The sequence below is a fragment of the Nonomuraea sp. NPDC049750 genome, from assembly GCF_040659625.1.
Lineage (GTDB): Bacteria > Actinomycetota > Actinomycetes > Streptosporangiales > Streptosporangiaceae > Nonomuraea.
In genome coordinates this window covers 1-56,840 of sequence record NZ_JBFANB010000032.1, presented here as the reverse complement: position 1 = coordinate 56,840, position 56,840 = coordinate 1, and the positions used below count along the sequence as shown (strand labels likewise).

At 69.9% G+C, this 56,840-nt stretch carries 52 protein-coding genes (1 of these 52 running past the window's edge); 35 read left to right on the top strand and 17 right to left on the bottom strand.

The features are described 5' to 3' along the window. On the top strand, positions 1-962 hold the 3' portion of the coding sequence (locus AB0J16_RS48000; protein ID WP_358552774.1) for an acyl-CoA dehydrogenase family protein. 247 nt of this gene lie to the left of the window's left edge; only the last 962 of its 1,209 coding nucleotides appear in the window; its start codon lies off the left edge, out of view; the stop codon is at positions 960-962. Here the strand turns inward: AB0J16_RS48000 and AB0J16_RS47995 are convergent. Then, the gene (locus AB0J16_RS47995) at positions 940-1,380 is read right to left on the bottom strand and encodes a hypothetical protein (protein ID WP_358552773.1); all 441 of its coding nucleotides are present in this window, start codon (positions 1,378-1,380) and stop codon (positions 940-942) included. The genes AB0J16_RS48000 and AB0J16_RS47995 overlap by 23 nt on opposite strands. A gap of 7 nt (positions 1,381-1,387) precedes the next feature. Here AB0J16_RS47995 and AB0J16_RS47990 point away from each other — a divergent pair, with 7 nt between their 5' ends. Further along, a complete protein-coding gene (locus AB0J16_RS47990) occupies positions 1,388-1,720 on the top strand; it encodes a hypothetical protein (protein ID WP_358552771.1) in 333 nt (110 codons plus the stop codon). Here the strand turns inward: AB0J16_RS47990 and AB0J16_RS47985 are convergent. Then, complete coding sequence (locus AB0J16_RS47985) at positions 1,717-2,040, bottom strand: hypothetical protein (protein WP_358552769.1); 324 nt, start codon at positions 2,038-2,040, stop codon at positions 1,717-1,719. The genes AB0J16_RS47990 and AB0J16_RS47985 overlap by 4 nt on opposite strands. Before the next feature lie 327 nt (positions 2,041-2,367). Between AB0J16_RS47985 and AB0J16_RS47980 the strand changes: the two genes are divergently transcribed. The 4 genes from AB0J16_RS47980 to AB0J16_RS47965 all read left to right on the top strand — a co-directional run bounded on the left by AB0J16_RS47980 (position 2,368) and on the right by AB0J16_RS47965 (position 5,869). Continuing rightward, positions 2,368-2,994 (top strand): ParB N-terminal domain-containing protein, encoded by a 627-nt coding sequence (locus AB0J16_RS47980; RefSeq protein WP_358552767.1) that lies wholly within the window; start codon positions 2,368-2,370, stop codon positions 2,992-2,994. Positions 2,995-3,150: 156 nt separating this feature from the next. Further along, positions 3,151-3,888 carry a hypothetical protein gene (locus AB0J16_RS47975; protein ID WP_358552765.1) on the top strand — a complete coding sequence of 246 codons (738 nt, stop codon included), beginning with the start codon at positions 3,151-3,153 and terminating at the stop codon, positions 3,886-3,888. Positions 3,889-4,833: 945 nt separating this feature from the next. Beyond that, complete coding sequence (locus tag AB0J16_RS47970; protein ID WP_358552763.1) at positions 4,834-5,712, top strand: RidA family protein; 879 nt, start codon at positions 4,834-4,836, stop codon at positions 5,710-5,712. A gap of 4 nt (positions 5,713-5,716) precedes the next feature. Beyond that, entirely contained in the window at positions 5,717-5,869 is a 153-nt protein-coding gene (locus AB0J16_RS47965) for a hypothetical protein (RefSeq protein ID WP_358552761.1), read from the top strand. 127 nt (positions 5,870-5,996) lie between these two features. On the opposite strand, the gene AB0J16_RS47960 is transcribed toward AB0J16_RS47965, so the two are convergent. After that, positions 5,997-6,200, bottom strand: a complete 204-nt coding sequence (locus AB0J16_RS47960) for an amidase family protein (RefSeq protein WP_358552759.1) — start codon at positions 6,198-6,200, stop codon at positions 5,997-5,999. Positions 6,201-6,379: 179 nt separating this feature from the next. Here AB0J16_RS47960 and AB0J16_RS47955 point away from each other — a divergent pair, with 179 nt between their 5' ends. From AB0J16_RS47955 to AB0J16_RS47930, 6 genes are read left to right on the top strand one after another with little or no spacing between them, the layout of a single operon-like run. Continuing rightward, positions 6,380-6,730, top strand: coding sequence for a bifunctional 3-phenylpropionate/cinnamic acid dioxygenase ferredoxin subunit (locus tag AB0J16_RS47955; protein ID WP_358552757.1), 351 nt, complete (start codon positions 6,380-6,382; stop codon positions 6,728-6,730). Further along, on the top strand, positions 6,727-7,899 hold the full coding sequence (locus AB0J16_RS47950; RefSeq protein WP_358552755.1) for an FAD-dependent oxidoreductase: 1,173 nt from the start codon (positions 6,727-6,729) through the stop codon (positions 7,897-7,899). The genes AB0J16_RS47955 and AB0J16_RS47950 overlap by 4 nt, the downstream gene beginning before the upstream one ends. 14 nt (positions 7,900-7,913) lie before the next feature. Continuing rightward, a complete protein-coding gene (locus AB0J16_RS47945; protein WP_358552753.1) occupies positions 7,914-8,999 on the top strand; it encodes an S-(hydroxymethyl)mycothiol dehydrogenase in 1,086 nt (361 codons plus the stop codon). Continuing rightward, positions 8,999-9,622 carry an MBL fold metallo-hydrolase gene (locus AB0J16_RS47940; RefSeq protein ID WP_358552751.1) on the top strand — a complete coding sequence of 208 codons (624 nt, stop codon included), beginning with the start codon at positions 8,999-9,001 and terminating at the stop codon, positions 9,620-9,622. Before AB0J16_RS47945 ends, AB0J16_RS47940 begins: the two co-directional genes overlap by 1 nt. A gap of 29 nt (positions 9,623-9,651) precedes the next feature. Next, the gene (locus tag AB0J16_RS47935) at positions 9,652-10,767 is read left to right on the top strand and encodes an aromatic ring-hydroxylating dioxygenase subunit alpha (RefSeq protein ID WP_358552749.1); all 1,116 of its coding nucleotides are present in this window, start codon (positions 9,652-9,654) and stop codon (positions 10,765-10,767) included. After that, positions 10,767-13,019 carry an FdhF/YdeP family oxidoreductase gene (locus AB0J16_RS47930; protein WP_358552747.1) on the top strand — a complete coding sequence of 751 codons (2,253 nt, stop codon included), beginning with the start codon at positions 10,767-10,769 and terminating at the stop codon, positions 13,017-13,019. The genes AB0J16_RS47935 and AB0J16_RS47930 overlap by 1 nt, the downstream gene beginning before the upstream one ends. Here AB0J16_RS47930 and AB0J16_RS47925 read toward each other — a convergent pair. Then, positions 12,985-13,764: an IclR family transcriptional regulator gene (locus tag AB0J16_RS47925; protein WP_358552745.1), complete on the bottom strand. Its 780-nt coding sequence runs from the start codon at positions 13,762-13,764 to the stop codon at positions 12,985-12,987. The genes AB0J16_RS47930 and AB0J16_RS47925 overlap by 35 nt on opposite strands. Before the next feature lie 127 nt (positions 13,765-13,891). Between AB0J16_RS47925 and betA the strand changes: the two genes are divergently transcribed. Next, a complete protein-coding gene (betA, locus tag AB0J16_RS47920; protein ID WP_358552743.1) occupies positions 13,892-15,529 on the top strand; it encodes a choline dehydrogenase in 1,638 nt (545 codons plus the stop codon). A 109-nt stretch (positions 15,530-15,638) separates the two neighbouring features. Here the strand turns inward: betA and purU are convergent, their stop codons facing one another. Further along, positions 15,639-16,502, bottom strand: coding sequence for a formyltetrahydrofolate deformylase (gene purU, locus AB0J16_RS47915; protein WP_358552741.1), 864 nt, complete (start codon positions 16,500-16,502; stop codon positions 15,639-15,641). A 227-nt stretch (positions 16,503-16,729) separates the two neighbouring features. On the opposite strand from purU, the gene AB0J16_RS47910 reads away from it, so the two are divergent. The 18 genes from AB0J16_RS47910 to AB0J16_RS47825 all read left to right on the top strand — a co-directional run bounded on the left by AB0J16_RS47910 (position 16,730) and on the right by AB0J16_RS47825 (position 41,154). Continuing rightward, complete coding sequence (locus AB0J16_RS47910) at positions 16,730-18,190, top strand: aldehyde dehydrogenase family protein (protein WP_358552739.1); 1,461 nt, start codon at positions 16,730-16,732, stop codon at positions 18,188-18,190. 24 nt (positions 18,191-18,214) lie between these two features. After that, the gene (locus AB0J16_RS47905; RefSeq protein WP_358552737.1) at positions 18,215-19,276 is read left to right on the top strand and encodes a betaine/proline/choline family ABC transporter ATP-binding protein; all 1,062 of its coding nucleotides are present in this window, start codon (positions 18,215-18,217) and stop codon (positions 19,274-19,276) included. After that, on the top strand, positions 19,273-21,273 hold the full coding sequence (locus AB0J16_RS47900; RefSeq protein WP_358552735.1) for an ABC transporter permease subunit: 2,001 nt from the start codon (positions 19,273-19,275) through the stop codon (positions 21,271-21,273). The genes AB0J16_RS47905 and AB0J16_RS47900 overlap by 4 nt, the downstream gene beginning before the upstream one ends. Before the next feature lie 44 nt (positions 21,274-21,317). After that, positions 21,318-22,304: an ABC transporter substrate-binding protein gene (locus AB0J16_RS47895; RefSeq protein WP_358552733.1), complete on the top strand. Its 987-nt coding sequence runs from the start codon at positions 21,318-21,320 to the stop codon at positions 22,302-22,304. Positions 22,305-22,508: 204 nt separating this feature from the next. Beyond that, positions 22,509-24,911 (top strand): FAD-dependent oxidoreductase, encoded by a 2,403-nt coding sequence (locus AB0J16_RS47890; RefSeq protein ID WP_358552731.1) that lies wholly within the window; start codon positions 22,509-22,511, stop codon positions 24,909-24,911. Between the two features lie 13 nt (positions 24,912-24,924). Then, positions 24,925-26,181 (top strand): serine hydroxymethyltransferase, encoded by a 1,257-nt coding sequence (gene glyA, locus AB0J16_RS47885; protein ID WP_358552729.1) that lies wholly within the window; start codon positions 24,925-24,927, stop codon positions 26,179-26,181. Further along, a complete protein-coding gene (locus tag AB0J16_RS47880; protein WP_358552727.1) occupies positions 26,178-27,410 on the top strand; it encodes a sarcosine oxidase subunit beta family protein in 1,233 nt (410 codons plus the stop codon). The genes glyA and AB0J16_RS47880 overlap by 4 nt, the downstream gene beginning before the upstream one ends. 9 nt (positions 27,411-27,419) lie before the next feature. Continuing rightward, positions 27,420-27,698 carry a sarcosine oxidase subunit delta gene (locus AB0J16_RS47875; RefSeq protein WP_358552725.1) on the top strand — a complete coding sequence of 93 codons (279 nt, stop codon included), beginning with the start codon at positions 27,420-27,422 and terminating at the stop codon, positions 27,696-27,698. After that, entirely contained in the window at positions 27,695-30,472 is a 2,778-nt protein-coding gene (locus tag AB0J16_RS47870) for an FAD-dependent oxidoreductase (protein WP_358552723.1), read from the top strand. Before AB0J16_RS47875 ends, AB0J16_RS47870 begins: the two co-directional genes overlap by 4 nt. Then, positions 30,465-31,052 (top strand): sarcosine oxidase subunit gamma family protein, encoded by a 588-nt coding sequence (locus tag AB0J16_RS47865; protein ID WP_358552721.1) that lies wholly within the window; start codon positions 30,465-30,467, stop codon positions 31,050-31,052. The genes AB0J16_RS47870 and AB0J16_RS47865 overlap by 8 nt, the downstream gene beginning before the upstream one ends. Beyond that, complete coding sequence (locus AB0J16_RS47860) at positions 31,049-32,425, top strand: L-serine ammonia-lyase (protein ID WP_358552719.1); 1,377 nt, start codon at positions 31,049-31,051, stop codon at positions 32,423-32,425. Before AB0J16_RS47865 ends, AB0J16_RS47860 begins: the two co-directional genes overlap by 4 nt. A 376-nt stretch (positions 32,426-32,801) precedes the next feature. Further along, positions 32,802-33,833, top strand: a complete 1,032-nt coding sequence (locus tag AB0J16_RS47855) for a LacI family DNA-binding transcriptional regulator (RefSeq protein ID WP_358552717.1) — start codon at positions 32,802-32,804, stop codon at positions 33,831-33,833. Between the two features lie 67 nt (positions 33,834-33,900). After that, on the top strand, positions 33,901-35,160 hold the full coding sequence (locus tag AB0J16_RS47850; protein WP_358552715.1) for an extracellular solute-binding protein: 1,260 nt from the start codon (positions 33,901-33,903) through the stop codon (positions 35,158-35,160). Between the two features lie 3 nt (positions 35,161-35,163). Next, on the top strand, positions 35,164-36,126 hold the full coding sequence (locus tag AB0J16_RS47845; protein ID WP_358552713.1) for a sugar ABC transporter permease: 963 nt from the start codon (positions 35,164-35,166) through the stop codon (positions 36,124-36,126). Continuing rightward, positions 36,123-36,929 carry a carbohydrate ABC transporter permease gene (locus tag AB0J16_RS47840; protein WP_358552711.1) on the top strand — a complete coding sequence of 269 codons (807 nt, stop codon included), beginning with the start codon at positions 36,123-36,125 and terminating at the stop codon, positions 36,927-36,929. The genes AB0J16_RS47845 and AB0J16_RS47840 overlap by 4 nt, the downstream gene beginning before the upstream one ends. Positions 36,930-36,945: 16 nt before the next feature. Continuing rightward, a complete protein-coding gene (locus AB0J16_RS47835) occupies positions 36,946-38,871 on the top strand; it encodes a beta-L-arabinofuranosidase domain-containing protein (protein ID WP_358552709.1) in 1,926 nt (641 codons plus the stop codon). Then, positions 38,864-40,552, top strand: a complete 1,689-nt coding sequence (locus tag AB0J16_RS47830) for a CBM35 domain-containing protein (RefSeq protein WP_358552707.1) — start codon at positions 38,864-38,866, stop codon at positions 40,550-40,552. Before AB0J16_RS47835 ends, AB0J16_RS47830 begins: the two co-directional genes overlap by 8 nt. 242 nt (positions 40,553-40,794) lie before the next feature. Next, positions 40,795-41,154 (top strand): hypothetical protein, encoded by a 360-nt coding sequence (locus tag AB0J16_RS47825; RefSeq protein ID WP_358552705.1) that lies wholly within the window; start codon positions 40,795-40,797, stop codon positions 41,152-41,154. On the opposite strand, the gene AB0J16_RS47820 is transcribed toward AB0J16_RS47825, so the two are convergent. From AB0J16_RS47820 to AB0J16_RS47775, 10 genes are all read right to left on the bottom strand, one after another. Next, positions 41,123-42,622 (bottom strand): HAMP domain-containing sensor histidine kinase, encoded by a 1,500-nt coding sequence (locus AB0J16_RS47820; protein WP_358552703.1) that lies wholly within the window; start codon positions 42,620-42,622, stop codon positions 41,123-41,125. The genes AB0J16_RS47825 and AB0J16_RS47820 overlap by 32 nt on opposite strands. A gap of 8 nt (positions 42,623-42,630) precedes the next feature. Then, entirely contained in the window at positions 42,631-43,317 is a 687-nt protein-coding gene (locus AB0J16_RS47815) for a response regulator transcription factor (RefSeq protein ID WP_358552701.1), read from the bottom strand. Next, on the bottom strand, positions 43,314-43,934 hold the full coding sequence (locus AB0J16_RS47810; RefSeq protein ID WP_358552699.1) for a GerMN domain-containing protein: 621 nt from the start codon (positions 43,932-43,934) through the stop codon (positions 43,314-43,316). Before AB0J16_RS47810 ends, AB0J16_RS47815 begins: the two co-directional genes overlap by 4 nt. An 11-nt stretch (positions 43,935-43,945) precedes the next feature. Then, positions 43,946-45,136, bottom strand: coding sequence for an acyltransferase (locus AB0J16_RS47805; protein ID WP_358552697.1), 1,191 nt, complete (start codon positions 45,134-45,136; stop codon positions 43,946-43,948). Positions 45,137-45,165: 29 nt separating this feature from the next. Beyond that, positions 45,166-45,948: an SGNH/GDSL hydrolase family protein gene (locus AB0J16_RS47800; protein ID WP_358552695.1), complete on the bottom strand. Its 783-nt coding sequence runs from the start codon at positions 45,946-45,948 to the stop codon at positions 45,166-45,168. A 189-nt stretch (positions 45,949-46,137) separates the two neighbouring features. Continuing rightward, positions 46,138-46,851, bottom strand: coding sequence for a hypothetical protein (locus AB0J16_RS47795; RefSeq protein WP_358552693.1), 714 nt, complete (start codon positions 46,849-46,851; stop codon positions 46,138-46,140). Between the two features lie 96 nt (positions 46,852-46,947). Next, the gene (locus AB0J16_RS47790) at positions 46,948-47,754 is read right to left on the bottom strand and encodes an ABC transporter permease (RefSeq protein ID WP_358552691.1); all 807 of its coding nucleotides are present in this window, start codon (positions 47,752-47,754) and stop codon (positions 46,948-46,950) included. Continuing rightward, positions 47,751-48,827, bottom strand: a complete 1,077-nt coding sequence (locus AB0J16_RS47785; protein ID WP_358552689.1) for an ABC transporter ATP-binding protein — start codon at positions 48,825-48,827, stop codon at positions 47,751-47,753. Before AB0J16_RS47785 ends, AB0J16_RS47790 begins: the two co-directional genes overlap by 4 nt. Continuing rightward, positions 48,787-49,284, bottom strand: coding sequence for a MarR family transcriptional regulator (locus AB0J16_RS47780; RefSeq protein ID WP_358552687.1), 498 nt, complete (start codon positions 49,282-49,284; stop codon positions 48,787-48,789). Before AB0J16_RS47780 ends, AB0J16_RS47785 begins: the two co-directional genes overlap by 41 nt. Positions 49,285-49,385: 101 nt before the next feature. Further along, positions 49,386-51,818: a DUF4132 domain-containing protein gene (locus AB0J16_RS47775; RefSeq protein WP_358552685.1), complete on the bottom strand. Its 2,433-nt coding sequence runs from the start codon at positions 51,816-51,818 to the stop codon at positions 49,386-49,388. A 101-nt stretch (positions 51,819-51,919) separates the two neighbouring features. Here AB0J16_RS47775 and AB0J16_RS47770 point away from each other — a divergent pair, with 101 nt between their 5' ends. The 3 genes from AB0J16_RS47770 to AB0J16_RS47760 all read left to right on the top strand — a co-directional run bounded on the left by AB0J16_RS47770 (position 51,920) and on the right by AB0J16_RS47760 (position 55,024). Beyond that, positions 51,920-52,312 carry a hypothetical protein gene (locus AB0J16_RS47770; protein ID WP_358552683.1) on the top strand — a complete coding sequence of 131 codons (393 nt, stop codon included), beginning with the start codon at positions 51,920-51,922 and terminating at the stop codon, positions 52,310-52,312. A 153-nt stretch (positions 52,313-52,465) separates the two neighbouring features. After that, a complete protein-coding gene (locus AB0J16_RS47765; protein ID WP_358552681.1) occupies positions 52,466-53,746 on the top strand; it encodes an adenylate/guanylate cyclase domain-containing protein in 1,281 nt (426 codons plus the stop codon). A gap of 129 nt (positions 53,747-53,875) precedes the next feature. Further along, complete coding sequence (locus AB0J16_RS47760) at positions 53,876-55,024, top strand: glycosyl hydrolase 53 family protein (protein WP_358552679.1); 1,149 nt, start codon at positions 53,876-53,878, stop codon at positions 55,022-55,024. Here AB0J16_RS47760 and AB0J16_RS47755 read toward each other — a convergent pair. Continuing rightward, a complete protein-coding gene (locus tag AB0J16_RS47755) occupies positions 55,008-55,430 on the bottom strand; it encodes a VOC family protein (RefSeq protein WP_358552677.1) in 423 nt (140 codons plus the stop codon). The two genes, AB0J16_RS47760 and AB0J16_RS47755, sit on opposite strands and share 17 nt — an antisense overlap. 90 nt (positions 55,431-55,520) lie before the next feature. Between AB0J16_RS47755 and AB0J16_RS47750 the strand changes: the two genes are divergently transcribed. Then, positions 55,521-56,477, top strand: coding sequence for a WYL domain-containing protein (locus AB0J16_RS47750; protein WP_358552675.1), 957 nt, complete (start codon positions 55,521-55,523; stop codon positions 56,475-56,477). Positions 56,478-56,607: 130 nt separating this feature from the next. Here AB0J16_RS47750 and tnpA read toward each other — a convergent pair. Continuing rightward, the coding region (gene tnpA, locus AB0J16_RS47745) for an IS200/IS605 family transposase (protein WP_358552673.1) at positions 56,608-56,840 on the bottom strand (233 nt) is incomplete at its 5' end.

Sequence of the window (56,840 nt, the reverse complement as noted above, 5' to 3'; positions counted from 1 at the left end):
CGGGCATCGGCCTGTCCATCGTCGGCACCGGCCTGGCCGCCGCCGCACTGTCCGCGAACGGCACGCCGGAGCAGATGGGGGAGTGGCTTCCGCAGATGTTCGGCACGGAGAACGACGTCAAGCTGGGCGCCTTCTGCGCCTCCGAACCGGACGCGGGCTCCGACGTCGGCTCGATCCGTACCCGTGCGGTGTACGCCGGCGGCGACTGGATCCTGAACGGCGTCAAGACCTGGGCCACCAACGGCGGCATCGCGAACGTCCACGTGGTCGTCGCCTCCGTCGAACCGTCACTGGGCACCCGAGGCCAGGCCACCTTCGTCATCCCACCCGGCACCCCCGGCCTGTCGATGGGGCAGAAGTTCCGCAAACACGGCATCCGCGCCTCCCACACCGCCGAGGTCGTCCTGGACGACGTCCGCGTCCCCGGCTCCTGCCTCCTCGGCGGCAAGGACAAACTCGACGCCCGCCTCGCCCGCGTCCGCAACGGCGGACGCGCGGGCGAGCAGGCGGCGATGCGTACCTTCGAGACCACCCGCCCGTCGGTGGCCGCGATGGCCGTCGGCATCGCCAGGGCCGCCTTCGAGTACGCCAGGGACTACGCGCGCGAACGCGAGCAGTTCGGCCGCAAGATCGGCGAGAACCAGGCGATCGCCTTCCTGCTCGCCGACATGGCGACCCGCGTGGACATGGCCCGCCTGCTCACCTGGCGCGCGGCCTGGATGGCCCGGATGGGCCGGCAGTTCGGGCAGGCGGAGGGCTCGATGTCGAAACTGGTGGCGGGGGAGACTGCGGTGTGGGTGACGGAGCAGGCGATCCAGATCCTGGGCGGGGCGGGGTATACGAGGGAACATCCGGTGGAACGCTTCCACCGGGACGCGAAGATCTACACCATTTTCGAGGGGACGTCCGAGATCCAGCGGTTGATCATCGGCCGGGCCGTTACCGGCTTGCCGGTCCGCTGAGTAGCTGCCGATCGATGGCCTCGCGGACTCGGTTGTGCGACGAGGGCAGCATGTGCGCATGGACACGGAGCGTAAGCGCCGGATCGGTGTGCCCCAGGTACTCGGATAAGTCCTTGATTGTCACGCCACCCGCCAGAGTGACGCTGGCGAAGTAGTGGCGAAGCTGGTGCGTGCCCTGCTGCCGATTGTTGAGGTACTGACGCCGACCATGTGCGTCCCTGGTCGGCTCGGGAAGGACCCCAGCCGCGACCAGCGCAGGCTTCCAGACGGTCAAGTCGTAGTTCCGGTGCCGGACGTGTAGATCGTCGGTGGCCCAGCGGAACAGCATGTTGTGAGTACGCGGTTTCCCAGTGGGCTTTTCCCAGGGCAGGGTGTACGGCCGCGGTTCGTGGGCGAGCAGTGTGACACGCTGGATCATCCAGCGTATGGATTCGGCAGAGGCGGCGTTCTACCTGGACCCGCCGTACCTCCGTTCGACGAGGAACGTCAGCGGAGAGATGGAGGCCGACGACCAGCACCGTCACCTGCTGGAGCTGCTGAACTCCTGCCGGGGCGCGGTTGTCCTGTCGGGGTACCGGTCGGAGCTGTACGACGAGGTGCTGTCCGGGGGCGTCGCGTTGACTATCGGGTGCGTCAGGCGTCTTCGGACCTACGCGCCGTCGCGGTCGAATCGATCTGGGTCAACCAGTAGGCAGTGGCAAGCCGTTGCAATGGCAGTCGTGGACACCTCTGGAATCCGCTGTTCGTCAACGGACTAGTAGACGATGCGGGTCCCTACCACGTAGGACCACACCTTGGTGTTCTTGTTGCCATAACCATCGTCACCGGCGGCGTTGACCACCCATCCCATGCCGTCGTCGGTGGGGCGGTTCTTGGTCGTGGTGACCGGCCGATAGGCTTCGAGACCACCACCGGTGAGCGTGTAGCCCTCGGGAACGTTAACCACGATGTCCTGACCGTTCGCCAGGCCGGCCTTCGAGTACACGACCTTGCTTTCCAGCCTGCCCTTCTTTGCGTCGAGCTGCCCGGTGGCTCCCTGTAGGGCACCCTTTGCGGCTCCGGTGATGGGGTTCGTCATGGTGTTATCTCCTGTCTCCCCATGATTGATACACAGACAACTATCTGTGCTGTGAGGTGTGCTTATGGGTATTGCCGTGCTGGCAGGTGTGTCGAGGGCACTGGTGCCAACGCCGTTCGAAGATTAGGTCTTGAGCTGCCTACCCGCTTCCGGACACGGACCCAACTCGTGGCGACACGTTCGGCGAACGAATTGTCACGATGCCGACCAGGTCACGAAACATCGCCCTACACGGCCGCAATCAGCGCGCCTCAGGCATCCCTATGCCACGCACGGACGACCGGCGCTCGCCTGCGATCTAACCATCCTTCCTCTTCCGGAGGTGTCGTGCCTGGCATCGTCTCGCAGACGTACCACATGGTTCCGGTCGGCGACCTTGAGCCGCATCCGGACAACCCCCACCAGGGCGACGTGGACGTGATCGCCGAGTCGATCGAGAAGAACGGCTTCTACGGCACCGTCTTGGTCCAGAAGTCGCGGATGCGGATCATCGCCGGTGAGCATCGCTGGCGCGGCGCGAAGGCCAAGGGCCTGGGCCAGGTGCCCGTCCTGATCCTCGACGTGGACGACGCTGCCGCGCTTCGCATCCTCCTCGCCGACAACCGCACCGCAGAGATCGGCGGGTACGACGATCAGGCCCTTGCCGAGCTGCTGCGCAGCCTCGACGACCTCGACGGCACCGGGTGGACAGAGCAGGACCTCGACGACCTGGCCGAAGCAATCGCCGCCGACAACGCGGTGGCACTCGCCCCCAACCGCGCTCCGGGCGCGGGTGGCCGTGCCGACCAGGCTGGCACTGAAGACGAGGAGGAGTTGCCCGAGCCGGGCGACGCCGAGTCCCACACGCGGCCTGTCGTCTGGGGCGTCGTGGTCACCTGCGACAGCGAAGCGCAGCAGGTGCAGCTCCTCAACCAACTCGCCGGTCAGGGCTGGAACGTCCGCGCCCTGATGTAACCCCTGCCGCCCGCTACCCCTTGGAAGGTCGTGCGGTGCGAGCCGAGATCACCGTATCGGCACCGGTCCACAAGACCGCCCGAGTGCTGCAGCTCCAGGGCCTGTTCGACGTGCCCGTGGAGGAGCGGATGAGCAACTCCTGGGCCATGGGACGGCATGTCCATCAAGGACATCGTGGCGCTGCTCGGCGCGGTTGGCCTGTCCTCGCCGCCGGCGTGGCTTCGGCCATACCGGACCCTGTCCAACGGGGAGGCGTTCCGCGCGTCGATCGCGCGGGCCTTGGCCGAGTCGGGCGACCTGGTCGTCATCGACGAGTTCACGTCGGTCGTGGACCGCCAGGTCGCGAAGGTCGCCGGCATGTCCGGCTGGGGTTCCGCCTGCCACGATGATCAGGTAGTGCTCAACCGGGGTGGCGCCGGCCGAACCATCCGGCATGGTGTCACGCCCTCGCGCGTGCACCCGAAGCCGGTAGAAGCCCTCCCCCTGCCAGGCAAGGTTCGGGAGTTTGGGGAGGTCTCCATCGAGCCCGCAAACGATGAGCGATCCGCTCGTGGATTCGATGGAGACCTCGACGATCTCCTCCCAGCTGTCCAGATCGCGAGGCGGAGGCCCCTCAGCCAGTTGCACCGTGACGTCAACGGCACCGATGGAGATGCCCGTGAGAATCGTCGCGCCATCCGGCTCATCCGCCACTGCGATGTCGCGGCCGGCGAGGACGCGGCCGTGAAGATCTGGGCCTCGGGGGCCACGGGGGAAGCCTCGGCCCCGCACCGGGCGACGCGTCGAGCAGCGGCGGCGACCTCGACTCGGTCACGGGGCTCCGGGACTACTACGACCCGGACGACGGCCTCTCGATCTCGAAAGGCCGCACCGTCTCATGGCAAGACATCCTGAGCCGCTGGGCGCTCGTCGAGCCCGACCTGCACGAGGTGTACGGCATCGACCTCGGCGAGCTGCGCGCCAGATCGTGGAGATGGCTGCGGACACGGTTGCACGGCCTGCTGACGTGTGACTCGCGTCTGGCCCGCGCCCCGGACCCCGGCGAGCGACGGTGAGGCGCCGCTTTCTCGACGGGGTCTGTAGCGCGAGATGGAGGCCGGGTTTTCAGCACGCGGCTCGGCTAGCAGAGCAGCCGTCGTGCGGACTCGACAGTTCCCATGGGGGTTCTCGCCACGGTGTAGTAGTTTCCGCGGCCCGACCGGCTGCAGTACGCATACGCCGTAACTGGGCTGGTTCCCCTAGGGCAGCAGGCAACCTGCCTGTCGAACCCGCCTGAGACGTCTATCCAGATCTCTACCGTGATGGTCTGGCTACCACATGATCCGATGCCCGTGATCACGTCGCCGTTTCGTCCAGGTGCGTAGGCCCACGGCTGGTATCCGTTGCAGTCGGCAGCCACCTGTGCCGCCTGTGCGCTCGGTGCCGCCGACGCGGCTGGCGACCCCGCCAGGACACCGGCCATAACGGCAGCCGCGGTGGCGATGGCCGCCAATACTTGCTTGAGACGCATAGATCACTCCATCGCTCGATGTAGTTGGATCACACACAATGAGCATCGGATCTCCTTCCATGCCGGACCAGGGCAGCAACAGGACATCTGCCGGACACTTACCGGCCGATCGGAGCGGGTGTGCTCGAACGGCTTCCGGCCGCTGGCTTCACCCCACCCCGAACCCCAGGAGGTGAATCCCGGTGGGCCCGTCCCAGGCGGGCTCGGCGGCGGCCGCGCCTCGTCCCGGACTGTGGTCAACGTGACGAACCACTACCCGCAGGCGGAACCCACGAGCGGGAGCGTGAACCGCAGCCTCCAGTACGTCGGCGCGATGGGAGCCTCTGAGGGTGCCGAGCTACTCACTCGACGGCGTGCCGCTGGACCACCCGGCCGGCTGCTGGCGGACCAAGAAGGGGACACAGCGCAGGCCCTGGCCCGGCGCGCGGGCCGTCAAGGTCAGCGTGCCGGGCCGGCGCGGGGACATCCCAGTCGTCGGCCTCGATCTGGAGGCCACGACGTTCGGCCTGACGTTCAAGGTCACGTCGGCCAACCCTTCGGGAGCGAACGGCGGCTACGAGCAGATGGAGCGCAACCTGGAGGCCCTGTCCGCACTCCTCGGTACCCGGCACCGGCTGATGAAGCTGCGCTACCAGGCAGGCAGCCTCGTCCGCGTCGCCGACGTGACGATCACCGCCGCCAGTGAACCAGAGGTAAACACCGGCGCCGCGACCGCCCCCATCACGGCCGTGGTCGAGGTGCCGGGCACGCTGTGGCGGGACGAAGCCGAACCCACCTGGGCCGGGGCACCCAACCAGCTCGCCCAGGCGGTGACCACGCTCGCAGGCTCGACCGGGCCGATCACGGACGCGCTGCTGCGCTTCGCCGGCCCTGCCGTGCAACCGTCGATCGGGGACGTCGCTCTGCCGCCCGCGCCCTGGATTTCGCAGCAGCTTGAAACCATATTTCGACTATCTGAAATCAGTCTCGCGGATGGTCCGGGCCAGTGGGGCTCGCGTCTAGCGTGGACCCGGATGAACGTGTCACGAGAAAAGAGACCGCCTATGATCCGCCGACAGGTCGGCGTGCTGGACGATGGCACCCTGGCGGGCCCTGACGCGCGGTCGCAGACGCGGCAGATCTTCGCCGACATCGAGCGGCTGCTCGACTCCCTCGCCGTCGGACACGAGCACCTGGTGAAGCTGATGACGCTGGTGGCGGGGCACTGAGCACTTGGACGGCTGCAGAGCCGCCCGCCAGGAGGTGTTCGGCCGGTGGTATCCGGACGGCGACTGGCCCGCGCACTCTCTCGCGGTGGTCGCCGCGTTGGCGACCACCGAGCTGGCGGTGGAGATCGAGGGCATGGTCGTGGTCCCGCGCCGATGACTCCGGCGCGGTTCCGCGAGCTGTTCCCCGCGCCTGACATGGCTGAAGGCCACCCCGGCGGCGGGGTGGCGAACTCGCCGATGACAGCGGCGATCCAACCCCCGAGGAACGTACGGCCCGCGGCCACCTAGCTCACGGTGAAACGTGAGGGGCGGCGCAATGGCCGTGGGTCCACCGTCTCCAGGGCGGAGGCGAGGCGGATGAGCACGGCCTCGTCCCAGGGACCCGCCACGAGCTGGGCGCCGATGGGGAGGCCGGTGGGGGAGGTGTGCAGCGGAAGGCTGATCGCCGGCAGGCCGGTGATGTCGCAGACCGCGGTGAAGGAGATCATCTGGGTTTCGGTGATCCGCAGAAACGACGGGCCGGTCTCTGGACGGAACCGGCCGATATCTGGCTAATCCGACACCCTGCTGGAAGTCCTCGCAAACCAGTCTTGACATCCGCATGCCGCGCCCTCAATCTGTTGCGTATAGCGCTAGACGTTGCTCGTTGTGAAACCGGGGTGTGACAATGATCCCAGCGTGCCCTCTTGCCTCACTACCGCGAGGTGAGGCCCTCCGTCTAGATGTCGATCCGCCCATCGCGGTCTTCCACACAGATGAGGGCGACATCCTGGCGATCGACGACACCTGCACCCATCAGGACGCCTCACTGGCCGACGGCTGGCTGGAGGGCTGCGAGGTCGAGTGCCCGCTGCACGCCTCGCGGTTCAACCTGCGCACCGGCGAGGTGGACGCTCCTCCCGCGAAGCGGCCGGTCCGCATCCACCAGGTCGTCGTCGAGAACGACGTCATCTACGTCGTGCTGTCGGACGCGCCGCCCAACCTGCCGCCGGGCATCACCCTGAAAGGGCAGGCGTGAAGACGGTCTGCGTGGTCGGCGCCTCGCTGGCCGGGCTGCTGACGGCTCGGGCCCTGCGGAGCCAGGGCTACGGGGGGCGGCTCGTCGTCGTCGGCGCCGAGGAGCACCGGCCCTACGACCGGCCACCCCTGTCCAAGGACTTCCTCAAGGGCACGATCGGCGAGGACGATCTGGCGCTGGAAGGCGGCGACGAGCAGCAGGACATCGAATGGCGGCTGGGCGTGGCCGCCACCGGCCTGCAGGCGACCGCCCGCCGGATCGCGCTGAGCGACGGCACGTCGCTCGTGGCGGACGGCATCGTGATCGCCACCGGCGCGGCCGCACGCACGCTGCCGGGGACGGAGGCGCTACGCGGTGTGCACACGCTGCGCACCCTCGACGACGCTCGCGCGCTGCGCGCCGACCTGGCGACCACCAGGAGGCTGGTGGTGATCGGCGGCGGCTTCATCGGCGCCGAGGTCGCCGCCAGCGCCCGCGAACTCGGCCTCGACGTGACCCTCGTCGAGTCGGGGCAGGCGCCGCTGGCCGGCGTGATCGGCCTCACGATGGGGCACGCCATCGGCGACCTGCACGAACGGCGCGGCGTCCGGCTGGTACACGGCGCGTACGTCACCGAGGTGACCGGAACGGACCGGGCCGATGGTGTACGGCTGGGCGACGGCACGTACCTGCCCGCCGATGTCGTGGTCGTCGGGATCGGCGCAGTGCCCAGCATCGGCTGGCTCCACGGAAGCGGTGTCGAACTGGGCGACGGGGTGCTGTGCGACGAGGGCGGTGGCACCTCCGTGCCGGGCATCGTCGCGGTCGGCGACTGCGCGGCCTGGTACGACCCGGCATGGGGCAGGCACCACCGGGTCGAACACTGGACCGGCGCCCGCCAGCGGGCCGCGGTCGCCGCGGCGACGCTGCTGTCCGGCGGCACCGCCCGCCCCGAGCCCGCGCGCCCGGCATACTTCTGGTCCGACCAGTACGACGTGAAGATCCAGTTCATCGGGCACGCGGGCGACGCGGACACGGTGACCGTGGAGGAGGGCGACCCGGCGAACCACAGCTTCCTCGCCGTCTACCGACAGGGAGACCGGCCGGTGGCGGTGCTGGGCGTCAACCAGGTCCGGCTGTTCACCCGCTGGCGCCGCCGTTTGGAGACCGCGCCGGTCCAGACCGGCTGAAACAGGAGTGAACCATGACTCATGAAGTGCGCGGCGTGGTCGCGATGGGCAAAGGCAAGCCGGTCAGCCTGGAGACGATCCTCGTACCGGACCCAGGTCCCGGCGAGGCGCTGGTCAAGGTGCGAGCCTGCGGTGTCTGCCACACCGATCTGCACTACCGCGAAGGCGGCATCAACGACGACTTCCCGTTCCTGCTCGGCCACGAGGCCGCCGGAGTGGTCGAGGCCGTCGGCCCCGATGTCAGCGACGTGGCGCCCGGCGATTTCGTGATCCTCAACTGGCGGGCGGTGTGCGGGGCCTGCCGGTCCTGCTTGAGGGGTCGCCCGCAATACTGCTTCGCCACCCACAACGCCACCCAGAAGATGACACTGGCGGACGGCACGCCGCTCAGCCCCGCGCTCGGCATCGGCGCGTTCGCCGACAAGACGCTGGTGGCCGCCGGGCAGTGCACCAAGGTCGACCCGGCCGCCTCCCCGGCCGCCGCCGGGCTGCTCGGCTGCGGCGTGATGGCCGGGCTGGGCGCCGCCGTCAACACCGGCGCGGTCAGCCGCGGCGACTCGGTCGCGGTCATCGGGTGCGGCGGCGTCGGCAACGCGGCGATCGCCGGAGCACGGCTGGCCGGCGCTACGACGATCATCGCCGTGGACGTGGACGACAGGAAGCTCGACTGGGCGCGTGGCATCGGCGCGACCCACACGGTGAACGCCGGGCAGGCCGATCCCATCGAGCGGATCAGGGAGCTCACCGGTGGCTTCGGCGCCGACGTCGTGATCGACGCCGTAGGCCGGCCGGAGACGTTCAAGCAGGCGTTCTACTCCCGGGACCTGGCCGGGACCGCTGTCCTCGTGGGTGTGCCCACCCCGGAGATGACGCTGGAACTGCCGCTGCTCGACGTCTTCGGCCGCGGCGGCGCGCTGAAGTCGAGCTGGTACGGCGACTGCCTGCCGAGCCGCGACTTCCCCATGCTCGTCTCCCTCTACTTGCAGGGCCGCTTCGACCTCGACGCGTTCGTCACCGAGACCATCGAGTTGGGCGATGTCGAGGACGCCTTCGCCAAGATGCACCACGGCGAGGTGCTCCGCTCTGTGGTGGTGCTGTGATGCGGATCGAGCGCCTGGTCACCTCGGGCACTTTCAGTCTGGACGGCGGGAGGTGGGAGGTCGACAACAACGTCTGGCTGCTGGGTGACGACGACCAGGTCCTCGTGATCGACGCGGCGCACGACGCCGAGGCGATCGCGCGGGCCGTGGGCGACCGCCGGGTGGCCGGGATCGTGTGCACGCACGCCCACGACGACCACGTGAACGCCGCCCCCGAACTGGCCGCGCACACCGGTGCACCGGTGCTCCTGCACCCGGACGACGAGCCGCTCTGGAAGCTCGCGCACGTCGGCGCCGTGCCGGACGGTCCGCTGGAGAACGGGCAGATCCTCCGGATCGGCGACGCGGCCGTGCACGTCCTGCACACTCCCGGGCATGCCCCGGGAGCGGTGTGCCTGTACGTGCCCGAGCACGGCGTGCTGTTCTCCGGTGACACCCTCTTCCAGGGCGGCCCGGGGGCCACGGGCAGGTCGTACAGCGACTTCCCCACGATCATGGCGTCGATCAGCCGGTCCCTGCTCACGCTGCCCCCGGAGACGGTGGTGCACACGGGGCACGGCGACGACACCGGCATCGGAGCCGAGGCTCCGCAGCTCGAGGACTGGATCCGCCGAGGACACTGACCCGGCCCGTTACACAGAGGAGTAGTCCCGTGACCACTTCAACCACCTCCAGCGTGATCCCCACCCTCCCGGGCCGCTACTACACCGATCCGGAGATCTTCGCGCTGGAGCAGAAGAACATCTTCGAGACGATGTGGTTCTGCGCGGTGCGCTCGTCCGACCTGCCCAGACCAGGCGCCTTCAAGACGGTACGGGTCGGCGCCGAGAGCATGCTCATCAGCCGGGCACGCGACGGGTCGGTCCGCGCCTTCTTCAACGTCTGCCGCCACCGGGGCGCCACTTTGCGCACTGAGGAGTCGGGCGAGGTCAAGCGGACCTTTCAGTGTCCATATCACGCGTGGACCTACGACCTCGACGGCAAGCTGATCGCGGCGCCCAACCTGACCAAGATGAACGACCTGGACCGGGTGCAGTACGGGCTGGTCAAGGCGCACGTGCGCGAGTGGCTCGGCTACGTGTGGGTCTGCCTGGCCGACGAGCCGCCGCCGTTCGAGCGGGACGTGCAGGGCGCGGTGGCCGAGCGGCTGGGCGCGCCGGACCTCATCGACAACTACGACGTGGCCGGATTGTCGGTGGGCCGGCGGATTGTCTACGACGTCAAGGCCAATTGGAAGCTCATCGTCGAGAACTTCATGGAGTGCTACCACTGCGCCACGATCCACCCTGAGCTGACCGAGGTGCTGCCCGAGTTCGCCGACGGGTTCGCCGCACAGTACTTCGTCGGCCACGGCGCGGAGTTCGGCGAGCGGATCGAAGGCTTCACCGTCGACGGCTCGGCCGGACTCGACCGCATCCCGGGCGTGAATGAGGACCAGGACCGGCGCTACTACGCCATCACCATCAAGCCGCAGGTCTTCATCAACCTGGTGCCCGATCACGTCATCCTGCACCGGATGTTCCCGCTCGCGGTCGATCGCACGGTGGTCGAATGCGACTGGCTCTACCTGCCCGACGTGGTGGCCACAGGCAAAGACCTGGACAAGTCGGTCGAGCTCTTCCACCGGGTCAATGAGCAGGACTTCGACGCCTGCGAACGCTGCCAGCCCGCCATGAGCTCGCGTACGTACCGCGACGGCGGCGTGCTGGTGCCGAGCGAGCACCACATCGGCGCCTTCCACGAGTGGGTCCAGGACCGGATCGGCTGATGGTGACAGGCGGGAACGAAGACGAGGGACTCAGGGTCGGCCCGCCCAAGGAGTGGGCGGGCGGCCTGCCCGCCGTGGGGCACGCGCTGGAGATCGCCCATCGCGAGATGGGCGCCGCCCGAACCGTGCGCACGCTGCTGCGGGTGAACCAGAAGGACGGCTTCGACTGTCCCGGCTGCGCCTGGCCCGAGGGCGAGCATCGCAGCCCCGCCGAGTTCTGCGAGAACGGCGCGAAGGCCGTCGCCGAAGAGGCCACCACGCGCCGGGTCGGGCGGGAGTTCTTCGCCGCGCACCCGGTGGCGGACCTGGCCGTCCGTAGCGACCACTGGCTCGGCAGGCAGGGCCGGCTGACCGAGCCGATGCACAAGCCGCCCGGCGCGGAGCACTACCAGCCGATCACCTGGTCGCGGGCGTTCGAGATCATCGCCAGGGAGTTGCGCGCCCTCGACGGCCCCGACGAGGCCGTCTTCTACACCTCCGGCCGCACCTCCAACGAGGCGGCCTTCGCCTATCAGCTCCTCGTGCGCAGGTTCGGCACCAACAACCTGCCTGACTGCTCCAACATGTGTCACGAGTCCAGCGGCTCGGCCCTGACCGAGACACTGGGTATCGGCAAGGGCACGGTGTCGCTGGAGGACCTGCACCGGGCCGAGCTCATCTTCGTGGTGGGCCAGAACCCCGGCACCAACCATCCCCGCATGCTCACCGCGCTGGAGCGGGCCAAGCGTGGCGGGGCGCGGATCATCGCGGTCAACCCGCTGCCCGAAGCGGGCCTGCTGCGCTTCAAGAACCCGCAGCGCCCTTCGGGGGCGGGCCGCGGTACCGCGCTCGCCGACCGGTTCCTGCAGATCCGGCTCAACGGTGACATGGCGCTGTTCCAGGCGCTGTCCCTGCTGCTCATCGACAGCGCCGACCGGGCCTTCATCGACGAGTACACCTATGGGTTCGAGGTGTGGGAGAAGCACCTTCGCGCGCTCGACTGGGAGAAGGTCCTCCAGGCGACGGGTCTGACCCGGGCGGAACTGGAGGAGACGGCGGGTGAGGTCCGTACGGCCCGCTCGGTCGTCGTCTGCTGGGCGATGGGCCTGACCCAGCACCGCAACTCCGTGGCGACGATCAGGGAGGTGGTCAACTTCCTGCTGCTACGCGGCAACGTCGGTCGGAGCGGGGCGGGCGTGTGCCCGGTGCGCGGCCACTCGAACGTGCAGGGCGACCGGACGATGGGCATCTACGAGAAGCCGTCCGCGGCCTTTCTCGACGCGCTGCGCGAGGAGTTCGGTTTCGAGCCGCCCCGCCGCCACGGCCTCGACACGGTCGAGGCGATCCGTGCCATGCGTGATGGGGCGGCCAAGGTCTTCTTCGGCCTGGGCGGCAACTTCGTCCGGGCCACGCCCGACAGTGACGTGACGGAGGCCGCGCTGCGCCGTACCAGGCTGACCGTGCAGGTGTCCACCAAGCTCAACCGCTCCCACGCGGTGTGCGGCGAGGAGGCGCTGATCCTGCCGGTGCTCGGGCGCACCGAGCGCGATCCCGGCGGCTATGTGACCGTCGAGGACTCGATGGGCCTCGTCCACGCCTCCCGGGGCAGGCTCAAGCCCGGCTCCCCGGACCTGCTACCGGAAGTGGCCGTTGTCAGCCGGCTGGCGCGCGAGCTCTTCGCTGACGACCCGCACGTGCCGTGGGCGGAGTTCGAGCGCGACTATGGCGCGATCAGGGACCGCATCGCGCGGGTCGTCCCCGGGTTCGAGGACTTCAACGCGCGGGCGCCCGCCGGGTTCGCGCTGCCCAACGCGCCGAGGGATGAGCGCCGCTTCCCGACCGCGACGGGGAGGGCCAACTTCACCGTCAACGAGCTGGAGGTGCTGCGGGTGCCTCCCGGCCGGCTGTTGCTGCAGACCGTCCGCAGCCACGACCAGTACAACACCACGATCTACGGGCTCGACGACCGCTACCGCGGGGTCAAGGCGGGCCGCCGGGTGATCTTCGTACACCCGGACGACCTGGCCGAGCGCGAGCTGGCCGACGGCGAACTGGTGGACCTGGTCAGCGAGTGGCCCGACGGCGAGCGCACGGCCGCGGGGTTCAGGGTGATCGCCTACCCCACGGCCCGAGGCTGCTGCGCGGCTTACTTCCCAGAGACGAACGTGCTGGTGCCACTCGACTCGGTGGCAGAGACGTCCAACACCCCGACCTCGAAGAGCGTGGTGATCCGGCTGCTCAGGGCTGGCCCGCGTAGCCCAGCCGGTGGCTGATCTCATCGGCGCCGCTGATGAGGGTGGGGGCGAGTTCGTGGATGCGCTCGACGCTGAAGCGGTAGGCCGGCCCCGAGACGCTGATCGCGGCGACGACCTCGCCGTGATAGGAGCGGATGGGCGCGGCCATGGCGTTCAGTCCCTCTTCGAGCTCCTCCAGGCAGAAGGCGTAGCCCGTCTGCCGTGTCTGCGCGAGCTGCAGCTCCAGCGCGTCGGGGTCGACCATCGTCTTGGGCGTGAAGCTCTCGAGTTCGCCGTCCGACAGCAGCCGGGCGCGTTCGCTGAAGTCCTGGTAGGCGAGCAGCACCTTGCCGCTGGAAGTGGCGTGCAGCGGGGTGATCTGGCCGACCCAGTTGTAGGTGGTGATCGCCGAGGGGCCGCGCACCTGGTCGAGGTTGACCGCGTGGGCGGAGCGGAGCACGGCGATGTTCACCGTCTCGCCGATCTCCCCGGCCAGCCGGTTGCAGATCGGCCGGGCGCGGCCGGTGATGTCCATCTGCGTGCTGACCCCGCCGGCCAGCCGGATGATGCCGAAGCCCAGACGGTATTTGCCGCGGTCCTCGGCCTGTTCCACCAGACCGCGCGCCTCGAGCGCGCCGAGCAGCCGGAAGGCCGTCGACTTGTGCACGTCGATCTCGGCGGCTACCTCGCTCACGCCTGCCTCGCCGCGCTGGGAGAGGATCTCCAGCACGCTGATCGCCCTGTCGACCGACTGTACGCCTCCGCTGCCCGCATCGTTGCTCATAGCGAAACTGTAAGTGCAACGGGGAACTTCGTCGATTCGCTATGCCAAAAGATCTCTTGTTGCGAGTAGTGAAACGCGATGCGTATAGCGCTACGATTTGGTGAAACGTGTGATGAGACGAGGCACTATGACGCCACAGCAGTACGACTTCGTCATCGTGGGCGGCGGCTCGGCGGGGTGCGCCCTGGCCAACCGGCTCTCCGCGGACCCCGCCACGCAGGTGCTGGTCCTGGAGGCCGGCCGATCGGACTATCCGTGGGACGTGTTCATCCACATGCCCGCGGCCCTGCCCTTTCCCATCGGCAACCGTTTCTATGACTGGCGGTACGAGTCCGAGCCGGAGCCGTACATGGGCGGCAGGCGGATCTACCACGCCCGCGGAAAGGTGCTCGGCGGCTCCAGCAGCATCAACGGCATGATCTTCCAGCGCGGCAACCCCCTCGACTACGAGCGCTGGGGCGCCGACCCGGGCATGAAGAGCTGGGACTACGCGCATTGCCTGCCGTACTTCAAGCGGATGGAGAACTGCCTGGCCGACCCGGGCACCCCCTTCCGTGGTCACGACGGCCCGCTGGCGCTGGAGCGCGGAGCGGCGAGCAGCCCCTTGTTCGGGGCCTTCTTCGAGGCCGTCCAGCAGGCCGGCTACCCGCTCACGGACGACGTCAACGGCTACCGTCAGGAGGGCTTCGCCCGGTTCGACCGCAACATCCGGCGGGGCCGCCGGCTCAGCGCCGCGCGGGCCTACCTGCACCCCGTGCTGAAGCGTCCCAACCTCACGGTCAAGACCCGTGCGTTCGTGACGAGGATCCTCTTCGAGGGCGCCCGAGCGATCGGGGTGGAGTACGACGGCGGCACCGTACGCGCCAAGGAGGTCATCCTCTCCGGTGGCGCGATCAACTCGCCCCAGCTGCTGCAGTTGTCCGGCGTCGGCAACGCGGGGGAGCTGGCCGCCCTCGGCGTCGACGTGGTGCACGACCTGCCGGGCGTCGGCGAGAACCTGCAGGACCATCTGGAGGTCTACATCCAGCACGGCTGCGCCCAGCCGGTGTCCATGCAGCCGAACCTGCGGAAGTGGCGCCATCCCTGGATCGGCGCGCAGTGGCTGTTCGCGCGCAGCGGGCCAGGAGCGACCAACCACTTCGAGGCCGGCGGCTTCGTACGCAGCAACGACGACGTCGACTACCCCAACCTGATGTTCCACTTCCTGCCCATCGCCGTGCGCTACGACGGCACAGCGCCGGCCGGCGGGCACGGTTACCAGGTGCACGTCGGGCCGATGTACTCCGACGCCCGCGGGTCGGTCAAGATCAAGAGCGTCGACCCGCGGGAGCACCCCGCCCTGCGGTTCAACTACCTGTCCACCGAGCAGGACCGGCGGGAGTGGGTGGAGGCCGTCAGGGTGACCCGCGCCATCCTCGGCGCGCCCGCCCTGGCCGAGTTCAGCACCGGGGAGCTGTCACCCGGGCCGTCCGTCGAGACCGACGAGGAGATTCTGGACTGGGTCGCCAAGGATGGGGAGACGGCTCTGCACCCCTCGTGTACGGCCCGGATGGGCTGCGACGAGATGTCGGTGGTCGACCCGGAGACCATGCGCGTACGCGGCCTTGAGGGGCTGCGCGTGGTGGACGCCTCGGCCATGCCGTACGTGACCAATGGCAACATCTACGCGCCGGTCATGATGCTGGCGGAGAAGGCGGCCGACCTGATCCTCGGCAACACCCCGCTTCCGCCCGAGACGACCGAGTTCTACCGGCACCGCGCGTGAGGAGATGCGGCATGGCCGCCACCGGCAGGTGAAGGGAGGCGGTGGGGGCCGCAGCACCCCCACCGCCTCCTGGCCGGTGCCCGCCTCGGGCGGAATTCTCGGCGGGTCCTCAGCGGAAGACGACCGTGCGGTCGCCGTTGAGCAGCACGCGCTGCTCGCTGTGCCACTTCACGGCCCGGGCGAGCACCTGGGCCTCGACGTCCCGGCCCGCCGCGATCAGGTCCTCGGGGTCGAGCTCGTGGTCCACCCTGGCCACGTCCTGCTCGATGATCGGCCCTTCATCGAGGTCGGCCGTGACGTAGTGAGCGGTCGCGCCGATGAGCTTCACCCCCCGCTCGTGCGCCTGGTGGTACGGCTTGGCGCCCTTGAACCCCGGCAGGAACGAGTGGTGGATATTGATGGCACGGCCCTCGAGGCGCTTGCACATGTCGTCCGACAGGACCTGCATGTAGCGGGCGAGCACCACCAGGTCCGCCTCGTACTCCGCCACCAGCTCCAGCACCCTGGCCTCGGCCTCGGCCTTGCTCTGCGGCGTGACCGGCACGTGGTGGAAGGGCACGCCGTAGGAGGCGGCGAGCGGTTCGAGGTCGGGGTGGTTGGAGACGATCACGGGGATGTCGATGTTCAGTCCGCCCACCTGGCGGCGGAAAAGCAGGTCGTTCATGCAGTGACCGAACTTCGACACCATGATGAGCGACCTGGTGGGGGTCACGGCGTCCTTGAGCTGCCAGGTCATCTGGAAGGAGTCGGCGACGTAGGTGAAGCCGGCGCGCAGTTCCTCGAGCCCGTGCTGGGCCGCGAAGTGCACGCGCATGAAGAAACCGCCGCCTTGGCGGTCGTTGAACTGCTTGCTCTGCAGCATGTTGCCGCCGTGCTGCACCAGGAAGCTGGTCACGGCGTAGACGATGCCTGGCTTGTCGGAGCAAGAGACCGTGAGGATGAACTCGCGTCCAGGATCGGGCCGAGGAGACATCACACCTCCTAGTGTTGCGTATAGCGCAAAGCAGTGATGTATGCGCAACAGGGTGTATGTCCGAGTGCCGTCCAGTCAAGAGGGCGAGAGGTAGAGCCTGTGGAAAAGACACGGCAAGGATTCCGGCTGTGATTTCGGCCACCCCTTGACTTATTCGAGGGAGCCCGTCAATGCTGTTCCCCACTAAGCATTGTCTTGCGCGATACGCAACGATCAGGGGTGTGCCGATGACCGATCTCTACATCGGCGGCACGTGGACCAAGCCAACCGACGGTGGGCGGCGCGACATCCGCTGCCCTGCCGACGGCAGCCTCGTTACCACGGTCGCAGAAGCCACCGCGGCCGACACGGTGGCCGCGATCCTGGCGGCCCGGCGCGCCTTCGACCTGGGCGGCTGGTCCGGCACACCGGCGCGCGAGCGTGGCGCGCTGCTGTACAGGGTGGCCGATCTGCTGGAGCGGGACAAAGCGGCCTTCGCCCACGCGGAGTCGTCCGACACCGGCAAGCGGCTCGTGGAGAGCGAGTACGACGTCGACGACTCCGTGGCCTCGCTGCGCTACTTCGCCGGCGTCGCCGGCACCGACGCGGGGCGGGTGATCGACACCGGCCGTGACGACGCGATCAGCCGGGTCGTCTATGAGCCGGTCGGCGTGTGCGGCCTGATCACGCCGTGGAACTACCCCTTGCTGCAGGCTACGTGGAAGGTGGCGCCCGCGCTCGCCGCGGGCAACACCTTCGTGCTCAAGCCGAGCGAGCTGACCCCGAGCACCGCGATCCTCCTGATCCGCGCGCTGGAGGAGGCGGGCCTGCCCGCGGGCGTCGCCAACCTCGTGCTCGGCGCCGGACCGGCCGCGGGCGCGCCGCTCGCCGAGCACCCTGACGTGGACCTGGTCTCCTTCACCGGTGGCGCGGCCACCGGACGGCGGATCATGGCCGCGGCGGCCGCCACGGTCAAGCGGGTGGCGCTGGAGCTCGGCGGCAAGAACCCCAACATCGTCTTCGCCGACGCCGACTTCGACACGGCGGTGGACTTCGCGCTCACGGCCGTCTTCCTGCACTCCGGGCAGGTGTGCTCGGCCGGTGCCCGGCTCCTGGTGGAGGACTCGCTGCACGACTCGTTCGTGGACGAGGTCGTACGGCGTGCCGAGCTGATTCGCCTCGGCGGCCCCTTCGACCCGCAGGCCCAGACCGGTCCGCTCATCTCCGCCGCGCACCTGGCCAAGGTGGAGGAGTACGTGGCCGCCGGGCTCGCCGAGGGCGCCGTGCTGCGCTGCGGTGGCCACCGGCCGGCCGGTGAGGGCTTCTACTACCGGCCGACCGTGCTCGACGGGTGCAAGCAGGGCATGCGGGTGGTGCGCGAGGAGTCGTTCGGCCCCGTGCTGACCGTGGAGCGCTTCACCACCGAGGACGAAGCCGTCAGCCTGGCCAACGACACCGAGTACGGCCTGGCGGGCGCCGTGTGGACCCAGGACGCCGGCAAGGCGCAGCGGGTCGCGGGACGGCTGCGGCACGGCACGGTGTGGATCAACGACTACCACCCCTACGTCCCGCAGGCCGAATGGGGTGGCTTCAAGCAGTCAGGTGTCGGCCGCGAACTCGGACCGACAGGCCTGGATGAATATCGCGAGATCAAACATGTGTGGCAGAACATCCGTCCGCGACCCCAGCGGTGGTTCCCAGCGAACTGACGCTCCGACGACCAAGAGGTGGTCATGACTGTGCCGTCAGTGGCCGAACGTAGTGCGCCCGACATCGACGCCCCTCCCATCCTCGCCGTGCGCGGCCTGTGGAAGGTGTTCGGCCCCAAGGCCGAGAGCGTGGTCGGCAGCACGCTCACCCGCGACGAGCTCAAGCAGCAGAGCGGCTGTGTCGCCGCGGTCCGCGATGTCTCCTTCGAGGTGCGGCGGGGCGAGGTGTTCGTCGTCATGGGCCTGTCCGGTTCGGGCAAGTCCACCCTGGTCCGCTGCCTGACCAGGCTGATCGAACCCACGGCGGGCGAGATCCTGCTGGACGGGGAGGACGTGCGGGAAGCCGACGACCGCAGCCTGCGCGAGCTGCGCAGGCACCGCATGGCCATGGTCTTCCAGCACTTCGGGCTGCTGCCGCACCGGTGCGTCCTGCACAATGTCGCCTTCGGCCTGGAGATCCGCGGGGTCTCCAAGCGGGAGCGCTACACGCGGGCCCGCGAGGTGATCGGGCTCGTCGGCCTCGACGGCTTCGAGGACTCCTACCCCGACCAGCTCTCCGGCGGCATGCAGCAGCGGGTGGGCCTGGCGCGGGCGCTTGCGGCCGACCCCGAGGTGCTCCTGTTCGACGAGCCGTTCTCCGCGCTGGACCCGCTGATCCGGCGCGAGATGCAGAACGAGGTCATCCGGCTGCACCACGAGGTCGGCAAGACCATGATCTTCATCACTCACGATCTCAGTGAGGCGCTCAAGCTGGGCGACCGGATCCTCATCATGCGCGACGGCGAGCTCGTCCAGGTGGGCACGCCCGACCAGGTGGTGGGCGCGCCGGCCGACGACTACGTCAGGGACTTCGTCAGCGACGTCCCGCGCTCGCGCGTGCTGACGCTCCGCTGGATCATGCGCCCGGCCCAGCCGGGCGAGCCGCTCGACGGTCCCGTGCTCGCTCCCGACGTGGTCATCAGGGACGCCGTGAAGGCCGTGCTCTCGGCCGAGCGGCCGGTGCGCGTGATGGACGGGGAGACGTTGCTCGGCGTGGTCACCAGTGCGGAGATCCTCGAAGTGATCGCCGGAGGGCCGCAGGCATGACCACGGTGTCCGTGGTGAAGGCGCGGGTGACCGCCAGGCTGACGGGCCGCGGCTACCTGGTCGTGGCGACGCTCGCGGTGTGGGTGCTGGGCTGGGCGGTGCTGCGCGGGCGGGACACGCTGGCGCTCGGCGGTGCGGAGCTGACCCCGCTGCACGGCGGGCTGAACAGCGGCATGGACGCCATCGACGACAGCCGCAACAGCAACCCGTTCTTCCTCTACTTCATCAACTACATCCGGCTCTTCATCGACGAGGCCGTGCGGTTCGTCCAGGCCCTGATCAGCCAGCCGTCCTTCGACCGGCCGGTGCCGGTGCTCGGCTGGCTCGGGGTGGCCGGTCTGGCGACCGCCATCGCCCTGCTGTACGGCAACAGGAAGGTGGCGCTACTCACCGCCGCCGGATTCCTCTCCTTCGGCGTCCTGGGCCTGTGGCAGGAGAGCATGGACACCCTGGCGCTCACGCTGACCGCCGTGGTGCTGTCGCTGGCGGTGGGCATCCCGCTCGGGGTGTGGGCCGGGTTGAGCGACCGCTTCCACCGGCTGGTGACCCCGGTGCTGGACTTCATGCAGACCATGCCGACCTTCGTCTACCTGGCGCCGCTCACGCTGTTCTTCCTGATCGGCCCAGCCAGCGCGACGGTCGCCACGATGATCTACGCGATCCCGCCCGCCATCCGGATCACCGCGCTCGGCATCCGGCAGGTCTCGCCCGAGACGCTGGAGGCCGGCACCTCACTAGGCGCCACGCCCGCGCAGGCGCTGCGGCTCGTGCGGCTCCCCATGGCCAAACAGACGATCATCGTCGGGGTGAACCAGACCATCATGGCCGCCCTGTCCATGGCCACCATCGCGGCGCTCATCGACGCCCCCGGCTTGGGCCAGGCGGTCCTGAAGGCGCTGCAGACGCTCGACGTGGGCACCGCGTTCAACGCCGGGCTGGCCATCGTCATCATGGCCGTGGTGCTCGACCGGGTTACCTCGGCGGCCAGCCGCCGTGTGGAGGTCGCGCGCCGGGCCGGGCGGCTGCGCACCGTGCGGGGGCGCCGTCTCGAGGTGGCGGGCGTTCTCGGGATCGCCGCCGTGCTCGGCTATCTGTCCTATACCTACGTCTGGGCGGCGGAGTTCCCCGTCGACGCCAATTTCGGCTCCTACGTACGCCGCGCGGCCGACGCCGCGAGCCTGTGGGTGCAGGACAGCATGGTCACCTTCACGGACGCGCTGAAGAACCTGCTGACCAACGCGCTGCTCAACCCCTTCGAGGCGCTGCTGACGGGCTCGCCCTGGTGGCTGGTCGCCGCCGTGGCCGTGGCCGTCGTCCTGCTGGTGGGCAGCGTACGGGCCGCGCTGGTCGCCACGGCCGGGCTGCTGACGCTGGTGCTGCTCGGGCTCTGGCAAGACAGCATGGTCACGCTGGCCTCGACGCTCGTCGCGACCGTCCTGGTCATGCTGCTGGGCGTGGTCGTCGGGGTATGGATGGGCCGCAGCGACCGGGTCGACACCGTGCTCCGCCCCGTGCTGGACGCCGGCCAGACCATGCCGGCCTTCGTCTACCTGGTGCCCATCCTCGGCCTGTTCGGGCCGACCCGGTTCACCGCGATCATCGCGGCCGTGGTGTTCGCCGCACCGGTCGCGATCAAGCTGGTCGCGGAGGGCATCAGGGGGGTTTCGGCCACCACCGTCGAGGCGGCGACCTCGGCAGGGGCGAGTGCCTGGCAGCTCATCTCCAAGGTGCAACTGCCGATGGCACGCAGTGCCGTGACTCTGGCGACGAGCCAGGGGCTCATCTACGTGCTCTCCATGGTGGTCGTCGGCGGTCTGGTCGGCGCGGGAGCGCTCGGCTACGACGTCGTCGCCGGGTTCTCGCAGCACCAGTTGCGAGGCAAGGGGCTGGCCGCCGGGCTCGCGATCGTCGTGCTCGGCATCGTGCTCGACCGTGTCACGCGGGCCGCCACCGAGCGTGCGGACGCCGCGGCGCACGGCGGGCTTCATCAGAGGTGAACGATATCGGCCGGTTCCGGCCAGAGGAACTACAGGAGGACCAGGTGGCAGTAACCAGGAGCGGAAAGGTCCGGGCCGCCGTGCTCGTGACCGGCGCCGGCCTCCTGCTCACCGCGTGCGGAGGGGCGAAGGTCGGGCAGGTCGAGACCGCCACGAGCAGCGGTGCCGGCGGTGCCAAGAGCTGCGGAACCTTCAATCTCGCGGTCAACCCGTGGGTGGGCTACGAGGCCAACGCGGCGGTGATCGCGCAGGTGGCCGAGAAGCAGCTCGGTTGCAAGGTGGTCAAGAAGGACCTGAAGGAGGAGGTCGCCTGGCAGGGCTTCGCCACCGGTGAGGTCGACGCCGTCGTGGAGAACTGGGCCCACGACGACCTCAAGAAGAAGTACATCGATGACCAGAAGGTCGCCGTGTCCGCCGGGCCGACCGGCAACAAGGGCATCATCGGCTGGTACGTGGCGCCGTGGATGGCCAAGAAGTACCCGGACATCACCGACTGGAAGAACCTCAACAAGTACGCCTCGCTGTTCAAGACCTCCGAGTCCGATGGCAAGGGCCAGTTCCTTGACGGCGACCCGTCGTTCGTCACCAACGACGCCGCCCTGGTGAAGAACCTCAAGCTCGACTACAAGGTCGTGTACGCGGGCAGCGAGACCGCACTCATCACCAGCTTCCGCCAGTCGGAGAAGGAGCAGAAGCCGATCATCGGCTACTTCTACGACCCGCAGTGGTTCCTGTCGGAGCTCAAGCTGGTCAAGGTCAACCTGCCTGCCTACACCAAGGGCTGCGATACCGACGCGGCCAAGGTGGCGTGCGACTACCCGCCGTACGAGCTGGACAAGATCGTGAGCAAGAAGTTCGCGGACTCCGGCAGTCCCGCGTACACGCTGGTCAAGAACTTCTCCTGGACGAACGACGATCAGAACCTCGTGGCCAAGTACATCGCCGAGGACAAGATGACGGCCGAAGAGGCAGCCGCCAAGTGGGTGGCCGACAACCCCGACAAGGTCAAGGCCTGGCTGCCCGCCGGCTGAGATCCGCATGCGCCCGGCCCGGTCGACGTTCGGCGATCGGGCCGGGCGTACGCGTGTCCGGACCTGGTGTTCGACCAGGTTCGGCGCGGCCCGGCAAACCGTAGGGAATAAGACGCGACGCACTCTTGACACCCGGAACGCAGCGAGCGACGCTTGTTGCGGAAAGTGCGCTTGGTTGCATATTAGGCAACAACGGAGGTGGCTATGACGGGCCCGAGCGTCGTCATCATCGGCGCGGGTGTGGTCGGCGCGGCTCTCGCCGACGAGCTGTCCGCCCGCGGTTGGACCGGCGTCACGGTCGTTGATCAGGGAGACGTGCCCGCCACCGGCGGCTCCTCCTCCCACGCCCCAGGTCTGGTGTTCCAGATCAACGGGTCGAAGACCATGACCGAGATGGCCCGCTACACCGTCGAGAAGTTCGTCGAGCTGGACAGCTTCCTCCAGGTGGGCGGGCTCGAGGTGGCCACCACCCCCGAGCGGCTCGCCGAACTGCGCCGCCGCCACGGCTGGGCCACCTCCTGGGGGATCGAGGCCCACCTGCTCTCGCCGGAGGAGAGTGTGGCCAAGCACTCCCTCCTCGACCGCGACAAGGTGCTCGGCGGCCTGTTCATCCCCACTGATGGGCTGGCCAAGGCGGTCAAGGCGGTCGACGCGCAGCTCGCGCGGGCACAGGAGCGCGGCGTGCGGGTGCTCGGCAGGTACGAGGTGCTGGACGTCAGGAGTGAGGGCGGCCGGGTCACCGCGGTGGTGACCGACCAGGGCGAGATCCCCGCCGACATCGTGGTGTGCTGCGCCGGGATCTGGGGCCCGCGGGTCGCCCGCATGGTCGGGATGGAGCTGCCGCTCACTCCGGTCGCCCACCAGCTCGCCTGGACCGGGCAGGTGCCCGACCTGGCGGGCCAGACCGTCGAGGCCTCCCGGCCGATCCTCCGCCACCAGGACGCCGACCTGTACTACCGCGAGCGCTTCGACACGCTCGGCATCGGCTACTACGGTCACCGGCCCATGCCGATCAGCTCCGACGACATCCTGTCCGTCGATGCCGCCGAGGTGATGCCGTCCGTGCTCACCTTCACCCCCGACGACTTCGCCGAAGCCTGGAAGCAGACCCGGGAACTGCTCCCGTCCACGAACTCCGCCAAGGTGGAGGACGGCATCAACGGGCTGTTCTCGTTCACCACCGACCACCTGCCGCTGATGGGCGAGTCGCGCGAGGTCGAGGGCTTCTGGGTGGCCGAGGCCGTCTGGGTCACCCACTCCGCCGGAGTCGGCCGGGCGATGGCCGAATGGCTCGTCGACGGCCACTGCACGACGTTCGACCTGCATGAGTGCGATGTCAACCGGTTCGAGCCGCACCAGCTCGCACCCGACTACGTGCTGGCCCGCGGCTGCCAGAACTACGTCGAGGTCTACGACATCATCCACCCGCTCCAGCCGATGGAGGACCCCCGCCCGCTGCGTACCAGCCCGTTCCACCCCCGGCAGCGGGAGCTCGGCGCGACCTTCCTGGAGGCGTCGGGTTGGGAGCGCCCGCAGTGGTACGAGGCCAACGCCCCGCTGCTGCGGGGCCGCGACATCCCCGCGCCGGGAGACTGGGCGGCGCGGTACTGGTCGCCCATCGTCGGCGCGGAGGCCCAGGCCACCCGCGAGAGCGTCGCCATGTACGACATGACCGCGCTCAAGCGCCTGGAGGTCAGCGGCCCGGGCGCCGCCGCCTTCCTGCAGCGCCTCACCACCGGCAACGTGGACAAGTCAGTCGGCTCGGTGACGTACTGCCTGCTGCTCAACGCCGACGGCGGCATCCGCAGCGATGTCACCGTGGCCCGCCTCGGCCCCCAGGAGTTCCAGGTCGGTGCCAACGGCAACCTCGACCTCGACTGGTTCGACCGCCACCGGCCCGCCGACGTGTACATCCGCGACCTCACCCCGGCGACCTGCTGCATCGGCCTCTGGGGGCCCAAGGCCCGCGACCTCGTCCAGCCGCTGGCCACCGCCGACCTGACCGCGCTGCGCTACTTCCGCGGCACCCGCGCCTACCTCGGGAACGTGCCGGTCACCATGCTCCGCCTGTCCTACGTCGGCGAGCTCGGCTGGGAGATCTACACCACCGCGGACATGGGCCTCAAGCTGTGGGACACCCTGTGGGAGGCCGGCCAGGAGCACGGCGTCATCGCCGCCGGCCGGGGCGCCTTCACCAGCCTGCGCCTGGAGAAGGGCTACCGCTCCTTCGGCGCCGACATGACCTTCGAGCACGACCCGTACGAGGCGGGCCTCGAGTTCGCCGTCAAGCTGGACAAGGGCGACTTCATCGGCCGTGAGGCGCTGCTCGCCCGCAAGGAGTCGGTCGGCCGCCGCCTCACCTGCCTGCTCACCGACGAGGTCGTCATGGGCAGGGAGCCGGTGTACGACGGCAAGCGGCCGGTCGGCTACGTCACCAGCGCCGCCCACGGATACACGATCGGCAGAGGGATCGCCTACGCGTGGCTGCCCGCCTCGCTCGCGAACCCGGGCCAGACCGTCCACGTCGGCTACTTCGACCGGCGGGTGGGCGCCGTCGTGGCCGAGGAGCCCCTGTTCGACCCGGCGATGACCCGGCTGCGCGGTTAGGAGAGGACATCAGATGATCGACACCCCGCTGGACGTGGTAGACCCGGAGGTTCACGCCGCCATCGGCGCGGAGCTGGACCGGCAGCGATCGACGCTGGAGATGATCGCGTCGGAGAACTTCGCGCCCGTGGCCGTCATGGCCGCCCAGGGCTCGGTGCTCACCAACAAGTACGCCGAGGGCTACCCGGGCAGGCGTTACTACGGCGGCTGCGAGCACGTCGACGTGATCGAGCGGCTCGCCATCGATCGGGTGCGGGCGCTGTTCGGCGCCGAGGCGGCCAATGTGCAACCCCACTCGGGCGCGCAGGCCAACGCCGCGGCCATGGCGGCCCTGCTGGAGCCGGGCGACACCATCCTCGGCCTCGACCTGGCCCACGGCGGGCACCTCACGCACGGCATGCGCATCAACTTCTCCGGCCGGCTCTACAACGTGGTCGCCTACCACGTGCGCGAGAGCGATCACCTGGTGGACATGGAGGAGGTCGAGCGGCTGGCCCGCGAGCACCGGCCGAAGCTCATCATCGCCGGCTGGTCGGCCTATCCCCGGCAGCTCGACTTCGCGGCCTTCCGCCGGATCGCCGACGAGGTGGGTGCCTACCTCATGGTCGACATGGCACACTTCGCCGGCCTGGTGGCGGCGGGTCTGCACCCCTCGCCCGTGCCGCATGCCCACGTGGTCACCACGACCACGCACAAGACCCTCGGTGGCCCGCGTGGCGGGGTCGTCCTGTCCATCGCGGACCTCAGCAAGAAGATCAACTCAGCGGTGTTCCCCGGCCAGCAGGGTGGTCCGCTGGAGCACGTCATCGCGGCCAAGGCCGTCGCGTTCAAGGTCGCGGCCGAGGAGGCGTTCCGCGACCGGCAACGGCGCACGCTGGAGGGCGCGCGAATCCTCGCCGAGCGGTTGCTCGCTCCCGACGCGGTCGCCGCCGGGGTCAGGGTGCTGACCGGCGGCACCGACGTGCACCTCGTACTGGTCGACCTGCGCGACTCCGAGCTGGACGGCAAGCAGGCCGAGGACCGGCTGCACGCGGCGGGCATCACGGTGAACCGCAACGCCGTGCCCTTCGACCCGCGCCCGCCCATGGTCACCTCCGGGCTGCGGATCGGCACACCCGCCCTGGCGACGCGCGGGTTCGGCGCGGCGGACTTCAGGGAGGTCGCCGACATCATCGCGGGTGCCCTGACGCCGGACGCCGACTTGGCGTTCCTGCGCGGCAGGGTCGAGGCCCTCGCCGGCAAGCACCCTCTCTACGGAGAGGTCCGATGACGCCGCGCGCGCCCGGAGCGGACCTGCCCGAGCACCCCGACCGGCTGTGGAGCGCGGCCGAGCCGAAAGCCTCCTACGACGTGGTGATCGTCGGCGGGGGCGGCCACGGCCTCGCCACCGCCTACTACCTGGCCAAGAACCACGGCATCAGCAACGTCGCGGTCTTGGAGCGGGGCTGGCTGGCCGGCGGCAACATGGCTCGCAATACCACCATCATCCGGTCCAACTACCTGTGGGACGAGAGCGCGGGCATCTACGAGCACGCGCTCAAGCTCTGGGAGGGCTTGGAGGAGGAGCTCGACTACCCGCTGCTGTTCAGCCAGCGCGGCGTGCTCAACCTCGCGCACAGCCTCCAGGACGTGCGTGACAGCGTCCGCCGGGTGGAGGCGAACCGGCTCAACGGCGTGGACGCGGAATGGCTGGACCCCCAGCAGGTCAAAGAGGTCTGCCCGATCGTCAACATCTCGCCCGACGTGCGCTATCCGGTGCTGGGGGCCACTTTCCAGCCCCGCGCGGGCATCGCCAAGCACGACTACGTCGCATGGGGGCTGGCCCGGGCGGCCGCAGCGCTCGGCGTCGACTTCATCGAGCACTGCGAGGTCACGGGGCTGCGGGTGAGCGATGGCCGGGTCACCGGCGTGGACACCACCCGCGGCACGATCGCGGCGGGCCGGGTGGCGCTGTGCGCGGCCGGGCACAGCTCGGTCGTCGCCGCCACCGCCGGCATCGACCTGCCGGTGCAGAGCCATCCGCTGCAGGCGCTGGTCTCCGAGCTGCTGGAGCCCGTGCACCCGACAGTCGTCATGTCCAACGCCGTCCACGTGTACGTCAGCCAGGCCCACAAAGGGGAGTTGGTGATGGGGGCGGGTATCGACGCGGCCAACTCCTACCGCCAGCGCGGCGCCTTCCACATCATCGAGCGGCAGATGGCCGCGGCGCTGGAGCTGTTCCCAATCTTCGCCAGGGCACACGTGCTGCGGACCTGGGGCGGCGTCGTGGACGTCACACCGGACGCCTCACCGATCGTCGGGCTGACCCCGGTCGACGGCCTCTACCTCAACTGCGGGTGGGGCACCGGGGGCTTCAAGGCCACCCCCGGCGTGGGCTGGTGTTTCGCCCACACGGTGGCCAACGGCGAGCCGCACCCGCTCAACGCTCCCTTCTCCCTTGACCGATTCGTCACCGGGGCGCTCGTCGACGAGCACGGCGCCGCCGCGGTCGCGCACTGAGGACGTCACATGCTGCTGATCCCATGCCCCTGGTGCGGCCCACGCGAGGAGGCCGAGTTCCACTACGGCGGGCAGGCACACGTCGCCTACCCGGAGAACCCGGCCACGCTCTCCGACGAGGAATGGGCCCGCTACCTGTTCTTCCGCGACAACCCCAAGGGCGTCTTCGCCGAGCGCTGGAGCCACTCCGCGGGCTGCCGCCGGTGGTTCAACGCCCTGCGCGACACCGCGACCAACGAGATCCACGCCGTCTACCGTGCGGGCGAGCCGCGGCCGGTGACCTCATGACGCGCGAGAGCGGCGACCGAATGGACGGGCTGAGGCGGGAGAGCGGCGGCCGCATCGACCGCTCCCGCACTCTGCGCTTCCGGTTCGACGGGCAGGAGTACACCGGCCACCCCGGTGACACCCTCGCCTCCGCGCTGCTGGCCAACGGCGTACGCCAGGTCGCCACCAGCGTCAGGCTGGGCCGCCCGCGCGGGATCTTCTCCGCGGGCAGCGAGGAGCCCAACGCGGTCGTCCAGATCGAGGAGCCGTTCCCCGAGCCGATGCTGCCCGCCACCACGGTCGAGCTGTATGACGGCCTGGTCGCCAGCAGTCTCGTCGGCCAGGGCCGCCTGGCGACCGAGCCCGACCCGGCCCGGTACGACAGCGTCCACGCCCACTGCGACGTCCTGGTGGTCGGCGCCGGGCCGGCCGGGTTGGCCGCCGCTCGCGAGGCGGCGAGAACCGGCGCGCGGGTGATCCTCGCCGACGAGCAGCCCGAGCCGGGCGGCAGCCTGCTGGGCACGACCGACCTCGTGGACGGCGTGCCGGGCGCAGAGTGGGCCGCCACGATGGCGGCCGCGCTGGAGGACCTGCCCGAGGTGCGGGTGCTGCGGCGCACCACCGTCTTCGGCTACTACGACGACAACTACCTGGTCGCCGTCGAGCGGCGCACCAACCACCTCGGCGGCGCGGCGCCCGCCGCCGTGGCACGCGAGCGGGTCTGGCGCATCAGGGCGCGACGGGTGGTCTTGGCCACCGGCGCGCACGAGCGGCCGATCGCCTTCGCGGGCAACGACCTGCCCGGCGTGATGCTGGCCGGCGCCGCCCGTACCTACGCCAACAGGTACGGCGTGCTGCCGGGCCGCCGCGCGGTGGTGTTCACCGCGAACGACAGCGCCTACGCCGCCGCTCTCGACCTCGCCGAGGCGGGTGTGGAGGTGGCGGCCATCGTCGACGTCCGGCCCGCCCCTGGCCCGGGCTGGGCCGAAAGGGCACGTGAGCGCGGTATCGCGCTGCTGCCAGGCCGCGTGGTGACCGCTGCCCGTGGCGACGGCCAGGTCTCGTCGGTGCTGGTCGCCGAGGCAACGGACGCCACGGCAAGGGACGCCACTCCCACCGCTTCCGCGGCCGGGGAGCGGGCGCTCGACGCCGACCTGCTGCTCGTGTCGGGCGGCTGGAACCCGGTCGTCCACCTGTTCAGCCAGTCGGGCGGCACGCTCCGCTACGACGAGGCGCTCGGCACACTCGTTCCCGACCGGTCCCGGCAGGCCGTCGACGTGGCCGGGGCGGCGGCGGGAGACCTGGAGGCGGCGGGGGAGGCGTACTGGCTGGTCCCCGCGAGCGACTACTCGGCGCACTTCGTCGACCTGCAGCGGGACGTGACCGTCGCCGACATCCAGCGGGCGACCGGCGCCGGCCTGCGCTCCGTCGAGCACGTCAAGCGCTACACCACCGCCGGAACGGCCCACGATCAGGGCAAGACCTCCGGGCTGCTCACCTCGGCGGTCGTGGCCCACGCGATCGGCGTGCCGGTGGCCGAGCTGGGCATCACCACGTTCCGCGCGCCGTACCTGCCCGTGAGCTTCGCGACCCTGGCCGGCCGCGACCGCGGCCTGCTGCACGACCCCGTCAGAGTGACGGCGCTGCACGAGTGGCACGTCGCCCACGGCGCGCTCTTCGAGAACGTCGGTCAGTGGAAGCGGCCGTGGTACTACCCGCGTCCCGGCGAGGACATGGAGGCCACTGTGCTGCGCGAGTGCCGGGCGGCCCGCGAGGGTGTGGCGGCGATGGACGCCTCCACCCTCGGCAAGATCGACGTGATCGGGCCCGACGCGGGGGAGTTCCTCGACCGGCTGTACACCAACCTGATGAGCTCGCTGAAGGTCGGCGCCATCCGCTACGGCGTCATGTGCCGGCCCGACGGAATGGTATTCGACGACGGCACGGTCATCCGCCTCGCCGAGGACCACTTCCTCATCACCACCACGACGGGCAACGCGGCGACCGTCCTCGACTGGATGGAGGAGTGGCTGCAGACCGAGTGGCCCTGGCTGCGGGTGTACTGCACGTCGGTAACCGAGCAGTGGGCCACGGTCGCCCTCGTCGGGCCGGCCTCGCGTGAGGTGCTCGCCGGGCTCGCGCCGGGGCTCACGGTGGACGCGGCGGCCTTCCCGTTCATGACCTGGCGGGACGCGCACGTGGCCGGGATCCCGGCGCGGGTGTGCCGGATCAGCTTCTCCGGCGAGCTGGCCTTCGAGATCAACGTGACGTCCTGGGACGGCCTGCCCCTGTGGAGGGCGATCATGGATACCGGACTCGTGACCCCGTACGGGACCGAGACCATGCACGTGCTGCGAGCCGAGAAGGGCTACCCGATCGTCGGCCAGGACACCGACGGCACGGTCACCCCGCAGGACCTGGGTATGTCCTGGGTGGTGTCGAAGAAGAAGCCCGACTTCATCGGCAAGCGATCGTTCGCGCGGGCCGACACCTCGCGGACGGACCGCAAGCAGCTCGTCGGTCTGCTGCCGGAGGATCCGGACTTCCTGCTGCCCGAAGGGGCGCACCTGGTCGCCACGGCCTCGCCGCCACAGCCGCCCGTGCCCGCCCTCGGCCACGTCACCTCCAGCTATCGCAGCGCGGCCCTGGGCCGCACGTTCGCGCTGGCGCTGGTCAGTGGCGGGCAGGGCCGGCTCGGAGAGCGGCTGTACGCGCCGGTCGCGGGCAGGTTCGTGCCGGTGACCGTCGCCTCTCACGTTCTGTACGACCCGGAAGGAGCGCGCCGTGATGGCTGAGCGCAGGAGCCCGGCCGCGGCCTTCGCGGGCCGGTTCGCCGCCGCGTCCGAAGGTGGGGGGCTGCGGCTCGCCGAGCTGCCGTTCCTCACCCACGTCAACGTGCGCGTCGACCCGGCGAGCCCGCCGGCCGAGGACCTCGGGGCCGTGCTGGGGGTGCGGCTGCCCGTCGAGCCGTGCACCGCCGTACAGACCGGCTCCGGGGCCGGCTCCGGCGCCGACGACGTCACGGTGGCCTGGCTCGGTCCCGACGAGTGGCTGGTGATCGGGCCCGAGGGCTACCGGCACGAGCTGCTGCGCAAAGCTCTCGGGGACCGGCACGGGTCGATCGTGGACGTGTCGGCCCAGCGCACCACCCTGCTGGTGTCGGGCCCCCGCGCGCGCGACCTGCTGGCCCACGGCTGTGCGCTCGACCTGCACCCCAGCGTCTTCGGGCCCGGGAGTTGCGCGCAGACCATGCTGGCACAGGCCCAGGTCGTGCTCCTGGCCCGGCCCGATGGCTTCCTCGTGCTCGTCCGCTCGTCCTTCGCCGCGTACCTGGCGGAGTGGCTCCTCGACGCGGCGACGGAACACCTCGGGTGAGCATCGGCGTCTTCGACCTGTTCAAGATCGGCATCGGGCCGTCCAGCTCGCACACAGGCGGCCCGATGGCGGCCGCGCACCGGTTCGCGCGGGGGCTGCACGAGGACGGCCTGCTGCCGCGCACGGCCCGGGTCCAGGCGATCCTGTACGGCTCACTGGGCCTGACCGGCAAGGGCCACGGCAGTGACAAGGCCGTCCTGCTCGGCCTGTCGGGTGACAAGCCCGAGCTGGTCGACGTCGACGGTATCGACGCCCGGCTGGCCCTGATGCGCTCCTCGGCCACGATCAGTCTGTACGGCAGCCACCCGATCCCGTTCGTGGTCGGCGAGGACCTTGTCTTCGAACGCAGGATCTCGCTGCCCGGTCACCCCAACGGCATGCGCTTCACCGCGCTGGCCACCGACGGGTCGGTGCTGCGGGAGAAGGTCTACTACTCTGTCGGCGGCGGCTTCGTGGTGGACGAGAACGCCACCGGCGCCGACCGGATCAAAGCCGACGACACCGTGCTGCCCTATCCGTTCACCACCGCTGAGGAACTGCTCAAGCACTGCTCGGCCACCGGCCTGTCGATCTCGGGGCTGATGCTGGAGAACGAGAAGGCGTTCGGCCGCACCGACGAGCAGATCCGCGGGCAGATCCTGGAGCTGTGGCGGGTGATGTCGCAGTGCGTGCGGCGGGGCATCTCCCGGGAGGGGATGCTGCCCGGCGGGCTGAGGGTCAGGCGGCGCGCCCACCAGTTGCAACGCCGGCTGCAGAGCGAGGCCTCCGGCGCCGATCCGTTGCAGGTGATGGACTGGGTGTCGCTGTTCGCGCTGGCGGTCAACGAGGAGAACGCCGCCGGTGGTCGCATCGTCACCGCGCCGACCAACGGCGCGGCGGGCATCATCCCGGCGGTGCTGACCTACTACTCCAGGTACGTGCCCGGCGCCGATGAGGAGGGGGTGATCCGCTTCTTCTTGACCGCGGCGGCGATAGGCGTGCTGTTCAAGGAGAACGCCTCCATCTCCGGGGCCGAGGTGGGCTGCCAGGGCGAGGTCGGCTCAGCCTGCTCGATGGCCGCCGCCGGGCTGACCGAGGTGTTGGGCGGCACCCCGGAGCAGGTGGAGAACGCCGCCGAGATCGGCATCGAGCACAATCTCGGCCTGACGTGCGACCCGGTCGGTGGGTTGGTGCAGATCCCGTGCATCGAACGCAACGCCGTCGCCTCGATCAAGGCCATCACCGCCGCCCGCATCGCGCTACGTGGCGACGGCCGCCACTTCGTCTCGCTGGACAAGGCCATCAAGACGATGCGCGACACCGGCCGTGACATGCTCGACAAGTACAAGGAGACCTCACGCGGCGGCCTCGCCGTCAACGTCATCGAATGCTGAACGGTCTTTCCAGTGGCTCCCGCGACGCAACGAGAGTTGCGCGTAAGTCACGTAGCCGCGCCGTCGCACGTCAATGGGTCGACCGCATCCGAGGCTTTGGCGTTTCCGGCATGTCACGATTCGATACCGCACTCTTGACGTGCGTCGCCTTGTGAGTGAAAGTCGAGCCAGATCGTTGAACCGGTTCGCTTGATCGCGAAGGTCGCAGGCGGACGCTCCCGTGGCGAGGTCGAGTCGCGGGATGGCATCTGTCCGGAAACTCCCAGGAAAAGGCGTTTTTCGTCCGGCCATCCGGTCCTCGATGCAGGGAGCCTTTTACGTCATCGTCGAACCGGTTCGACGATGACGCGACAACAATTCGACGCAGGAGGTGAGAATGGCGACGATCGGAGACGTGGCCCGGGAGGCCGGCGTGAGCCGCAGCACGGCGTCCTACGCGCTGTCGGGCAAGCGGCCCATCTCGCAAGAGGTCCGCCTGCGCGTGCTGGCGGCGGCCGAGGCGCTGGCGTACACGCCGAACGCGGGCGCTCGCGCACTGGCCACATCCCAGACCAAGGTCCTCGGTCTGCTCGCCCAGTTCCACGAAGACGAGTTCGCGCCCGCGATGATGCAGTACATCCTCGGCGTCACGGACACCGCCCGCGACCTGGGCTACGACACGCTGCTGGTCACCGAGGCCGACGGCGCGCGGGCGCTGCGGCGCGTCACCGATTCCCGGATGGTGGACGGCGTCGTTCTGATGAACATCGCGCAGGAGGACGCGCGACTGCCCATCCTGCGTGCGGCGCCGCAACCGGGCGCCCTGGTCGGCCTGCCGGGCGACTGCTCGGGACTCGACGTGTTCGACCTCGACTTCGAGGAGGCCGGAAGGGGCATGGTGGATCACCTCCACCGGCTCGGCCACCGCGAGCTCATCCTGGTCTCGCAGCCGGAACACGTGGTCGAGCGCGGCGGCGCGTACGTGTGGCGGCTGAGGGACGCCGCGCTGGAACGCGCGCGGCAGCTCGGTGTCACGCTGCACGCGGTGTACGGCGAGTCCCGGCAGCCGGCCGTCGGACGCCTGCTCAACGCCCTGCTCGACGCGCACCCCTCGGCGACGGGCCTGCTCATCAACAACGAGGCGGCCGCTGCCGCGCTGCCCTCCGTCACCTACGGGCGGGGACTCCGGGTGCCCGAGGACCTGTCGGTCATCGGGCGCTACTCCGCCGAGTTCGCCGCGACCTTCTCCCTGCCTTATTCGTTCATCGAGAGCGCACCCGACCGTCTGGGCGCCATGGCGGTGCGCCAGCTCGTACGCCGCGTGGAATCGGCGGCGGCCCGAAGCGAGCCGTTCGTCGTCCGCTTCATCTCTCCCGAACTGGTGTCACGGGGAAGCACCGCACCCCCGAAGGCCCCGCCCGCCCGCTGAGCGCGGGCCACAGCCCCACGACCGTCCGGCCACAGTAAAATGTGAGCGCTAACATTGGAGGAATCCAATGCCCCGTCCATCCACGTCCACCAAGGTCGGTGCCGCCGTCCTGGCACTGTCCGCTCTGGCCGCCTGCTCATCGGCTCCCCAGGGCGGCGCCGCCACCAGCAGCGCATCCGCGGGCGGCGCCTACACGTGGTGGGACCCGTACCCGCAGCACGACCCGGCCTCCGCCTGGGCCAAGCGGGTGAACGCCTGCGGGCAGCAGGCCGGCGTCGCCATCAAGCGCACCGCGTACGACACGACCGCGCTGACGAACCAGGCCCTGCTCGCGGGCCAGGAAGGCAACGCGCCCGACGTCATCCTCCTCGACAACCCCGCCGTCTCCACCCTGGCGGACGCGGGGATGCTCACCTCGATGGGCGACTTCGGCCTCGACACCGCGAGATTCGACAAGAACCTCATCGCCGCCGGAGAGCTGGACGGCAAGACGTACGGCATCCCCATCGGCGCGAACACCCTCGCGCTGTACTACAACAAGAAGATCCTCGACGCCGCCGGTGTCGACCCGAAATCGATCAAGGACTGGGCCTCGCTCAATTCCGCGCTGAAGAAGGTCAAGGCCGCGGGCAAGAAGCCGATCACCTTCTCGGCCATCGGCACGGAGGAGGGCTCGTTCCAGTTCCTGCCGTGGTTCTGGGGCTCCGGCGCGCAGCTCACGCAGCTCGACTCGCCCCAGGCCGTCGAGGCGCTCACCTTGTGGAACTCGTGGGTCAAGGACGGCATCGCCCCCAACTCGGTCATCAGCAACTCCCAGAACACCACGTGGGAGGAGTTCCTCACCGGTGAGTTCGCGTTCGCCGAGAACGGCACCTGGCAGATCAACAGCGCCGCGAAAGCCGGCTTCCCCACCGGCATCGTGCAGATCCCGGGCAAGGACGGCGGGGCCGCCCCCACACCCACGGGCGGCGAGTTCATCACGGTCCCGGTGCAGAAGGACACCCAGCGCTACAACACCACCAAGAAGATCCTCGAATGCATGACCACGCCCGAGGGCCTGGTGGAAACCGGTACGACGTTCGCGTACTACATCCCGTCCACCGCAGAAGGGCAGAAGGCGATCCTGGCGAAGGAGCCCAGCCTGCAGCCGTGGGTCGAAGCGGTGCGATCGGCCAAGGGCCGAACGAGCGACAACCTCGGCACCAAATACCCGAAGATCTCCGAGGCCATGTGGACGGCGGTGCAGAAGGCGCTGAGCGGCACGGCGAGCCCGGCTGACGCGCTCAAGGAAGCACAAGCCCAGGCCAAGCAGGCGATCGGCGGCTGAGCTGTGCTGACGAGGACTCGCCCCCACGCGGTGGCGGCCTTCGACGACAGCACGGCGAGCCGGGCGGCGGGCTCCGCCGAGCGGCGCCGGCCGCGGCAGTGGACCGCCTTCGCCTTCCTTGCGCCGCTCGTCGTCTATCTGGCCGTCTTCTACGCCTATCCGCTCTACCGCAACATCGACCTCAGCGTGCACGACTACACGCCGCGCGCCTTCGTGCAGGGCAACCCGGAATTCACCGGGCTGGACAACTACCTGGACATCGTCTCCGACGACACCTTCCTGGCGGCCCTGCGCAACACGGCCCTGTTCACCCTCGGGTCCATCGCCGTCCAGTACGCCCTCGGCCTGGCCCTCGCCGTCTTCTTCCACCGCAACTTCCGCCTCTCCGCGGTACTACGCGCGATGTTCCTCGTGCCGTGGCTGCTGCCCCTGATCGTCTCCGCCTCGACCTGGTCGTGGATGCTCAACAGCGACAACGGCATCGTCAACACGGTCCTCCAGGCGTTCGGGATCGGCCAGATCAACTGGCTGACGTCCCCCGACACCTCGCTGCTGTCCGTCACGGTCGCCAACATCTGGCTCGGGATCCCCTTCAACCTGGTGATCCTCTACGCCGGGCTGCAGAACATCCCGGCCGACCTGTACGAGGCCGCCGGCCTGGACGGGGCGAACTCGTGGCAGCGGTTCTGGCGCATCACCTTCCCCCTGCTGCGCCCGGTGTCGGCGATCACTCTGCTGCTCGGCCTGATCTACACGCTCAAGGTCGTCGACATCATCTGGATCATGACGAAGGGCGGTCCGGCGGACGCGTCCACGACGCTGGCCAGCTGGTCGTACCGGGAGGCGTTCGGCACCGGCCAGCCCGACTTCTCCCCGGCGGCGGCCGTCGGCAACCTGCTCATCCTCATCGCCTTCACCGCCGGACTCGCGTACGTGCGCCTGCAGCGCAGGGAGGAACAGGCATGAGCAGGTGGAAGACGGTGCTCGGTGTCGTGCTGGTGGGGCTGATGCTCTTCCCCGTCTACTGGATGTTCAACGTCTCGCTCACCAAGACGAGCGACATGCGGGCCGATCCGCCCCACTGGTTCCCCTGGAACCCCACGTTCGAGGGCTACACCGCGGCGCTCGGCCAGCAACTGCCCGCCCTCGCCACCAGCCTCTTCATCGGCCTCGGCACCGTCGCGCTCACGCTGCTCGTGGCCCTGCCCGCGGGCTACTCGCTGGCGAAACTGCGGCCGCGCGGCGCCCGCGGGTTCGACTTCCTGCTCCTCGTCGCGCAGATGATCCCCGCCGTCGTCATGGCCATGGGCTTCTACGCGATCTACATCAGGCTCGGGATGCTGAACACTGTAGCGGGCCTGATCGTCGCCGACTCGACACTGGCCGTGCCGTTCGCGGTGCTGCTCTTCCGGGCGTTCATGGCGAACATCCCCCGCGAGCTCATGGCCGCGGCCCAGATCGACGGGGCGAGCACCTGGCGCACGTTCCGGTCCATCATCCTGCCGCTGAGCCGCAACTCGGTGATCACGGTCTCGCTCTTCGCCTTCCTGTGGGCATGGTCGGACTTCATCTTCGCCTCGACCCTCAACCGCAACAGCGACGTCATCCCGATCACCCTCGGCATCTACCGCTACATCGGCAACAACACCACGCAGTGGAACTCGATCATGGCGACGGCCGTGATCGCGTCCATCCCGGCGGCCTTCCTGCTGGTTCTCGCGCAGCGCTACATCGCCGCCGGGGTCACCGCGGGCGCCGTCAAAGACTGAACGAAAGGCGCACGACATGACCGAAGGCACGACGGGCGGCTCCTGTCCCGTGCTGCCCTCCCGCGGCCGGGTACGTCCCCTCGCGCAGGTCTCCATCACCGGCGGCTTCTGGGCCGCCCGCCAGGCCGTCAACGGCACGGCGACCCTGGCCCACTGCGAGTCGTGGATGGAGCGCCTCGGCTGGCTGGCGAACTTCGATCGTGTCGCCGACGGGACGACCTCGCCCGACCGGCCCGGCTGGCCGTTCTCCGATTCGGAGGTCTACAAGCTCCTGGAGGCCCTGGCCTGGGAGACGGGTCGTACCGGCGACCCGGAGGCGGAAGCCGCGATCAAGCGGCTCACCGCGCGCGTCGCCCGGGCGCAGGATCCGGACGGATACCTCGGCACCTGCTTCGGGCACGGCGAGCAGCGGCCGCGCTACAGCGACCTCGAAGGCGGGCACGAGCTCTACAACATCGGCCATCTCCTGCAGGCGGCGGTCGCGCGGCTGCGCACGGCCGGCGAGGACGACCTGGTACGGGTCGCGCGGCGGGCCGCCGACCACGTGTGCCGGACCTTCGGGGCCGACGGCCTGCCCAAGATCTGCGGGCACCCGGAGATCGAGGTCGGCCTGGCGGAGTTCGGCCGGGCGCTGGGGGAGGAGCGCTACGTCGAGCAGGCCCGCCTGTTCCTTGACCGCCGTGGGCACGGCACGCTCCGCGACATTCCGCTGGGACGGGCCTACTTCCAGGACGACGTCCCGATCCGGGAGGCCGACGTGTGGCGTGGCCACGCGGTCCGCGCGCTCTACCTCACCGCCGCGGCGGTGGACGTGGCCGTCGAGCGCGGCGACGACGAGCTGCTGCGGGCGGTGGAACGGCAGTGGGAGCGCTCCGTCGCGCGCCGGACGTACATCACGGGAGGCATGGGCTCACGCCACCAGGACGAGGGGTTCGGCGAGGACTGGGAGCTGCCGCCGGACCGGGCGTACTGCGAGACGTGCGCGGGGGTCGCCTCGATCATGGTCTCGTGGCGGTTGTACCTGGCCACCGCCGACGTCCGCTACACCGACCTGATCGAGCGCACGCTCTACAACATCATCGCGACCTCCCCGAGTCCCGACGGCCGGGCCTTCTTCTACGCCAACCCCCTCCATCAGCGGGTGCCGGGCAAGCCGACGGACGGCACCGAGGTGAGCCCGCGTGCCGAAGGGGGCACCCGGGCCGCCTGGTTCGACGTGTCCTGCTGTCCCACCAACGTCGCGCGGACGCTGGCGAGCCTCGGCGGTTACCTCGCCACCGCGGACGACGACGGCCTCCAGATCCACCAGTACGCCTCGTGCGCCATCAGCGCCGAACTGCCGGACGGCAGGCGGGTGGCCGTAGACGTCGAGACCGGCTACCCCGAGACCGGGACCATCCGCGTCCGGATAGCGGCCGACGAGCCGGCGCCATGGACGCTCGCGCTGCGGGTTCCCGCATGGGCGGCCGGAGCCACGCTGATCATCGATGGGCGGCCCCAGTCCGTCGAGCCCGGCATGGTCGAGGTTCGGCGCGCCTTCCGCGTGGGTGAGGTCATCACCCTCGAACTGCCGATGGCGCCGCGCTTCACCCGGCCGGATCCGCGCATCGACGCTGTACGCGGTTGCGTCGCCGTCGAACGTGGCCCGGAGGTCCTGTGCGTAGAGTCCCGCGACCTCCCTGACCCCGGCGGGCTCGACGCTCTGACGATCGACCCCCTGTCCGCCCCGCATGCGGAACCCGGCGGCGTCCGGCTCCGCGGCCGGCTGCCCGCGTACGCCGACCGGCCATGGCCCTATCCCACGGCCACCACACCCGTCGATAACGCCGAATGGTTCGACGTGCCGCTGCGGCCCTACCACTCATGGGCGCATCGCGGCCCGTCGAGCATGCGCATCTGGTTGCCCGCATCCCAACCCCCCGAAGGAGAGCACCGTGCGTAAACCCCTCTTAGCCGTGATCACCGCGGCCGCGACCCTGGCGACCTTCACGCCCCCGGCCGCGGCGGCGGGCGCGACGCTGACCGTCAACGTCGCCCAGCCGTTCCGGCCGGTGACCCACGTCGCCTCGGGCGGCCTGTACGGCCTCGCGGAGAACAGCAGGCCGGCCGACTCCACCCTGTTACCGATCAAGGTGAACTCGCTGACCCAGCCCGCGCCCGGCGTGGGCCAGCGCCCCAACGGTCAGCCGCCTGGTGGCGACTCGCTGCTGGTGGCTCCGCAGGCCACCCGGGTCGGCGCTGGCGAGTTCGTCCGGATGCCCGACATCTACCCGGACTTCCCCTACCGGTGGGTGAGCTGGAACGACTGGCTGGCCAAGGTGAACACCATGGTCAACGCCCGGCTCTCGGCCTCGACAGTCACGAACGTGATCGGCTGGGAGCTCTGGAACGAGCCCGACTGGACCTGGAACACCGCCGCCGCGGGCGCCTTCAACGACGGCTGGGTGCGTACGTACCGGGCGGTGCGCGCGCTCGACACGCTGACGCCCGTCGTCGGCCCCAGCACCGCCACGTACAACCGCTCCTGGATGCAGTCGTTCCTGACCCGTGCCAGGGACACCGGCACGCTGCCCGACATCATCTGCTGGCACGAGCTGGTGAACCCCGGCCGGATCGCCGCCGACCTCGCCGACTACCGGAACCTGGAGTCCTCCCTGGGCATCAGCCCGCGCCGGGTCTCCATCAACGAGTACGCCGCCACCGGTGAGGTGGACGTACCCGGCCGGATCGCCAGCTACGTGGCCAAGTTCGAGCGCGGCGGCGTGGAGTCCGCGCATCGGGCCTTCTGGTACGAGTACGGCACCATGAACGGCCTGGTCGTCAACAACAACCAGCCCACCGGGACCTGGTGGCTGTACAAGTGGTACGGCGACATGGCCGGCAGCATGGTCGCGACGACGCCGGGCACGCAGACCGGCCTGGACGGGTTCGCCTCCTACGACGGCACCCGCAAGATCGTCAACGTGGTGTTCGGCAACGAGTCCGGCACCAACACCGTCAACCTGACGGGCATCGGCGCACTGGGCTCCAGCGTCCGCGTCACGCTGCTGTCCACCCCGTCCAGCGGCCGCTTCACCGCCGTGAGCGCACCCACCACGATCTCCACCACCACCCGCGCGGTGAGCGGCGGCCAGCTCAGCGTGTCCGTGCCGAACATGGCCGCCACCAGCGCCTACCAGCTCATCGTCGAGCCGGTCAGCGGGGTGCCCGCCTACCAGCGGCGGTATGAGGCCGAGAACGCCTCGGTGTTCCGCGCCCAGCGGCTGAGCGCCTCAAGCGCGTCGGGCGGCGGCTATGTGGGCCGGATCGACAACTCGGGCACGCCGCGTACCGACAGCTACGTCGACTTCGTGGTGAACGTGCCCGCCGCTCGCGCGTACACGATGACCATCGGCTACGCCAACGGCACCGGCGCCACCGCCACGCAGGGCCTGGCCTACAACGGCGGCGCCTGGAGCACGGTCAGTTATCCGCCTACTCCGGCCTGGGGCCAGTTCGGCGCCACGATCAGTAGCACTGTCACGCTCGGTGCCGGCTACAACGTGATCCGCCTGGCCAAGGGCTCGCCGTACTTCGCGGGCGGCACCGGATACGCCGAACTGGACTACATCGAGCTCACCTGACCGAACGCCACGGCACGCCCCGGCCGCGGTCCGCCGCGCCGGGGCGGCGCAGGCCCAGGACAGCCTGGCCTGCTCACGGACCGCGGGCCCGGAGTGGTGTGTCATCATCGAGCCGCGGATCCGAGAGGACGCGCCTCCCGCTCCGGCCGCGGGCGCACGGCGAGGGGACAGCGCATGAACGTACGTCGCCTGACATATTCGACCGCTCTGGCAGCCCCGATCCTGTACGCCGCGGTCAACATGTGACGCTCGGCGTCACCCTGATCCTGGCCGCCGAGGCGATTCTCATCGCCGTGCTCGACCGGCTGAACCATCGATCACCCTCCCGGCCCACCGTGCCGACCGGCGTGTGGTTCATCCTGTACGAACTGACTTTGGTCGTGGGTGTGCTGCTCTCTCCCCTGACCCGGTTTTGGCTGCTCAATGATGACGGCGATCTTGAGATACTGGCTCCCGGCTGGCATTCTCCCGCGTTGATCGCCGTCCCCGTCCTGACTCTCATAGGACTGATCGCCTGGATGTCCGGACCGCCGGATGCCGTATCGGATCGGCGGCCTGGATCAGGTCCCTTCAGCTCGGCAGCGGGTCGCGAGGCAGGGTGAGGGTCAGGATGGCTCCGCCGTGGGGCGCGTTGGCCGCGGTGAGGGTGCCGCCGTGCAGGCGCGCGTTCTCGGTGGCGATGGCCAGGCCCAGGCCGCTGCCGTCGGTTCGGGTACGGGCGGCGTCGGCTTTGGTGAAGCGGTCGAAGACGTGGGGCAGAAGGTCGGCGGGGATGCCGGGCCCGTCGTCGGAGACAGCGATGGTGATCTGCTCGAAACCGGCCCGCACCTGGATGAGCACCGACACCGCCGCGCCGCCGTGACCCAGTGCGTTGCCCACGAGGTTGGCGAGGATGACATCGACGCGGCGCGGGTCGAGGCGGACGCGCAGCCCCGGGGGGACATCGGCGCGGACCCGGTCCCGCCAGTGCCGCAACGCGAGCGTCTTGGCGATGAACTCGCCCAGGTCGACCTCGTCGAGGTTCAGTACGGCGGCACCGGCGTCGAAGCGGGATACCTCGATCAGGTCCTCGACCAGGCGGGTGAGCTTGCGCGTCTCGTCGGAGACCAGGTGCAGCGCTTCGGCGGTGAGTGGCGCGAGGCGGCCGGAGGCGGCGTCGGCGTCGAGGACCTCCGTCACGGCGGCCATGGCCGCCAGCGGCGTACGCAACTCGTGGGAGACATCGGCGGCGAACCGGCGCGCCCGCGCCTCCATGGCGCGCAGCGCGGCCGCGTCGGCCTGGAGCGTGGCCGCCATGGTGTTGAAGGTACGGCCGAGGTCGGCGAGTTCGTCGTCGCCGGTGACGTTCACGCGGGTGTCCAGGCTGCCGCCCGCCATCCGCTCGGCGGCCGTCCGCAGTTGCCGGACCGGTCGCAGCAGTCTGCGGGCGGCCAGCAGCGCGAGGACGATGGAGGCCAGGGCGACGGGCAGGGCTCCGGAGCGGGCGGCCGCCGCCAGGGTGTCCACGTCCTGCTGCTGGGAGGCCAGGGAGAAGGAGGCGAAGACGGTGAGCGGCGGGGGACTGTGCGGGCGTGCGGTGGCGACGACGGGAAGGGCCACGGCCAGCCAGGGCGTCCGGGCGTGGTGGAAGCGCTGGGCCAGCGCGGTGGTCGCCGTGGCCGCCTGGGTACGCAGTTGCGCGGGCAGCGGCGGCGCCGGCGCCCCGGCGGTGATGAGCGGGCCGCCGCGATAGGACAGGGCGGTGCGCCAGCCGCGCGTGCCCGCCGCGCGGTCCAGTTGCAGCGCCAGCGTACGCAGGTCCGCCTCGGCGGGGTCTGCGGGCAGGTCGGGCGTCCGGGCGGTGAGGTGGGCGCGGAGCTCCTGCAGGGCGTCGGCCTGGACCCGCTCCACGATCGCGGTACGGCCCTGCCGGAAGGTCAACGCGGCGGCGGTCAGCGCACTGAGCGCCGAGACCAGCAGGAACACCAGGACCAGCTGGGCCCGCAGACCTCGGGCGAGGGGCGGGCGGATCACAGCCCCCGACCACCGGCCGAGGCCGCGTACGGGGTGAATCACCCAGCGGCCGAGCACGCTGCGGATCACAGCGGCCCGAACCGGTAGCCGAAGCCGCGCACGGTCTGGATGTAGCGGGGGTCGCGCGGGTCGTCCTCGATCTTGGCGCGCAACCGCATCACGCACGCGTCGACCAGCCGGCAGTCGCCGTGGAAGCTGTGTTCCCAGACCAGCTCCAGGAGTTGCTGGCGGCTGAAGGTCTGTTCGGGCGCGGCGGACAGGAACAGCAGCAGCTTCAGCTCTGTCGGCGCCAGCGCGAGTTGCGCGCCGTGCTTGAGCACGCGTAAGGCGACCCGGTCGACGAGCAGGTCGCCGTGGATGGTGCGGGCGGCCTGGCCGGGGGAGGCGGGCTGGGTGGTACGGCGCAGCACCGCGCGCATGCGGGCTTCGATGACCTCGCTGCTGGCAGGCTTGATCACGTAGTCGTCGGCGCCGGCTTCCAGGCCCACGACGACGTCCACGTCATCGTCGCGCGCGGAAAGGATCACGATGGGCACCTGGCTGAAGGCGCGGATGCGGCGGCATGTCTCCAGGCCGCTCATGCCGGGGAGCATGAGGTCGAGCAGTACGACCTCGGGAGCGCTCGCGATGAGTTCGGCCAGCCCGTCCTCGCCGGTCGCCACCAGCAGGGTTTCGTGGCCTCGGTGACGCAGGCCGAGGCTCACGCCCCGGCGCACGGCCGGGTCGTCTTCGATCAGTAGTACGCGGGTCACGAAGGGGCTCCCTGTTTGGCCGGGATGGCCGACCCGCTCTCATCGCACCTGACCGGCCAGGGGTCGCCCGCCATGCCGGGCTCGAACACCTCGACGACGGGGTCGGCGCCGATGCCCGGGGACGCGGCGGCCGTACACACCAGCTGGCTCACCGCCACCGGCCGCAGGTCGCGCACCAGCCACGGTAAACGCAACTGCACCCGGCCCTTGGTCGTACTGGCCCGGATCGGCCGGGCCACCGACGGCAGCCGCGTGATCAGCCCTCGGGCCCGCTCGGCCGCTGTGGGGCCGGCGAGCAGCGCGTCCATGGCCTGTCGCAACCGGTCTCCGTCCGATGCCGGCCGGGAGACCGGCCAGGTGCCCTCAGGCGTGACGAAGTACACCCGCAGCAGGCGGCTGCTGTTCTCGGTCAGGCCACCTTGGGCCGGCTGACCGGCGGGGAGTGCGCCGGTGTCGGTGATCCCGCAGCCCGCCAGCGCCGCCAACGTGATCAGACCAGCCGCCACGCGGCACAGCGTCCCCGGCAGGCCGGTCGCCACCCGGCACAGCGCCCGCGGCATGACAGGCGCCATCCGCCGGAGCACCCCCGGCATGTGTTCGCTCTCGTTCTTCGGCATGGTCTCTCCGGCTACGGCTGGTTCAGCATGCTCACATCGACCGTCCCGGCACCGGGTCGCGGCCGCGGTATCGCCGCCCACAGCCCCACCGCCATCACCCCCGCGACGGCCAGCGCCGCCCATCCGCGCCGCCCGGTGGCCCACCGGGCGCGCAGTCGTACCGGATCCTCGACCACGGCCTTCGAGACTAGCGCGGCCAGCAGCGACAGTCCGACCGCGGCGATCGTCCAGCCCCAGCCGTCGAGCCCGGCCACCGGCCGGGGCAGCAGCAGATAGACCGGCCAGTGCCACAGGTACAGGCTGTAGGACAGCTCGCCCAGCCGCCTCGGCACGGTGCTGCCGACCACCCTGCCCACCAGACCGTCCGGTGTACGGGCCAGGAGCGCGATCAGCACGGCGCTGCCCAGGGAGTGCGCGAAGATCCCGCCCTGGAACAGGCCCGGGGCCTCTTCCCCATCGGTCAGCAGCCATGAGACGGACAGCCCGCACAGCAGCGGGACACAGATCGCGTCCACGGCCAGGCGCGGCAGCCCGGCCACGGCGTCTCGGACGGGTGCCGTGGCGGCGGCCGCGCCGAGCAGGAGAGAGAAGGCCCGGGTGTCGGTGCCCTCGTAGGCGCGGGTGGTGTCCACGGCCGCCCCAAGCTTGATCATGAGCAGGAGCGAGATGAGCGCACCGGCGACCGCTACGAGCGCGACTCGCCGCTGCCCGCCGAGCCCTTTTCCGGCCAATGCCACCATCAGCGGCCAGGCCAGGTAGAACTGCCATTCGACGCCGATGCTCCACAGATGGGCGAACGGGCGGGTGCCGGCGGCATCCCAGTATCCGAGCTGCTCGTGGATATAGTGCCAGTTCACGCTCTGGGCGGCCACCCATGGCGCGTCCTGGAGGGCGAACCTCAGCATGTCCGGCCTGGCGAACGCCCAGGCCAGCGGTAGCGTCACCGTGACCATGACGGTCAGCGCGGGCAGGAGACGGCGGGCCCGGCGTCCCCAGAAGGCCATCAGGTTGAGCCGGCCGCCGCTGCCGAGCTCCTCCAGCAGCAGGCCGGTGATCAGAAAGCCGGACAGGGCGAAGAACAGGTCGACGCCCAGGAACCCGCCGCGCATCTGGCCGGCGTGAAACAGCAGGACCGCGGTGACAGCGAGCCCGCGCAGCCCGTCAAGCGCGCCGATGTGCGCGCGTCGAGGGGCTGAAACCATCAACCTCTCGCCGCGAGGAATCGGCACCATCAGCCGCAGCCGAGTTTGGCGAAGCGCTCGTCGCCGGTCCACGGCCCGGTGGCCCAGACGCTGGGGGCGGCCGGGGTGAAGCCGGCCAGCTCGCCGAGCCGCTTGGCGAACCAGGTGGCGAAGGCCGCCGACCCCTGCTGGCAGGAGTGGATGCCGTCCTTGGCGCGCTGGGCCTTGCCGGCGGCGTAGTCGCTGCCCCACAGCTCGGAGGCGTCCAGGTAGCTTGCGTGAGCGGCCTTGGCGGCCATCGTGGGCGCGGTCTTGATCGCGTTCTCGTGCGGCTTGAAGAAATCGTCGATCTTGAACGGCGGGGCGGACACCAGTACGAGCCGGGCGCCGGCGTCCTCGGCCGTTCGGGCGAGCTTCTGGTAGGCCGACAGCTGCTGGCTGGCGGCGCCCCAGTCGTAGCTGGTGATCTGGTACGCGATCACCGTCGGCCGGAAGGAGGCGAGGTTCGCCTTGAGGGTCTTCCAGGTGTCCTTGGCCCCCATGGCCGTCACCGGATGGTCACCGGCGACGATGTTGCCGCCGCCGTCGGAAGTGGCGTTCTTGAACGCCACACCGCCGGCCTTCAGCGCCGCCTCCAGGGCTGGGGCCTGCGCGCCCGCGATGGAGTCACCCATCCACAAGACCCTGACGCCGGTCGCGGGCTGACCGGTCTGCTGCCCATCGCTGGTGGAGGCGGTGGAGGCGCCGCAACCCGCGAGCGTGGCCCCGACGGCGACGGCCACGGCCAGGAACGCTCCGGTACGGCCAGCGGAGAAAAAGGGAGTCGCTTGCATGACCATCAGGCAAGCAGACGATTCCGGAGGTCAACCGCGTTGTCATCGTTTCATCACACAGCGGGGGATGGGCTGTCACGAAGGCAGTGCCCCTGCGTCTGGGTGGAGCGGTTCCCGGCGTCGATCAGCGGCGTTGATCAGCGGCGTCTATCAGCGGCGTCTATCAGCGACATCGACCAGCGACATCGATCAGCGGCGTCGCCGGAAGCGGCGCGCGGTGAGCCAGCGGGGAAGTCCGAGATGGAAGCCGGTGGCGTCGAGCATGGCGTCGAGGAGAGCCAGCAGGACGCCTGCTCCGCCCGCCAGCCCGGCGGCGCGGAAGTCCTCGGCCGGGGTGTCGCCGGGCGCGGCCGGGCGTGGGTCGATTCGTCCGGTGGGATCCCAGAGGACCGCGATGGTGGTGCCCGGCCGCGCCACGGAGATGCGAGTCGTCATCGAGTCCGGACCGCCCTGTGAGCAGCCCAGGCGGTAGTCGTAGTAGGTCTCGCTGCGCGTGGACGTCCATGTGGTGCCCGGGTCGCCGGGGGAGGTGCCGGGCTGGTAGTGGGTGTCGGTGACGGTGCGCTGTTGCGGGGTCTCCTGGCGTACCAGGCACTCGCTCACCTGGCCGCGCTGGGCCAGCGCCTGCCGCGCCACGGCCTCGTGGGCCAGATTGAGACAGTAGATCAGCGCCATGCCCATCGCGAGGCTCAGTAACACCCGGGTGCACCTGAAGAACGCCAGGCCGATCGGTGCCACCGCCACGAAGAAACCGATGATCGCCAGGACGACCCCGACCCAGCCTGCTGGGCCGTAGGCGTCGAGATAGCCTCTTCCGAAGGCCAGCGCGATCGCCAGCACGGCCGGCCACACGCGCAGCAGAATGCCCCGTACGTCCGTGGAGCGTGTGTATCTGCCAGGCATCTGATCACCCTCGCCATCGGTGCCCGCGCCGCTCACGACGTAAACGTCATCCCGTCGGGCCGCGGCTTCCCGAGAGGGGAGGTCATGGCGGCGTTCTCAGGTCAGCGACCGGCGGCGGAAGCTCACCATCCCGACGGCGGTCAGCGCCACGCAGAAGCCGGTGAGCACGGCGATCGAGATCCACGGCTCGATGTGCGGCACCTGCGGCTCCAGTGCCGCCCGTACTCCCTCGCTCGAGTACGTCATCGGATTGAGCGCCGTCAGGACGTGGAACCAGGGCAGCTTGCCGAGCGAGGGCCACGGGTATTGGGTGCCGCCGGTGAACAGCATCGGCGCGATGATGAGGGCGAACATGATGCCGACCTTGCCGGGCGGCAGCAGCGTACCGATGATCAGCCCGATTGCCCCGGCCGCCCAGCCACCGAGCAGGACCGACAGCACGAGCAGCGGAAGGCCGTCGACCCGGAACGTCGCGTCCTGGATGATCAGCATGCCGGCGGGCAGCGTGACCGCGGCGGCGAACAGCGCGCGCAGCGCCGCCGCCAGCACCTTCTCCAGGCCGACCAGGGAGATCGAGACCGGCGCCAGCAGGCGATCCTCGATCTCCTTCGTGTAGCCGAACTCCATCATCAGCGGCAGGGCGACGGCCTGGAGCGCCGCCACGAAGCCGCTCATCGCGACCACGCCGGGAAGCAGCACGTCGTTGTAGGAGGGGTCGACGTAGGCCAGGCGGCCGAGCACGCCGACGAAGATGAAGAGCATGACGAGTGGCTGGAGTACGACCTGGGCGAGCACCGAGGTGATGTCGCGCCACGTCACGACGGCATCGCGCCACAGGATCGCGAGAACCACGCGCAACGGGCTGACGCCCCTGCGGACGGCCGTCTGGGCGGACACGCTCATCGCAGGCTCCTCCCCGTGAGGGTGATGAAGACGTCCTCCAGGCTCGGCTCGCCGATCTGGACGTTGGTGATGGGACAGTCGCGCTTGGCCAGCAGCTGCGCCACCGGTCCGAGCACGGCGGCGGGATCCTGGCTCACGTAGAGCCGGAAACGCGTCTCGCTCATGGCTGGCTCGGCGGGTGCGGACTCCACGCGTTCAACGCGTTCGACGCCGTCGACATCGGCCAGGACGTCCAGCAGCTCCCGGGCACCCGGCGGCTCCTGGGCGCCCTGCGACGCTAGGACGTCCGGCAGCTCCCGGGCGGCCGGCCCGGGGACCTGCGCGATGGTGATGTCCAGCATGCTCTTCCCCTCCAGACCGCGCGTGAGCGCGTGGACCGTGCCGAGCGCGAGCAGCTTGCCGTGGTCGATGATGCCGACCCGGTCCGACAGGTCGGCGGCCTCGTCCATGTCGTGCGTGGTCAGGACGACCGTCACCCCCGCGGCGCGCAGCTCGCGGATCCGGTCCCACACGAAGAGCCGCGCCTGCGGGTCGAGCCCGGTCGTCGGCTCGTCGAGGAACAGCACGCGAGGGTCGTGCATCAGGGCTCGGGCGATCAGCAGGCGCTGGGCCATGCCGCCCGAATAGGTGTTGACGCTGTCGCGGCCCCGCCCGGCGAGCCCGAAGGACTCCATGAGCTCGGTGGCCCGGCTCTTGCTGACCGCTCGCGGTACGCCGTGGTAGGCGGCGTGGAAGAGGAGGTTCTGCCAGGCGTTGAGGGAGCGGTCGAGGTTGTTGACCTGGGGCACGACGCCCAGGAGCCGGCGCGCCGCCACGGGGCGGGCCACGACGTCCACGCCCAGGATGGTGGCCGTGCCGCCGGTGGGGATGACGCGGGTGGTGAGGATGCCGATCGTGGTGCTCTTGCCCGCACCGTTGGGGCCTAACAGGCCGAAGATCTCTCCTGGGCGGACCTCGAGGAAGAGCTCGTCGACGGCGTTCGCCGGAGCCCCGGGATATCTCTTGACCAGGGCGTCGATGGCGACGGCGGAGTCACCGACCTTCGCCGCTCTCTGTGTCTGCGATCCGGGCACGAGTGGCCTCCCGTTCGTCGAATTCGATCGTGTCGATGAGGAACGCGCGGATGATCGCCTCGTGCTCGGGGTCCGCCAGGCTGGGGGTGAGCGGGGGCGCCTCGCTCAGGACGTTCCCCACGCGCTCGGTGATCTTCTTGCCGCGCGGCGTGAGCGCCAGCAGGACCTTTCTGCGGTCCACGGTGTCCCGTAGGCGGTCCACGAGGTGATCGCGGGCGAGCGTGTCCACGATTCCGGTCAGGGTGGAGACGTGCACCCGGCAGCGCCGGGCGATCTCGCTGTGGGTGCCCGACCCGCGGCTCAGGGCCAGCAGCACGTTCATCCCCGCGACGGACACGCCGTGCTCCTGGCTCAACAGAGCGTTCCAACGGCTGTTCAGCACGTTTCCCGCGATCGACACCAGATAGGGGAGCGGTGCCTGCTGGAGGTCGGACTCCGCTGAATGGTCAGACGTCATGTTCGTCAGGATAGCGAATTTGTTTGGAGCCATACATTACGAGCTCGTATATTTTTGTCCCATAGCTTTTTGGGGTCGGCCGGTTTCGTCGGCCGCGATCATCAAGGGGCGTCTTCCCGGCGGATCTGCTGGAGGATGGTCTCGTCGGTGATCTTGCTGTCTTGGGCGAGCAGGAAGGCTTTGCTGAGGATGAGAGCCAGGCGGCCGTCCTCCTCGAAGGGCAGGAACAGCTTGGCGTCCCGCTTACGGGCTGTGACGATGCACAGGTAGACGTCGCCGGGGCTCATGAGGATGTTGCCGCTGCCCAGGTGGATCCGGTAGGTGCGCAGGACGCCGCGGACGACCAGGTAGCGGTCGGTGAGCGTGCAGCGGTCGGCGATCGCCGTACGGGGGAGGATCCGGGCCAGCGCGTCGCGGCGGACCTCGGCCGACGGCGGCAGCGCGCCGAAGGCGGCCTCCCGCACATACCCACCGAAACGTTCTCCGTCGCCGAATCGCTCCTGGCCGCTGAAACCGTCCTCGCCCCGGTCGATCCAATCCGGCTCGGCGGCGATCGAGGTGACCGCGATGAACAGGTCCACGTCCCGCATCGCCTCGCTGAACACCAGCGGCGGAACCAGCGCCAGCGGCGTCTCCCGCCAGGCGCGCCCCTCGCGCCGGTCGAAGCGGACCTGATCGGTGGCGGCCAGGGTCACCTCGTGGTCGGCCACCGCGGCGGTCTCGTAGCGGAAGCGGACCCGCCAGGCGCCCTCCGCCAGTTCCTTCTTGGCCACGGCTTCCTGCTCGCCGTGGAAGGCGCGCAGCCAGAGCGTCTGCCAGCCGCGCTCCTTGAGCAGCGCGTACAGCCGCGCGTGGTCGACGATGTGGGCGGCGAACCGAGGGGAGTAGACCCCGGTGCTCTCCTCGGCGGGGGTGAGCAGGTAGACCTCCCGGAAAGCCTGCTTGTACGGCTGGCGCAGCCGTCGCCCGGTCACCGTCTCCCGCCAGGCCGCCACTTCCGCCAGCGCGGCGCGCGCGGGATGCCACAGCCGGATCTCGGCCCCGGGTGGGGCGTCGCCGGGCAGGAAGGCCGTCCCATCCGCCTCCCAGATCAGCCCGCGCGCCACCACCCCGGTGATCGGATGGTTGAGGTAGTGACGGGCCCAGTCCTCGTGCGACCAGGTCCGGTCGACGGTGAACAGCCCCTCCACACGGGCGCGCTCGGCGGCCAGCGTCTGGCGGACCTCCTTCTGGACGGCCTTGATGGCCTTGAGTACCTCGGCATGGGTTTCCCTCACCGCCGCGGGGAGGGCACGGATCGCGGTGCCGTCGGCCGTGGTGAAGCCGAGTCGTACGGTGACCGCGTCCCGGACGGTCAGCACCACGGTGTGGTCGCCAAGCCGCCACGAGCGGGTCCCGTCGGTGGCGAGTCCGTGGGCCGGCACACCCCGCTCCAGCAGCTGGGCCGGTGTGATCCCGGCGTGTCCGGCGGCCGTGGCGAGCGCGGTGTCGACCTGCTTGCGCAGCGCCCGGTGCTTGATCGAGGTCTGGAGCCGCCAGAGCGGCTGCGGGTCGTCGCCCTCGCCGAGCGCGTTGATCGCGGCACCGGCGACCACCAGATCCTGCGTGAATCGGGCGCGGTCACCACCCAGATGGACGGCCAACCAGGTCAGAGTGGCCGCCAGATCGTCGACCCGGGCCAGCGTCGCCGCCCAGATGGTCCCGCGGGCCACATCCGTGTTCGCCTCGGACACCATCCGCCGGTTGCCGTCGTCGGACACCTCGCGGATGAAGGCCGCCAGCGCGAACCGCACGAACTCCCGCGCACCGGCGGGCTCCAGCAGGGTCAGGCAGCGGGCGCGCCACGTCTGGGTGGGCCGCGGCGTATGTACCTCGCACAGATGCTCGACCAGCTTGACCAGGTGGGGTGCGGGCGCGTCCCCAAGATGATCGCGTACGGACGAGGCCCAGGCGTCGGCGCGTACCAGTGCCGACAGCGGCAGCGTCGTCGGGTCGCCGGGCAGGGCCAGCGTGATCCGGCGGTGCAGACGTCGTCGGTCATCGGCAGGTAGCGGGACGTGGGCCATGGCCTCGATCAGCCGGGTGACTGACTCGCGCAGGGATTGCCGCTCGGCGATGTCGATTTCCAGCACCAGGTTCACGACCTGGCACACCCAGGTGACGTCCCAGTATTGAAGCTCCCGGCTGCCCACGACCGAGAGCAGCGCGGTCACGCCGGTTGCGGTCCAGCCGTCGGAGCCGGACAAGGCCAGCTCCAGCTCCTCGTAGTATTCGTCCAGCCCGGGTTGAGCCAGGTAGATCACAGCGGCCCGGCGGTCGGTTCCCTCGGTGTGGCGCAGCCGTGCCACCCGCTCCTGCCGGACATTCCGGGCCTGGCGCCGCAGTTTCTCGGCACCCCGTTCGTCCCGGTCATCCGGCCAGAGCCAGGAGTATGACCGTCCCTCCAGCTCAAGCTCCTGGACGATCGCCTCCATGATCCAGCTCGCGGACGCGAAGGCGGCCGCGACCGTCTCGTCGACGGTGAGTTCGCGCATGCCTGGATCATGCCGAAGCCGTCCGACAGAATTCGCCGCAGGCCAGTTTGTCGGAGGCGGCTGGTAGTCAAGGGTCATCCCACTGCCACAGGAGATCATCGATGGCTCAGGTCACCTTCCGTGATGAGAGCGCGAGTGGCCGGCCGCTGGAGGAGTTCACGCTGCCCGGCCTGCCGGACCGGATCACCGCTCGTGAGCTACTGCGGCTGCGCGTGCGCGAGGAGGTCGCCCGGTACAACGCGGCGCCCTCGCCCAGGTTCAACGGGCTGGTCAAGCCGGACGACGCCGAGGTCGAGCTGAACGGCTACCGGATGCGCGCGGCGCGGCGGATCGACTGGGAGCGTCAGGCGGACATCGCCGAGCGGGCGTTCGTGCGCAACGGGTTCATCCTGCTGGTCGGTGATCGTCAGATCGAGGATCTGGACGAGTCGATCGACCTGACCGCGGATCCGGTGATCTCGTTCGTCAAGCTTGTCCCGCTGGCCGGAGGCTGAGACGGGTGCGGCGGCGTCCTCCAGAGACCGCCGCCGCTGGTTGGCGGCGCGGCTGTCGCCCCTGGCGCCCGCTCGCGCCAGCGCCTCCTCGGCCGCGCGGGGCCGTAACAGAGAGCGTTTATACAAGTGCGCTGAGTGATATACGGTGGTCGGGTGGCTTCCGAACCCCCCACGGGCGCGTACATCCCGAGCACCTTCGACACCGAGCCGCGCTCCGCGGCCGGTCTGCCGCTGGCGCTGATCCAGCAGTGGCGTGACACCGGTCAAAGCCACGAGGACGCGCGGCGGCTGCTGGGCCGATTCGCGGTCCGCGGTTACAACGTGGTGTCCGACTCGGCCGGGCTGACGAAGCTCAGCCAGCGGCTGGGGCTGCTGGAGGTGCTGGCGCTCATCGACCGGCCCAAGCGGATCCTGCACGCCCGCACCAGGGCCATCGGCGGCGAGGCGGTGGGTGTGTGGGCGGCGGACAACGCCCAGATGTTCCATCCGGAATCGGCGGACGCGGGGGTGCTGCTGTCGGCCCTGCTGAAGGTCCAGGACGAGATCGAACGCTCTTGCCGCGTACGGATCGGCATCGGTGCGCACTGCGGGAGTTTCTACGGCCTGGCCGGTGGGCTGTACGGCGCGGAGGCGGACGCGATCGAGGACATCGCGGAGAACCACACCGAAGGCGGGGAGCTCGTGGTGACGGGGGCGGTCGTCGACCGGCTGCCGCCTGACCACGCCTTCGTCCTGCGCCGCAAGGACGGCCCCGAGAGCCTGGTCGGCGCCGTCCATCAGGTGCTCGACGGCCCCCGTCCGGAGGATGTGCGGCCGGTCGCCGAGGATCTGCGTTACCCGATTCCCTACTCCGCGGCCTTCTACGCCGACCTGCTGAGGTTGGAGCGCCGTCCCGAGGACGTCGAGCTGGCCCGGCGGCTGGCCGCCGAGCATCTCCAGGACCGGACTGTGGTCCTGGTCGAGCGGAGCGTCGCCCCGGCCGAGACGCCTGAGCTCGGGCTGCTGAGAGGGCTGGCCCTGTCGGCCGTGCTCAGGGAGACGGGGCTCCGGCTCATGCCCGCGCGGGGTGCCGTGGAGATCAAGATCGCTGGACCTCTGGCTCTCTACCTGTTCGAGGAGGCCGCGCCGGCCGTACGCTTCGCCCAGGGCTTGCGCGCGGGCCTGGCCGAGTACGAGATCGTCTGCCGGATCGGGGTGGCCGCCGGGCCGGTGCTGGCGGGTGAGACGCCGGGTGGTGGGTGGGATATCGCGGGCGCGCCGGTGAATCTCGCCTCCAAGATGGCGCAGGATCTCGGCGGGCCCGGTCGCGTCTATCTGAGCGAGGCCGTACATGAGCGGCTGGCCGAGGCCGGGAGCGAGCGCGCCCAGCTGGACGGGTTCGCCGCCGTCCAGCGCACGGTCTCCGGAGTCCAGCTGACCTTCTTCGAGGGCTGAATTCCCGGGAAACCACTCTTCCCCGGCGGGAGATCCTTCTTTATTCTCATGCTCAAGAGGGTCTGTGAACGTTCACAGAGAGGCGCTCAAGAGCCTCTGTGAACGTTCACAGAGGAGCCCACCCATTTCTTGAGCAAGGAGATCGGGATGGCCGTCAACCACCTGAACCGCCCCTGGAGGATCGGGGGCACGCTCCTCCTCGCACTGGCGACACTGCTCGCCGTCGCACTCGTGAACCCCGCCCCCGCCTCGGCCGCCACGCTGACCATGCGCGGCGCCGACGTCTCGTCGGTCCAGCGGAGCCTGGACCTCGGGGCCAAGTACTACAACGCCGCCGGGACAGCCGCCGACCCACTGGACATCCTCGCCGGCGTCGGCGTCAACTACGTCCGCTTACGCGTCTGGAACAACCCGGCGAGCGGCTACAACAACAAGGCGAAGGTCCTGGCCTACGCCAGGACGGTCAAGGCCAAGGGCCTCGGCCTGATGATCGACTTCCACTATTCGGACACCTGGGCCGACCCGGGCAAGCAGTTCAAGCCGGCGGCGTGGGCGAGTCACGGCATCGGCCAGCTCCAGACGGACGTCTACAACTACACCTACGACGTCTGCAACAGCCTGAAGGCGCAGGGCACCACGCCCGACAGCGTGCAGATCGGCAACGAGATCAACGTCGGGATGCTCTGGAACGACGGCAAGGTGATCAACAACGACTTCACCAATCTGAGCCTGCTGCTCAAGGCCGGGTACAACGCCACCAAGGCGTGCAACGGCGGCACCCAGGTGATCATCCACACCGCCGACGCCGACAGTCTCGCCAACGCCCGCTGGTTCTACGACGGGATCAAGGCCAAGGGCGTGCCGTGGGACATCACCGCCCTGTCCTACTACTGCATGTGGCACGGCCCGCTGTCCACCCTGTCCACGGTGATCAACGACGCGAGGTCCCGGTACGGCAAGCCGGTCATCGTGGCGGAGACCGCCTACCCGTTCACCGCGGCCAACGCCGACAGCGAGGGGAACGTGGTGACCGGCTCGGCGCCGTGCTCGGGCTACCCGGCCACCTGGGCGGGGCAGGCGAACGAGTTCGCCGCGGTCCAGAACACGGCGCGCGGCGCGGGCGCGATCGGCGTCTTCTACTGGGAGCCGACCTGGTACGCCATCTCCGGCAACGGCTGGGACCCGGCCAACATCAACGGCACCGGCGACCAGTGGGACAACATGGCCACCTTCAACTGGACGGGCGGCATCAATCCCAGCATCAGATGGACCCCGTAGGTCGCGGAGCCAAGATCTCCAGGTAGTGCTCGTTGTACATCACGCCGAGGATGTTCCCGAAGGGGTCGACCACGGACGCGGTGACGAATCCCGGCCCCCGCTCGACCGGCTTGTCGTGCGCGGTGGCGCCCAGGGACAGCAGCCGCTCGAAGGCGGCCTCGACGTCGTCCACGTGCCAGTAGATCACCGCGCCGCCGGCCTGGTCGGCCCGGCTGTGCGGGGCGAATCGGCGGTCGACGATGCCGAGCTCGTGCTGGTAGTCGCCGAGACGGAACTCGACGTAGGCGGGCGGCCCCTCGACCGGGCGCGCGAAGTACGGCTCGATGCCGAGCAGTTCGGTGTACCAGTCCCGGGCGGCCGGGACGTCGTCGGCGAAGAAGCTGACGGTGGTGAGTCCACGCAACATGGGGTGTTCCTTACGTTCGGTCGGTGTCTATGGCCATCCTCCAAGCTAAAGTGCTCACCAATTGACCACTTTCTTGGCGAAGATGGGGACATGCGCGCTGACCGGCTCGTCGCGGCCCTCCTGCTCATGCAGAGCCGTGGCCGGGTGACCGCCGCCGAGCTGGCCGACGAGCTCGAGGTGTCCGTCGCCACCGCCCGCCGCGATCTGGAGGCGCTGTCCGTGGCGGGCATCCCGGTCTATCCGCAGGCCGGACGCGGCGGCGGCTGGTCGCTCGTCGGCGGCGCCCGTACCGATCTCAGTGGCCTGTCGGCGATCGAGGCGCAGGCGCTGTTCCTGCTCGTCGGACCGGCCGCGGCCGTCTCGGGTGAGGCGAAGGCGGCGCTGCGCAAGCTCGTACGGGCGCTGCCGCAGACCTTCCGGGCCGACGCCGAGGCCGCCGCCGCCGCGACGATGATCGACCCCACCCGATGGGGCGAGCGTGATCGCCGCCGCCCCGAGCTGGTCGACCTGCTCCAGGCCGCCGTGGTCCGCCGGCGGAAGGTCCGACTGACCTACGCCGGCAGCGCCCGCGAGCGGACCGAACGGCTGATCGACCCGTGGGGCCTGGTCGATAAGGACGACATCTGGTACCTGATCGCCGGGACCGAACGAGGACAGCGAACCTTCCGGATCGACCGGATCATCGAGGCCGAGCCGACCGACCAGCCCGCCGAGCGCCCGGACGATTTCACGCTCGCCGACGCGTGGGAGCAGGTCGTGGGGGAGGTGGAGCGGCGGCGTTCGCGTACGTGGGCGACCGTGATCATCGAGGCCAGGTTCGTGCCGGTGCTGCGCACCCACTTCGGGCGGCACTGCCACACCGACGGCGAGCTCGACCACGGCCGGGTCCGGGTCCGGGTCCGCCTCGCCGCGCCGACCCCGCTGGACATCGCCAGGAACCTGGCCGGCTGGGGCGCGATGATCGAGGTGGTCGAGCCGCGGTCGGTCCAGGCGGAGCTGGCGCGGATCGGCGCCGAGCTGGCCGGCCAGTACGCCGGCGAACGCTGACCTGGCAGCGGTCAAGGCCCAAACTTACCGAAGGTCCGCAGAAAGTCTCAGCTTTCAGGCCAGGGATGAATGCAGTCCCCTGCGGATGGCCCGCCGCAGGCGGGGCATCCCGGTGCGTGGACCTGGAACCTCAGGTGGGGCGGCGCCTCGATAGTGGGGCTCCGCCGCAGGAGGCGGCGAGGTAGCTGGGTGACCAGAAGGGGTCGTGCATGGTGGCGGGGTTGATGCGGCCGGTGAACTCCTTGCGCAGGTAGTGCGAGGAGACGCCTTTCAACGAGTTGACGAGTTTGCTGATCGCGACCTTGGGCGGGTAGTGGACGAGCAGGTGGACGTGGTCGTGTTCGCTGTTGAACTCGCGGAGTT

Bases quoted from the DNA above. Each gene is read 5' to 3' on its own strand.
- AB0J16_RS47995 (WP_358552773.1), bottom strand. From the start codon at position 1,380: ATGATCCAGCGTGTCACACTGCTCGCCCACGAACCGCGGCCGTACACC.
- AB0J16_RS47990 (WP_358552771.1), top strand. From the start codon at position 1,388: ATGGATTCGGCAGAGGCGGCGTTCTACCTGGACCCGCCGTACCTCCGT.
- AB0J16_RS47985 (WP_358552769.1), bottom strand. From the start codon at position 2,040: ATGACGAACCCCATCACCGGAGCCGCAAAGGGTGCCCTACAGGGAGCC.
- AB0J16_RS47975 (WP_358552765.1), top strand. From the start codon at position 3,151: ATGTCCATCAAGGACATCGTGGCGCTGCTCGGCGCGGTTGGCCTGTCC.
- AB0J16_RS47960 (WP_358552759.1), bottom strand. From the start codon at position 6,200: ATGATCTCCTTCACCGCGGTCTGCGACATCACCGGCCTGCCGGCGATC.
- AB0J16_RS47955 (WP_358552757.1), top strand. From the start codon at position 6,380: ATGATCCCAGCGTGCCCTCTTGCCTCACTACCGCGAGGTGAGGCCCTC.
- AB0J16_RS47945 (WP_358552753.1), top strand. From the start codon at position 7,914: ATGACTCATGAAGTGCGCGGCGTGGTCGCGATGGGCAAAGGCAAGCCG.
- AB0J16_RS47940 (WP_358552751.1), top strand. From the start codon at position 8,999: ATGCGGATCGAGCGCCTGGTCACCTCGGGCACTTTCAGTCTGGACGGC.
- AB0J16_RS47930 (WP_358552747.1), top strand. From the start codon at position 10,767: ATGGTGACAGGCGGGAACGAAGACGAGGGACTCAGGGTCGGCCCGCCC.
- AB0J16_RS47925 (WP_358552745.1), bottom strand. From the start codon at position 13,764: ATGAGCAACGATGCGGGCAGCGGAGGCGTACAGTCGGTCGACAGGGCG.
- betA (WP_358552743.1), top strand. From the start codon at position 13,892: ATGACGCCACAGCAGTACGACTTCGTCATCGTGGGCGGCGGCTCGGCG.
- purU (WP_358552741.1), bottom strand. From the start codon at position 16,502: ATGTCTCCTCGGCCCGATCCTGGACGCGAGTTCATCCTCACGGTCTCT.
- AB0J16_RS47910 (WP_358552739.1), top strand. From the start codon at position 16,730: ATGACCGATCTCTACATCGGCGGCACGTGGACCAAGCCAACCGACGGT.
- AB0J16_RS47905 (WP_358552737.1), top strand. From the start codon at position 18,215: ATGACTGTGCCGTCAGTGGCCGAACGTAGTGCGCCCGACATCGACGCC.
- AB0J16_RS47900 (WP_358552735.1), top strand. From the start codon at position 19,273: ATGACCACGGTGTCCGTGGTGAAGGCGCGGGTGACCGCCAGGCTGACG.
- AB0J16_RS47890 (WP_358552731.1), top strand. From the start codon at position 22,509: ATGACGGGCCCGAGCGTCGTCATCATCGGCGCGGGTGTGGTCGGCGCG.
- glyA (WP_358552729.1), top strand. From the start codon at position 24,925: ATGATCGACACCCCGCTGGACGTGGTAGACCCGGAGGTTCACGCCGCC.
- AB0J16_RS47880 (WP_358552727.1), top strand. From the start codon at position 26,178: ATGACGCCGCGCGCGCCCGGAGCGGACCTGCCCGAGCACCCCGACCGG.
- AB0J16_RS47875 (WP_358552725.1), top strand. From the start codon at position 27,420: ATGCTGCTGATCCCATGCCCCTGGTGCGGCCCACGCGAGGAGGCCGAG.
- AB0J16_RS47870 (WP_358552723.1), top strand. From the start codon at position 27,695: ATGACGCGCGAGAGCGGCGACCGAATGGACGGGCTGAGGCGGGAGAGC.
- AB0J16_RS47865 (WP_358552721.1), top strand. From the start codon at position 30,465: ATGGCTGAGCGCAGGAGCCCGGCCGCGGCCTTCGCGGGCCGGTTCGCC.
- AB0J16_RS47855 (WP_358552717.1), top strand. From the start codon at position 32,802: ATGGCGACGATCGGAGACGTGGCCCGGGAGGCCGGCGTGAGCCGCAGC.
- AB0J16_RS47850 (WP_358552715.1), top strand. From the start codon at position 33,901: ATGCCCCGTCCATCCACGTCCACCAAGGTCGGTGCCGCCGTCCTGGCA.
- AB0J16_RS47840 (WP_358552711.1), top strand. From the start codon at position 36,123: ATGAGCAGGTGGAAGACGGTGCTCGGTGTCGTGCTGGTGGGGCTGATG.
- AB0J16_RS47835 (WP_358552709.1), top strand. From the start codon at position 36,946: ATGACCGAAGGCACGACGGGCGGCTCCTGTCCCGTGCTGCCCTCCCGC.
- AB0J16_RS47810 (WP_358552699.1), bottom strand. From the start codon at position 43,934: ATGCCGAAGAACGAGAGCGAACACATGCCGGGGGTGCTCCGGCGGATG.
- AB0J16_RS47805 (WP_358552697.1), bottom strand. From the start codon at position 45,136: ATGGTTTCAGCCCCTCGACGCGCGCACATCGGCGCGCTTGACGGGCTG.
- AB0J16_RS47800 (WP_358552695.1), bottom strand. From the start codon at position 45,948: ATGCAAGCGACTCCCTTTTTCTCCGCTGGCCGTACCGGAGCGTTCCTG.
- AB0J16_RS47795 (WP_358552693.1), bottom strand. From the start codon at position 46,851: ATGCCTGGCAGATACACACGCTCCACGGACGTACGGGGCATTCTGCTG.
- AB0J16_RS47790 (WP_358552691.1), bottom strand. From the start codon at position 47,754: ATGAGCGTGTCCGCCCAGACGGCCGTCCGCAGGGGCGTCAGCCCGTTG.
- AB0J16_RS47780 (WP_358552687.1), bottom strand. From the start codon at position 49,284: ATGACGTCTGACCATTCAGCGGAGTCCGACCTCCAGCAGGCACCGCTC.
- AB0J16_RS47775 (WP_358552685.1), bottom strand. From the start codon at position 51,818: ATGCGCGAACTCACCGTCGACGAGACGGTCGCGGCCGCCTTCGCGTCC.
- AB0J16_RS47770 (WP_358552683.1), top strand. From the start codon at position 51,920: ATGGCTCAGGTCACCTTCCGTGATGAGAGCGCGAGTGGCCGGCCGCTG.
- AB0J16_RS47755 (WP_358552677.1), bottom strand. From the start codon at position 55,430: ATGTTGCGTGGACTCACCACCGTCAGCTTCTTCGCCGACGACGTCCCG.
- AB0J16_RS47750 (WP_358552675.1), top strand. From the start codon at position 55,521: ATGCGCGCTGACCGGCTCGTCGCGGCCCTCCTGCTCATGCAGAGCCGT.